This is a genomic window from Acinetobacter sp. P1(2025) (genome assembly GCF_051390655.1).
GTDB classification, from domain to species: Bacteria; Pseudomonadota; Gammaproteobacteria; order Pseudomonadales; family Moraxellaceae; genus Acinetobacter; species Acinetobacter junii.
The window spans coordinates 57,672-115,342 of the sequence record NZ_JBPKBJ010000002.1 but is presented as its reverse complement, the minus strand read 5'-3'; the positions used below and the strand labels follow the sequence as shown (position 1 = coordinate 115,342).

General features: G+C 36.5%; 50 protein-coding genes (2 of these 50 cut by a window edge). 35 read left to right on the top strand and 15 right to left on the bottom strand.

The annotated features are described in order from the left end of the window. From ACSC97_RS01215 to ACSC97_RS01205, 3 genes are all read left to right on the top strand, one after another. Positions 1-1,053, top strand: the 3' portion of a protein-coding gene (locus ACSC97_RS01215) for a hypothetical protein (RefSeq protein WP_436658882.1). 21 nt of this gene lie to the left of the window's left edge; only the last 1,053 of its 1,074 coding nucleotides appear in the window; the start codon falls outside the window, past its left edge; the stop codon is at positions 1,051-1,053. A 27-nt stretch (positions 1,054-1,080) separates the two neighbouring features. Then, positions 1,081-1,392, top strand: coding sequence for a hypothetical protein (locus tag ACSC97_RS01210; RefSeq protein ID WP_436658880.1), 312 nt, complete (start codon positions 1,081-1,083; stop codon positions 1,390-1,392). Positions 1,393-1,537: 145 nt separating this feature from the next. After that, positions 1,538-3,124 (top strand): hypothetical protein, encoded by a 1,587-nt coding sequence (locus tag ACSC97_RS01205; RefSeq protein WP_436658878.1) that lies wholly within the window; start codon positions 1,538-1,540, stop codon positions 3,122-3,124. 64 nt (positions 3,125-3,188) lie between these two features. Here ACSC97_RS01205 and ACSC97_RS01200 read toward each other — a convergent pair whose 3' ends face one another. Together ACSC97_RS01200 and ACSC97_RS01195 are read right to left on the bottom strand one after the other, a co-directional pair. After that, entirely contained in the window at positions 3,189-3,530 is a 342-nt protein-coding gene (locus ACSC97_RS01200; protein WP_436658876.1) for a hypothetical protein, read from the bottom strand. After that, positions 3,520-4,146, bottom strand: coding sequence for a hypothetical protein (locus ACSC97_RS01195; RefSeq protein WP_436658874.1), 627 nt, complete (start codon positions 4,144-4,146; stop codon positions 3,520-3,522). The genes ACSC97_RS01200 and ACSC97_RS01195 overlap by 11 nt, the downstream gene beginning before the upstream one ends. A 274-nt stretch (positions 4,147-4,420) precedes the next feature. On the opposite strand from ACSC97_RS01195, the gene ACSC97_RS01190 reads away from it, so the two are divergent. The 9 genes from ACSC97_RS01190 to ACSC97_RS01150 all read left to right on the top strand — a co-directional run bounded on the left by ACSC97_RS01190 (position 4,421) and on the right by ACSC97_RS01150 (position 11,167). After that, on the top strand, positions 4,421-5,446 hold the full coding sequence (locus tag ACSC97_RS01190; RefSeq protein WP_436658872.1) for a hypothetical protein: 1,026 nt from the start codon (positions 4,421-4,423) through the stop codon (positions 5,444-5,446). Between the two features lie 31 nt (positions 5,447-5,477). Then, positions 5,478-5,807, top strand: coding sequence for a hypothetical protein (locus ACSC97_RS01185; protein ID WP_436658870.1), 330 nt, complete (start codon positions 5,478-5,480; stop codon positions 5,805-5,807). Positions 5,808-5,977: 170 nt separating this feature from the next. Then, a complete protein-coding gene (locus tag ACSC97_RS01180; RefSeq protein ID WP_436658868.1) occupies positions 5,978-6,361 on the top strand; it encodes a hypothetical protein in 384 nt (127 codons plus the stop codon). Between the two features lie 49 nt (positions 6,362-6,410). Then, positions 6,411-7,073, top strand: coding sequence for a hypothetical protein (locus ACSC97_RS01175; protein ID WP_436658866.1), 663 nt, complete (start codon positions 6,411-6,413; stop codon positions 7,071-7,073). Between the two features lie 301 nt (positions 7,074-7,374). Continuing rightward, entirely contained in the window at positions 7,375-7,617 is a 243-nt protein-coding gene (locus ACSC97_RS01170) for a hypothetical protein (RefSeq protein WP_436658864.1), read from the top strand. 1,524 nt (positions 7,618-9,141) lie between these two features. After that, a complete protein-coding gene (locus tag ACSC97_RS01165; RefSeq protein WP_436658862.1) occupies positions 9,142-9,915 on the top strand; it encodes a hypothetical protein in 774 nt (257 codons plus the stop codon). Between the two features lie 2 nt (positions 9,916-9,917). Continuing rightward, positions 9,918-10,373, top strand: a complete 456-nt coding sequence (locus tag ACSC97_RS01160; protein WP_436658860.1) for a hypothetical protein — start codon at positions 9,918-9,920, stop codon at positions 10,371-10,373. Continuing rightward, on the top strand, positions 10,370-10,789 hold the full coding sequence (locus tag ACSC97_RS01155; RefSeq protein ID WP_436658858.1) for a hypothetical protein: 420 nt from the start codon (positions 10,370-10,372) through the stop codon (positions 10,787-10,789). The genes ACSC97_RS01160 and ACSC97_RS01155 overlap by 4 nt, the downstream gene beginning before the upstream one ends. Before the next feature lie 15 nt (positions 10,790-10,804). After that, positions 10,805-11,167, top strand: a complete 363-nt coding sequence (locus ACSC97_RS01150; RefSeq protein WP_436658856.1) for a hypothetical protein — start codon at positions 10,805-10,807, stop codon at positions 11,165-11,167. 51 nt (positions 11,168-11,218) lie between these two features. On the opposite strand, the gene ACSC97_RS01145 is transcribed toward ACSC97_RS01150, so the two are convergent. Together ACSC97_RS01145 and ACSC97_RS01140 are read right to left on the bottom strand one after the other, a co-directional pair. Further along, on the bottom strand, positions 11,219-13,126 hold the full coding sequence (locus ACSC97_RS01145) for a PIN domain-containing protein (protein WP_436658853.1): 1,908 nt from the start codon (positions 13,124-13,126) through the stop codon (positions 11,219-11,221). A gap of 118 nt (positions 13,127-13,244) precedes the next feature. Then, on the bottom strand, positions 13,245-14,006 hold the full coding sequence (locus ACSC97_RS01140; RefSeq protein ID WP_436658888.1) for an NYN domain-containing protein: 762 nt from the start codon (positions 14,004-14,006) through the stop codon (positions 13,245-13,247). Positions 14,007-14,227: 221 nt separating this feature from the next. On the opposite strand from ACSC97_RS01140, the gene ACSC97_RS01135 reads away from it, so the two are divergent. Further along, positions 14,228-14,812: a porin family protein gene (locus ACSC97_RS01135; RefSeq protein WP_436658851.1), complete on the top strand. Its 585-nt coding sequence runs from the start codon at positions 14,228-14,230 to the stop codon at positions 14,810-14,812. A 14-nt stretch (positions 14,813-14,826) separates the two neighbouring features. Continuing rightward, positions 14,827-15,402: an outer membrane beta-barrel protein gene (locus tag ACSC97_RS01130; RefSeq protein WP_436658849.1), complete on the top strand. Its 576-nt coding sequence runs from the start codon at positions 14,827-14,829 to the stop codon at positions 15,400-15,402. Between the two features lie 53 nt (positions 15,403-15,455). Here ACSC97_RS01130 and ACSC97_RS01125 read toward each other — a convergent pair whose 3' ends face one another. From ACSC97_RS01125 to ACSC97_RS01115, 3 genes are all read right to left on the bottom strand, one after another. Next, on the bottom strand, positions 15,456-17,126 hold the full coding sequence (locus ACSC97_RS01125) for an SNF2-related protein (protein WP_436658847.1): 1,671 nt from the start codon (positions 17,124-17,126) through the stop codon (positions 15,456-15,458). Continuing rightward, entirely contained in the window at positions 17,126-17,515 is a 390-nt protein-coding gene (locus ACSC97_RS01120; RefSeq protein WP_436658845.1) for a hypothetical protein, read from the bottom strand. The genes ACSC97_RS01125 and ACSC97_RS01120 overlap by 1 nt, the downstream gene beginning before the upstream one ends. Before the next feature lie 78 nt (positions 17,516-17,593). Beyond that, on the bottom strand, positions 17,594-18,226 hold the full coding sequence (locus ACSC97_RS01115) for a hypothetical protein (protein WP_436658843.1): 633 nt from the start codon (positions 18,224-18,226) through the stop codon (positions 17,594-17,596). A gap of 380 nt (positions 18,227-18,606) precedes the next feature. Between ACSC97_RS01115 and ACSC97_RS01110 the strand changes: the two genes are divergently transcribed. From ACSC97_RS01110 to ACSC97_RS01035, 16 genes are all read left to right on the top strand, one after another. Further along, positions 18,607-19,740: a hypothetical protein gene (locus ACSC97_RS01110; RefSeq protein WP_436658841.1), complete on the top strand. Its 1,134-nt coding sequence runs from the start codon at positions 18,607-18,609 to the stop codon at positions 19,738-19,740. After that, positions 19,724-20,047, top strand: a complete 324-nt coding sequence (locus tag ACSC97_RS01105; RefSeq protein WP_436658839.1) for a hypothetical protein — start codon at positions 19,724-19,726, stop codon at positions 20,045-20,047. The genes ACSC97_RS01110 and ACSC97_RS01105 overlap by 17 nt, the downstream gene beginning before the upstream one ends. Next, the gene (locus ACSC97_RS01100; RefSeq protein WP_436658837.1) at positions 20,040-21,074 is read left to right on the top strand and encodes a hypothetical protein; all 1,035 of its coding nucleotides are present in this window, start codon (positions 20,040-20,042) and stop codon (positions 21,072-21,074) included. Before ACSC97_RS01105 ends, ACSC97_RS01100 begins: the two co-directional genes overlap by 8 nt. Next, positions 21,067-21,429, top strand: coding sequence for a hypothetical protein (locus tag ACSC97_RS01095; protein WP_436658835.1), 363 nt, complete (start codon positions 21,067-21,069; stop codon positions 21,427-21,429). The genes ACSC97_RS01100 and ACSC97_RS01095 overlap by 8 nt, the downstream gene beginning before the upstream one ends. A 225-nt stretch (positions 21,430-21,654) precedes the next feature. Beyond that, entirely contained in the window at positions 21,655-23,013 is a 1,359-nt protein-coding gene (locus tag ACSC97_RS01090) for a hypothetical protein (protein ID WP_436658833.1), read from the top strand. A 1-nt stretch (position 23,014) separates the two neighbouring features. Beyond that, the gene (gene traN, locus ACSC97_RS01085; protein WP_436658831.1) at positions 23,015-24,514 is read left to right on the top strand and encodes a conjugal transfer protein TraN; all 1,500 of its coding nucleotides are present in this window, start codon (positions 23,015-23,017) and stop codon (positions 24,512-24,514) included. 18 nt (positions 24,515-24,532) lie between these two features. After that, on the top strand, positions 24,533-25,675 hold the full coding sequence (gene traN / locus ACSC97_RS01080; RefSeq protein ID WP_436658829.1) for a conjugal transfer protein TraN: 1,143 nt from the start codon (positions 24,533-24,535) through the stop codon (positions 25,673-25,675). Then, positions 25,672-26,331: a hypothetical protein gene (locus ACSC97_RS01075; protein WP_436658827.1), complete on the top strand. Its 660-nt coding sequence runs from the start codon at positions 25,672-25,674 to the stop codon at positions 26,329-26,331. Before traN (ACSC97_RS01080) ends, ACSC97_RS01075 begins: the two co-directional genes overlap by 4 nt. A 123-nt stretch (positions 26,332-26,454) precedes the next feature. Further along, complete coding sequence (locus ACSC97_RS01070; RefSeq protein WP_436658825.1) at positions 26,455-27,351, top strand: hypothetical protein; 897 nt, start codon at positions 26,455-26,457, stop codon at positions 27,349-27,351. A 15-nt stretch (positions 27,352-27,366) separates the two neighbouring features. Further along, positions 27,367-30,186, top strand: coding sequence for a DNA topoisomerase (locus ACSC97_RS01065; protein WP_436658823.1), 2,820 nt, complete (start codon positions 27,367-27,369; stop codon positions 30,184-30,186). A gap of 174 nt (positions 30,187-30,360) precedes the next feature. After that, complete coding sequence (locus tag ACSC97_RS01060) at positions 30,361-30,993, top strand: hypothetical protein (protein WP_436658821.1); 633 nt, start codon at positions 30,361-30,363, stop codon at positions 30,991-30,993. A gap of 153 nt (positions 30,994-31,146) precedes the next feature. Beyond that, positions 31,147-36,018 carry a conjugal transfer protein TraG N-terminal domain-containing protein gene (locus ACSC97_RS01055; protein WP_436658819.1) on the top strand — a complete coding sequence of 1,624 codons (4,872 nt, stop codon included), beginning with the start codon at positions 31,147-31,149 and terminating at the stop codon, positions 36,016-36,018. A 10-nt stretch (positions 36,019-36,028) separates the two neighbouring features. After that, positions 36,029-39,682: a conjugal transfer protein TraG N-terminal domain-containing protein gene (locus ACSC97_RS01050; protein WP_436658817.1), complete on the top strand. Its 3,654-nt coding sequence runs from the start codon at positions 36,029-36,031 to the stop codon at positions 39,680-39,682. Positions 39,683-39,792: 110 nt separating this feature from the next. Next, positions 39,793-42,771: a conjugal transfer protein TraG N-terminal domain-containing protein gene (locus ACSC97_RS01045; protein WP_436658815.1), complete on the top strand. Its 2,979-nt coding sequence runs from the start codon at positions 39,793-39,795 to the stop codon at positions 42,769-42,771. Between the two features lie 115 nt (positions 42,772-42,886). Continuing rightward, the gene (locus tag ACSC97_RS01040) at positions 42,887-44,365 is read left to right on the top strand and encodes a hypothetical protein (RefSeq protein ID WP_436658813.1); all 1,479 of its coding nucleotides are present in this window, start codon (positions 42,887-42,889) and stop codon (positions 44,363-44,365) included. Positions 44,366-44,414: 49 nt separating this feature from the next. After that, the gene (locus ACSC97_RS01035) at positions 44,415-45,137 is read left to right on the top strand and encodes a head GIN domain-containing protein (protein WP_436658811.1); all 723 of its coding nucleotides are present in this window, start codon (positions 44,415-44,417) and stop codon (positions 45,135-45,137) included. Here the strand turns inward: ACSC97_RS01035 and ACSC97_RS01030 are convergent, their stop codons facing one another. Then, positions 45,138-45,668 carry a DUF2726 domain-containing protein gene (locus ACSC97_RS01030; protein ID WP_436658809.1) on the bottom strand — a complete coding sequence of 177 codons (531 nt, stop codon included), beginning with the start codon at positions 45,666-45,668 and terminating at the stop codon, positions 45,138-45,140. A gap of 159 nt (positions 45,669-45,827) precedes the next feature. On the opposite strand from ACSC97_RS01030, the gene ACSC97_RS01025 reads away from it, so the two are divergent. Then, the gene (locus ACSC97_RS01025) at positions 45,828-46,982 is read left to right on the top strand and encodes a tyrosine-type recombinase/integrase (RefSeq protein WP_436658807.1); all 1,155 of its coding nucleotides are present in this window, start codon (positions 45,828-45,830) and stop codon (positions 46,980-46,982) included. A gap of 36 nt (positions 46,983-47,018) precedes the next feature. On the opposite strand, the gene ACSC97_RS01020 is transcribed toward ACSC97_RS01025, so the two are convergent. Next, positions 47,019-47,300, bottom strand: a complete 282-nt coding sequence (locus ACSC97_RS01020) for a hypothetical protein (RefSeq protein WP_436658805.1) — start codon at positions 47,298-47,300, stop codon at positions 47,019-47,021. Between the two features lie 200 nt (positions 47,301-47,500). Here ACSC97_RS01020 and ACSC97_RS01015 point away from each other — a divergent pair, with 200 nt between their 5' ends. Continuing rightward, complete coding sequence (locus ACSC97_RS01015) at positions 47,501-49,069, top strand: hypothetical protein (protein WP_436658803.1); 1,569 nt, start codon at positions 47,501-47,503, stop codon at positions 49,067-49,069. 33 nt (positions 49,070-49,102) lie between these two features. Here ACSC97_RS01015 and ACSC97_RS01010 read toward each other — a convergent pair whose 3' ends face one another. Next, positions 49,103-49,555, bottom strand: a complete 453-nt coding sequence (locus ACSC97_RS01010; protein ID WP_436658801.1) for a hypothetical protein — start codon at positions 49,553-49,555, stop codon at positions 49,103-49,105. Between the two features lie 398 nt (positions 49,556-49,953). Next, the gene (locus ACSC97_RS01005; protein WP_436658799.1) at positions 49,954-50,271 is read right to left on the bottom strand and encodes a hypothetical protein; all 318 of its coding nucleotides are present in this window, start codon (positions 50,269-50,271) and stop codon (positions 49,954-49,956) included. Positions 50,272-51,219: 948 nt separating this feature from the next. Here ACSC97_RS01005 and ACSC97_RS01000 point away from each other — a divergent pair. The 3 genes from ACSC97_RS01000 (at position 51,220) to ACSC97_RS00990 (ending at position 54,395) form a co-directional block, all read left to right on the top strand. After that, positions 51,220-51,756: an H-NS family nucleoid-associated regulatory protein gene (locus ACSC97_RS01000; RefSeq protein WP_436658797.1), complete on the top strand. Its 537-nt coding sequence runs from the start codon at positions 51,220-51,222 to the stop codon at positions 51,754-51,756. Between the two features lie 363 nt (positions 51,757-52,119). Then, positions 52,120-52,986: a ParA family protein gene (locus ACSC97_RS00995; RefSeq protein WP_436658795.1), complete on the top strand. Its 867-nt coding sequence runs from the start codon at positions 52,120-52,122 to the stop codon at positions 52,984-52,986. A 92-nt stretch (positions 52,987-53,078) separates the two neighbouring features. After that, the gene (locus ACSC97_RS00990) at positions 53,079-54,395 is read left to right on the top strand and encodes a hypothetical protein (protein ID WP_436658793.1); all 1,317 of its coding nucleotides are present in this window, start codon (positions 53,079-53,081) and stop codon (positions 54,393-54,395) included. Between the two features lie 77 nt (positions 54,396-54,472). On the opposite strand, the gene ACSC97_RS00985 is transcribed toward ACSC97_RS00990, so the two are convergent. The 4 genes from ACSC97_RS00985 to ACSC97_RS00970 form a co-directional block, all read right to left on the bottom strand. Then, the gene (locus ACSC97_RS00985; protein ID WP_436658791.1) at positions 54,473-55,309 is read right to left on the bottom strand and encodes a putative quorum-sensing-regulated virulence factor; all 837 of its coding nucleotides are present in this window, start codon (positions 55,307-55,309) and stop codon (positions 54,473-54,475) included. 233 nt (positions 55,310-55,542) lie between these two features. Beyond that, a complete protein-coding gene (locus ACSC97_RS00980; RefSeq protein ID WP_436658789.1) occupies positions 55,543-55,893 on the bottom strand; it encodes a hypothetical protein in 351 nt (116 codons plus the stop codon). A 223-nt stretch (positions 55,894-56,116) separates the two neighbouring features. Further along, the gene (locus ACSC97_RS00975) at positions 56,117-56,485 is read right to left on the bottom strand and encodes a hypothetical protein (RefSeq protein ID WP_436658787.1); all 369 of its coding nucleotides are present in this window, start codon (positions 56,483-56,485) and stop codon (positions 56,117-56,119) included. A gap of 202 nt (positions 56,486-56,687) precedes the next feature. After that, positions 56,688-57,671, bottom strand: partial view of a zincin-like metallopeptidase domain-containing protein gene (locus ACSC97_RS00970; protein WP_436658785.1) — the 3' portion only. Its footprint extends 63 nt past the window's final position; only the last 984 of its 1,047 coding nucleotides appear in the window; its start codon lies beyond the right edge, outside the window; the stop codon is at positions 56,688-56,690.

Genomic DNA, 57,671 nt, shown 5'->3' with positions numbered 1-57,671 from the left:
GTAATCGCAGATTATAGTTTAGGTTTTTCAGATATAGTGTTAGATGTTTTTAACCCAAGTGTGGTCAAAAGTAAGATAGAAGTAATGCTATTGACCCAAAAACTATTATCCCCCGATACGACTCATTGCAGCATTTCAGTCGATTATTCCAAAAATCGCCGAGCAACCGCATTTGCAATGAATAGTATTCAAGAAACGATCCTAAGCTTGGTTGATAAAGGTCAATCTGTTTTTATTGATGCCGATGCTTTCTTGGATAAAGCCTTCTTAAAGAAATTAAATCTAGCCACGTTGAAGCAAGGAACACCTTACATGGAGTTGGATTTTGCAGATGGAACATGGCGTAGTCACCGCGCAGAGCATTTCACTTGGAATCCGCTACATGGGATGAGCTTTGATGAAATGGTTGCATTTTTTGATCATCTTTTTTTTGGTCTAGGTGGCTGTAGTAAGGCACTCATTAAGCATGTGCTAACCCTAGAAGCTGAAAGTAATATGGGTTATGTCACATTCAAGAGCTTGGCTGATACTTTGGATGCTTTACCAAGTAATGTGAACAAAGATGAGGTTCAAGTTTTAAGGACATTGCTTGATGCTCTAAATAAATTATTTAAAAATGAATTAGGTCTTAGTGATATTGGCTCACAGCGCAAAATTGGCGTAAATGATATTTTCCACAATGGCGGTGTACTTGTTATTAAAAATAGCAAGCCTGTCAAAAGGCATGAGCTTAGTTTTAACGCCGTTCTACAAGCATTACACTTTAACGCCAAGTGGACGTTCTACAACAATAAAGCTGTGATTCAATCAAAGACATTTGTATTCATGTCGAATATCAACCGTAAATTAGAGGATCGGGATTTAAATATCACATCAAGACGTTTTGAAGTTGGTCGATCTTGTAATGAGAAGATTGTTTATCTATTTGATTCAGAAAAAAAGGATGATTATCTTTATTTGAATTTGGAAAATGTTGTTATGGGCAACTGTAATTTGCACATGAGTATTAATCATCGTGGACGAATTAAGTCTAAATTGGATTTTGGCTTTTAATTAAATATGGTTTAAGGAGTTGGGTGGATGAGTATTGCTATTTGTACCTATCGTGTTGATCAAGAAATTTGGCTAGGTCTTGAGTCTGAATTTGAAAAGGATTCGCTGCATCAAAAATCAAATGAAATGTTGGATATTCATAATTGTGTTCTTATGCAAGAAGATGAATCTGAAATTACCATGCATCAGTACATGACTAATCTAATTGAGGATGGTCTGCTGACATTGGATATGTTGCCTTGTAGCTTAGGTTCTTTTTTGGAACAGGCCATCAAGCGTACAGATGGTAAAAGGCAATGGCGGGTTTTATTCGGCCATCTAGGGGATGCTGTCAGTTAAGCTTATTCAATTAAATGAAATGCAAAAGGTGAACTCAATTGGTTCACCTTTTTTACGCCGTGATTATATATTTAAAAACATATTTTTCATTTATTGTTTGCATTAAACGATATATAATTTTTTTAAAACAATTTGAGTAATTATTATGGGAAATATTAGTCTAGGATTCGTTGCTAAAAATTTATTAAATCCAAGTGTTATTAAGGCAGAGTTTGAGTCTAACGCATTAACTAAAAAGTTATTAATGGACAAAAATTATCATTGCAGTATTTTGGCAGATTATGATAAAAACGCCGAAATAAATAATATCGCTATAAGAAAAATACAAGATTCTATTCTTAAGTTAGCAGATGCAGGGAACAGCATCGTTATTGATTCTAATATTTTCTATAATTCAGAATTTTTGAAAAAACTTAATTTAGCTGCTGTGCGTAATTCTATTCCTTATGTGGAGTTGGATTTAAAGGATGTTGTATGGAATCGGGGTGAAGCTAAGTCTTTTGCTTGGAACCCTTTAGATGGCATGACTATAATTGAAAAATGTGAGTTTATTAATATCATCATAAGAAAATCACATGGTATGGATTGCGAATTAAGTGTTGTTCAAAACCTAGTTATTTTGGAATCTGAAATAAATAAGGGTTGCACTACTTTTAAAAGTCTTATTGATGCGCTTGACACATTGAAAGATAAAAATGTGGAGGGCCATAAGGACTTGAGAGAGGTTCTTGTTAGATTGATGTGCATGTGTACAAGTAAGTTAAATTCTAGTGATGTTTCTTATGAATATAGCATGTCATTTATAAATCTATTGCGTAGTAATGCAGTTGTTGTATTCAAGAACAGAAGTCTTTTTTGTGATAGCGACTTTGATCTTAGTTCAATTATTCACATAATTTATTATATTTCCCAAGTGAATAAATATAAAACCAAAAATGGTTCAACTAAACCATCAAAAAACTTTGTCTTTATGTCAAATCTAGGTGGCCCTGTTGGTGATCATGAAATGTCATTTATATCAAGAAATCTCGAAATGGGAAGAAGTCTGAACGAGAAGATTGTTTATTTATTTGATATGAGTAAGCGTGGTGAAAAAAACAACAAGCAACTAGAGCAAATTGTTTTAGGTAATTGCAATCTTCAAATGGAAATTAATGATCATGGTCAAATTAAGACTGTAGATAAAAACAAAGAACAAGTGATTAGTTACCCGATTAATGCTTTTTCAAAACCTAACGAAAATAGTGAAAGTTTGGAAAAAAGACCTGATATTGCTGACAAGTTATCATGGGATAGAGCAGATAATGTCATTAAAAGTATTCGTATATATACGCAAGGGCGTAGAGATACCGAAATAAAAGACTTGGCCAATTTAATGCAGTTGGCAATTGTGCTTCTAAAAGAGGGTTATAATGAACACTACATGGAAGATGATGATTATGGGTATTCTCTAGAATGCGTGGAGGGTTATTTTTCTACTCAACAAGGGGAAAAAGTTTTTGAAAAATTCGCTGCACCTGTAAGACAAGAGTGGAAAGATTATGCTTACCCATTAAAGCAGTTCAATATTGTTATACAAGCCAATGAGAGTGTGAGTCGTGAACAGTTGATTGATAAGTTACAGGCGATTATTTCTGAAATGGGTGAATCTCTTAAAGATCAGACCCAACAGGATAAAGATTGGGCCTATGTATGTGAGTTTTTGGATGATGTCACTGTTCCTAGATTTTAATGTGTAAGAATAATGTGAATAAACATTATTTCTTGAATTGTAAAAAAGCCCTTTAGGGCTTTTTTTAGTCGTTAGATTCTTCTTTTAATTCTGCAATCGCTTCATCGGTCATCCCAAGTAGGTTTTTCAATAGTGGCTCTTTATCATCAGGGGTAGATAGTCGTTCAGTGATTAATTTACCTTCATGGTAGATTTCAATTAACCAAAAACTATAATCATCTTCTATCGCCTGAACAATACAAGTGAGTTTGAACTTTTGGATTAATGCTTGCAGTATTGGTGTTGGCATATTCCAAGCAGTTTTGAAGGTGATGCTGTTCTTTAAAATTTTGATGCTAGATGCATTCCATTTGGTTCCCCAATGTTCAGGACACCATGAGTACCAATTGATTGCGTTATGTTGCATCTTCGTAGTTGGCGATTAATGCTTGTTTTTTTGCTTTATCCGTTTCGCCGTTGAGATCGGCTTTGATGCTAATCAATGTCCATAGGTAAGATGCATTCAACCACTGATCTAATGTGTCTTGATGATCGTCAGTGAATACAAAGTTTTGATTTAATAATACGTGTTTGTCCTTTGGTAGTTGATCATTAATGTACTTCAAGAACATGACTTTATTAATTCGGGCAAGTGATTCGTTAGGTGTGTTAATGGTAGGTTTTTTTAAACGCTCAGTAATGTCTAATCTAAATTGATCCATTTGTTTAATCGAGGTGGAACGCTCTTTTACTGTGGCTATGTGGAGCTTGGTGCCAATACTGTTGATAAAGTTTCGACTTTGCGGATCATTTAAAATTGCAATAGCATTTAATAAGCTATCTTCGTTTGGCTCTGAATGCAAAATGTCAATTAAAGCGGTGTTTAATTCCATTTTATCTTGATCATTGCTGTTTTGATCGGGTTCAGAGCTATCCATTTCAACTGTTTTTTCCGCTTTGTATGTCGGTAGGCTGTTGGCAATCGCCATGCTTGAAAAGCCGACTAAAGAAATAGCTAGGAATAGTGCATTTAATTTTTTCATATTTACGCCGTTAAGGTTAGTTTCTCAAATTCTGCAAAAAACAATATTCAAAATGCTTTGTCTATCGTTGTGAGAGCCTACATTGTTTGACTCTCGTATTTGACCAAATGTGAGAGCTAAAAAAATAAATATCATTTGACCATTATTAATTTAACATAAGTTTTTATTATATGTTTCATATTTTATGAATATTAATTTAATTATTATTATGATAACATTCTCTTTATTCAGATTAATTTATTATATTTAAACACATTTGCTTTGTGAGCCATTTATGCCGAGTTTATCTAATGAGTTTCTAAATCCCTTAAAGGTCGTAAATGCTCGATGTGAGCATCTTCGCCTGAATTTTAAAGGCATTATGAAGCGTATAGAGCTTAGAGCAATTCACCATATTAATTGTGGTCGCAATATTGGCTCTATAGTCACTTGGGATGATTGGATTTATTCGGCGTTAGACTGCTATTTCCCTTCTTGGAAAAATGGGCTTGTTGAAAATAGCCCAATCCCTGAAAAATATATTAATGGTATGCCAATGCCAACAGGTGAGTTAGTCACAGTTGGTTCTTGGTTGTTGTCTAAAAATATCTATCGCTTCGATGATGATGTTGCAAGCGAGTTGATCAAAAGTGAATTTGAGGGAACCTTACCCAATTCTTTAATTCATATCCCTGATCTTTGTGTATATGTGCAAACTGATAACTTCGATCTCAATTTTCAGGGCAATAAAGTCTATGGTGTCATATTCACTGTGACTGAACTTTGTTTTAAAAAAGTCCTTGTTTCAACAGTGTTCTTAGATACAGGCTTAACCAAAACTGCTGTTTTGATGATTGATCAGGAAAAAACGATTGATGAATCATTATTGGATTTCATTAATGAATTTCACTCTGATTCTGTAGTCTTTAATGAAGAAGAAGTGAAACAGTACCAATCGCTGCAAAAAAATCTAATCAATATCTTATTATGGTTCAGTTTATCTAAGCCCGACTATGTTCCATTACTTCCCGATCAGCATAAAGAGGTCAGTGGTGTTCAATCGGTGAAAGGAACACTAAGACTTTTTGAAGCAAAAAAATATAAGCCTTTTATTGCAGGGCGTGAAACAGCCAAACAAATTCAAGCTGTAAAAGATGAATTGGGTAAGTCCAATCAGAAAATAGCCAAACAACAACGTAAACCCCACTTAAGACGAGCGCACTATCACCTCTATTGGTATGGGGCCAAAGGTTCATTTGAACGATACGAATTTAAATGGATTCCGATCACTTTGGTTGGTGGCTCTGTTGAGCTTGTATAAAGAAATTAAGTCATATTAAGGAGTGGTAGGTATGAAATTTGATTTTGTTGATCAAAAAGTAATTGTTAAATTTAACGATGGTTCTGTTTTTATAGAATGTTCGGAGCGTTTATTCGGGTTAGATATTGTGTCTGCTGTGATGATTTTTGGGGCTTGTATTGGTAGTGTTTTTGCTACTACGATTGTACTTATTAGATTTTTATTAAAACTTAATGGACATAAATTAAGTATATTGTCTTTTATGCCTGACAGTGATTTGAAACTATATTCAATGTTTATTTTAGGGTTTATGTGCCTGTTCTCAATATTTGGTTTTTATATCTATCGTTGCTTTAGACAAGAAATAAAAAATAAGTCTTGAGCTAAATCAATAAACATCAATACAAGCGAAATAGGTGATTCTAATGATGAAACAAAAGAATGCTAATGTTGTTATTGAAGATGGCTTTGCAATGCGAATAGTGTGCGGGATGGTCACTTTATGAATCAGGTGCAAAGAAGCCAACTTCACAAACATGGACAGCTTTTTGTTTGGCCACAGGCACACATCCACATTACCATTTAAGTGATTTGGATGATCTTGATTTTGATCGGAAGCTATTTGTTGATTTGGAAAACCTTTTATTGAGCGATAATGAGTTGGCCATAACAAGTTTACCATTATGGTTTAGCTACCTGATTCAAGACAATGATGCATTTTTAGTGATGTTGAATGAAAGCATTAATCGGGATTTTATTGCAAACTTTAACAAGTTGGCTAAAACTGAAATTAAATACAGTCCGATCATTGAGAAAGAATTGCCAAAGATTTATCAATTAATTGATAAAGCGACAGGTTACAACCCGAATAAATCAGAAAGCAAAGTGACCGATGATATGTGTAAGCAAACAATTAAGAATCACACTAAACAATAGAGTGTCATACTAATCAATAAAGTTTCATATTGGAAAGTTGGAAAGCAAAATGAATGCTAATGAATTATATGAAAAGCTAAAAAAAATTGGAAAGCCCATTATTCATGTTGATAGTGTTGAAGCTACTATGAACATGGATATTTCAATAGAGGAATTGGATAAACATATTGAAATTTTAGGGGTTCATTTTTTATTGGTCGAAATATTAAAAGTAGATTCTAATGATCTATTTTCTAAAGAAAATAAGTCCTATATTGATGATTATATTAACCAAAATATAGATGATAAAAAAACAATATTATCTATCAAGGAAAAAAAACCAACGGATATAGGTATGGTATCTATTGGTTTTAATCTCAATGGATGTGTTCTTGCTTTTACCCATATTGATGAATGGATGGAACATTTAATTCAACTTGCTAAGTTTATTTCCGACAAAAGAGAAAGTGAAGACAGTAATAATTATTGGGAGGAACAAAATAAAATTCGAGAACAAAAGTTTTTGGAAAAACAAGAAAAGGAAAAAGAAAAGGAAGATATGATACAGAGGGTTGAAGAATTGACAAATTGTGACAGATTTCAAAACTTTAAAACCAAAGGTGAAATGTTATTATTTTGGGAAAATAATATCCCTGATTTATACAAAACACTATCAAGAACATTCATGGAAAAGATGGCTAGAAAGTATATTTCAATTGTCAGGGGTTCATAGTTTTTCAGTATGATATTTTTTTGATCTTAAATGTTTCAGGATTCATATTTGACTAATCGAGTATGAATCTTTTTTGTTTGTGTTTTTCTTAAATTAATAGCTTTGGTGCTACTTGAGTATGAAACTCTTTTGAATGCTTACAATATGGTGGTTTTTGAAGCGAACATTGCTGATAAGCCGCATCGGATTGAAGCAACGCATTATGATTTTAATCGTCTGTTGTATCTAGTTTTTAGGATGGTCTACATCCCTATGTTCGATCAAATGGTTTTAAATAAAGCGAAATAAGTTTGGTGAAAATATGAAAAAAGAAAAAGTGATTTACCTATCTAAAGTCAGCATTGTTTTTGCTGTTCTATCTGTGGTTTTTGCATATTGTTTCACTACCGCAATTAACGTAGCATCACCGATGATTATTGAGATTCAAAAGAGCGTGGTGGGTGCATTTTTAATGGCCCCGATCTCGATGTTTACATTGATGCTTTTGGTCGTATTAGCCAAAAATATCGCGGTCATGCTCATTAAGAAACCCGATAATATTTGATGCGGATAGCAGATGCCCCGAGCGTTTTCAAAGTCGTGAAAGTTTGGGGTTAATATATAAGGTTTGGGGAATCATTAAGGTGGCCCCGAGCGAGAAAATAGCCTAAGCAAGAACATTCGACCATCAGACCCCGACTAAGCCACTCCCGATTAGGGTAGGGCATTTGTCTATTCCACTCATGCCGAACTATGATAGAATCCTATTCTACCTTTATGGTTTTCTATTTTATCCTGTGTATAGCGAACTATAAAGGTGGGCCTATCGCCCGAATAGGGCTGATATATTATGGAGCCATAATTAGTGTAAGCGTATTATTTGGCGCAACTGCCGAGTATATCCACCCTACAGCTAGGGTTTATCCATTTCCCCCGCAATACCCTCTATATTGCCTTGTTTTCCCCTTATATAAGCCTTCTATGCGCTTTTAAATAGATTTCTATTATCAATTTATATAGCTTTCTATTTTTTACCCCCCGCTTGGGCTTGTGCTTTTCCTAACATTTTTAAAATCCAATAGTTGTTTATATTTAGATAGCTTTACCTACCTAGTTACCTATTTATATCCCTATAGCTCTCTATCTTCTCTTTATATGGTTCTCTATTTATTCCCCACACCCATTTGCATGATCCTGTTGTTCCTGATGCTGTGTCGCTCTTATATAGTTATCTATGGGGTAGGGTAGTTATCCATGTGCTATATAGTGGGCTATGTTCTTTTATAGTTTGCTTTATTATTTAATAGTGGGCTATTGGATTATATAGTTCTCTATTGTTTTGGATAGACTGCTATATTCCCGCCGTGTTAGCAGTCTTTTATTTATATATATTCCGATTATCTGCTTTATATTTGTTTTTATTTATTTGGATTATCTTTAATTTGCCTTAATCCTTATTTGGTTTATTGTGCTGCTCTGTTGCCTTTATATAGTTGTCTATATTGCTATTGGTTATATCCCTTCGCTTGGGGATACTCACTTCCTTTCTTAGTCGGGGGGATAGGTCGCTTTTAATGTTTAGTTATCTTTATTGGTTCATCTGATATTTGTGGTATATATGGCGGGCGGGCGAAAAAATTTTTTAAAATTTTGTTTTCCCTTTACTATTCCTACGTTTTATATAAAATAGTCAGCATCGAGAGGACACCTAGTAAACTTGTGTGGGTATGCAAACTCTCTTGTTATTTTCGACCTTAACCCTCGCTAATAACGCCTAGCTCCGCTAGTAAAGTCCTATTCCAATATAGGACTTTTTTTATATCTCATTATTTTTATACAACTGTTCATTTTCCTATTTACTATTTATTGCTTTTATATAAAATAGCCCTTGCATAGCGTTTCGTGAGTTATGCACTGTTATCTGAATGTGATTACTTCAATTAACAGACCACTAACTCAAAAGTTAGTAACTTTCAGGTTAGTACAAAGCTCTATTCTAATATAGAGCTTTTTTTATTCCCTTTTTATTTGTTGTACGTTCTCACGAATTAAACTATAATATTTCAATAATATTAACGAAGCCTTGATTATGGTACTTACCCCACAACAACGAAAACAACGTGAAGCCTCTAATCGTGAAAATCTAGGCTTTTCCCGCCGTTCCTTTTGGATCAAAGATGCTCTCATTCAAGATATTGACGATACCAAGTCAAGCCTCAATCTCGATAGCAAAGATCAAGCAGTCAACCAACTCTTAGAAGTCGCCCATATCGTGCAGCACGGTAAACCCCATAAACCCATCTTCGTTGAAGATGATGCCAAAACCGCTATCCGACAATTGATCTTTACCCAATTCAATCTTAGTTTCCCTACATCTATCGTCCTTGCCGAAAATCAAATACAAAACTCTGTCGCCACCACCGTGTCCGATTGGGCCATCCTCAATGCCCTAGATCACCTAAAAAAAGTCTTTGTCCTCTGTCGTACCAATCTCGATCTTCCCCAAATCGCCAAAAAGTACAATAAAAAATTACTGACCCTCAACTCGCATAACTTAGCCGAGTTCAATGTCGATATGCTCAAAGCCGATGTGATCCACCTCGATCTTAATGATCCCGATCTCGAACAAAATCACCTCGCTTGCTTGGCCACCATGTTCGGTAACGAACTCGCTTTTCATGTCATCGAATCTGAATCCATTGCATCCTGTGCTACCTTCCTTGAGGAAAACTACGCATGTTCCCTCAATATGCAATCCACCGTACACAACAGCCTCTACCTCAATAGCAATAAAAAACACTTTATCCATATCGTGCGTGAGTTCGATGACCCTCAATCCATTGATCAAATCTTTGAGGCTTAAGCATGGACTTCTCTCAATATATCCCCGACCCAAAAGTGCTACTTCGGGCAGCCTCTCAAAAAAATGGCTTGTTGCGCTTCTTTATCCTGTATTTCTTTCATGGATCACTCTTTACCCTGATCTCAAGCCTATTAGACTTTCATTCCCTCGATCCCATCATCGGCTTTACCTTTTCGATCTTTGGCATGGTCTTTATCTTCGTCCATAGCCTTGTGTCTTACCGTGTCCTTTTCCCCGAATTGAGCGAAAAGAGCAAAATCAAACCCAACTTAAGCCTGATATGGAGCAACCTCATGTTCGCCCAAATCTGCTTCCTCGTCATTTTCCTTAAATGCTTAAGCATCCACTATGATCTATTCGGCATCTTGTTTAGCTCAAGCTTATCTTCGCTTTTCGCCGTAATGGTGTATCTTTATTTAAAAAAAATATTGGATAACTCAAAAGGACAAATAAAATGATCCCTTCTGATGAACTGAAACAAATCCAACACCTCACTCAACACATGCGGGGCTTATTTTTGGATATGCTGCAAGATTCTATGCAAAGTTCAAATACCACAGGCTCATGCGCCTATGCCTGTGTAATACTCAAAAAAGCCTTTCAGCAATTTACCGAGTTCAATACCCATTTTAGAGGCGGGGATGGGCTTGCCGATGGGGGCTACATGAATGAGCAAGGGCAATTGTTTGGTCACTATTGGCTAGAAGTAAATACCCCATCCGAAACCTATGTCGTGGACATTACCGCAGATCAATTTGGGGGCGAAGCTGTTATTATCATTCCGCATAAACAAGCAACCCAATATCTTGCAGGGAACCAAGACACCATTGATGAACACTTTGTTGAAATCATCGAATCAATCACGCAATCATAACTAAGGATCAGTCTTATGGATTTAGCAACGCTCGGATTTATTTCTTTTCTATGTGGCTTGGCTTGTATCGGCATCATTCCTTATTTTGTAATTAAACAGAAAAAAAATATGACTGAACTACGTCTATTCGTTCACTTGGCTCTTGCCTTTGTCGTGTTTTCGCTCTTAAGCCAATTTGATGTGGTTAAAAATATCGGCATTAGCCGAGATTTACCCATCTACAGCTACGGCGTGTTCCTGTTCGCAATCGCCATGATTATTGTTGCTTGCTTAAATAGCTTGTTCCGCAAGAAAAGTATTTTTAGTTATTCAGGTTACATCCATACCGCCACTATCCTGATCTTTATCTCTCTTGGGACATTGTTCATTGGCCAATAATCCTGATCCAATAAAAAACCCCGAATCATCGGGGCTTTTTTTTACGTCCATTTACTTGCTTGTCTTGGGCCGAATACCCACTGAACCCTTACTCACAGCAAACTCAAATTGATGAGCATAGTTATTCTTTAAGATGTTCAGTAAGCGCACGTAACCATATTTCTTAGGATCAAATTCAGGCATTTTCACCGCCAACTCGTCCTCAATCTGTTTCATTTTGACAAATGAGGTTGGTGTCACTTGTTTGGCACGAATCAGGTCTTGAATTAAATGAAATACATCAAGATCAAGATAAGTTGGACAAACACTCTTGTTTTGTTGTTGCCCCGCATTGGACGAATTTGAGTTTTGATACTTAAGCCTCACCGTATAACCGTTTTTGGTTTTCGCAAGGCTGTACTGCTGACTTGCTTTTAAAAAAGTGCGTAAGGTTCCATAACCATAATGACGTACCGAAAAACTTGGAATCGCCTTTTGAAGCCGTGAGGTGATCATTGGTATATTGGGAGCCGTAGCACCGTTCTTTTTTGGGGTGTTTGCTATGGTCTTTTTGATTTTTTCCCATAGATCACGCTCAATTATAATTGAGCCGACCTGTATCAAATTTCTAGCTTGATTGCGGGGTGGTGGTTCGACAATGCTATTTGTCTGAATAAACTCGACTTGATCATTGTAATCATCTATAGGCTTAGGTGTGGGTGGTGGCTCGACAATGCTGTTTGTTTGAATAAACTTGGCTTGTTCATTTTGGTCATCTAATTGCTCTTGAATCAGTGCCTCATTGACTTCATCAATATTAACGTATTCAAGCTCTGTATTATCTTGTTGCGGTTCACCCTTATCTTCATCAAGATCAATCTCAATCTTGTCATTTGCATATTCAAATACGTTATCCGTAAGAAATTGACGCATTTCTTGGTCAATCACCCCGACTAAAGGTTCAGGCTCTTGTTGATTTTCAATCACAGGTGCGAGTTCTTGTTGTGGTTTAGGTTCAATCGGAGTACCCGCTATAAACTCATCATTATGGCCAACATAATTCGAGTATTCATCTTTCACCTGTTGTTCAACAACAATTGGGGTTGGCTTAGGTTTGGCAAAATCCGATTGATGTATTTTAATTTGCGTTTGTCGGTTGATGTAGTTGGGGATTCTTAATGCTCGATCTTTGGTTTTATTGTTTGTTTGCACAAGCTCATAAATACCCAATTCAGTAAAAAAGTTCTTATAGCTGCTATAGCCATATTGTTTAATTTTAAATTCAGGCAATCTTCTCAATAGAATTAAATGTATTTCTTTTAAAATTACCCCTGATTCGGTTTTATTAATTTCATCATCAATGATCTCACTTAATTTTTCCCACGCCATTTTTTTAATCTTAATCTTGCCAATCTTAAGCGTAGGATTATCACCATTAAGGTACATTGGGTGCTTGGGTGGGATATAGGTGTTTTGGTTTTGCTCTACTATTGGTTCGGGAACATTGATCGGTTCTATTGGAATATCAATCAATTCCTCACTTGGTTGCAATGAATCATCACTTTTTGGCTCAAGGTAAAAATGTAGGGTGTAGGCTTGCGAATTGATCTGCTCACCAAAGCCATAAACATTAAAACCACTCGCTCTAAATCGGAGTGCTAGGGCAGCATAATCTTGATGATTTGACACAATCGCTATGCTTTTGGTTTTCTCTTTTGAGCTATGCAACACATCCATTGCATGAATGGTTAATACCACTTCGGTACTTGCTACAGATTCCCTCGAATTAAACTGATGTACCGTAGTCATGGCGTACTGATAGATATATGGCTTCCAATGATCTAATTTAGGATCACTCCAATCACCAAAAATGTGTGTAGTTTTCACCTGACCAAGACCATCGGCTAAGGTTTTATATACATCTTCTATCTCTTGCGGATTGATACTCTTGGCATCAATGAATACAGCTATCGCTTGCATGGAACCCAACCACATTATTAATAATATGGCTTGATTATGCACTTTATTTCAAATAAAAAATAATATTTAATTAATATTAAATAAATTTAATAAATATTGTTTAGGTATCTTTTATAAACTACCCATATTTTCTTGCACCCCTAAGTGGATTAACATAAATTGTGGTGTTCTTTTTTCTGACCTGAAATAAGTCGAGCGCAAAGATAAAGTCACTCATCTTGCTATAACCATACCGCTTCGGATTGAAATTAGGATCATGTTGCTTGATTTTTTGCGTCAAAATACCAAGATTAACCCATCCATATTCATCAAGGACACAATCATTTATTGCCAACTTCACCGTTTTTATCACATTTAGAGTGATTTTCTTTTCTTGTGGTTGTGGTGGTGTTTCCGTGCTTGTTGCCACTTGTGGCTTATCGCTTTGTGTCGTGAAACACGCTTCCACACCTTCCGCAACATCAACGTAAGTAAATATATCACAAGCTTTTTTAAAGGCTTCTGAACAATTGGTGCGTCCAAAACCATACACCTTTAAACCTTTGGATCGGATTTTAAGAACGAGTGGGGTAAAGTCACTATCACTTGATACAATGCAGAATCCATCAAGCTTATGTTGCGGATCATAAAGCAATTCAATGGCATCTATGGTTAAGAGCATATCGGTGGCATTCTTGCCTTTGGTATAGCTAAATTGCTGAATCGGTGTCAGCGCAAAATTCAATATACTGTCTTGCCAATTTCTTAAACAGGAATTACCCCAATCCCCATATATTCGCTTAATAATCGGATTCCCATATTTTTCAACTTTATTAAAAATGTTTGAAATGTTGTGCATAGAAGCGTTATCAGCATCTATCAAAATTGCCAATCTTTCCATTTTCGCCACTCCAAAAAATTAAATAAATATATTTAATATAATAATTAATATTAACCAATAATAAGGATAATAAACAATATTATTATTAAAAACAATAAATAAATATTTAATATTCTATATTGCAAATAATTTGATAAATATTTAATATTATTTCAAAGCTTTATGCCAAACACGGCGGGCGATTTGAAGTCATCTTGCCATATTAAGAACAGGGGTTTTAAATGAAGTTATTGACCGCTACCGCACTTGCTTGTGCAATTGCCTCACCATGCGTTTTTGCTGACGCTTATGATCCAATGGCAAGCACCGTTGATTATGATGCGAATGCTAAAAATAGTGGCTTTTATCTTGGCTTGAACTATCTCAACCTACCAAGCCAACACGGTAGTTTTGGTGGTCGTATTCCCGACTTAAGCCTGTTTGGTCTTAATTTTGGTTATCAATTTTCACCTTATTTTGGTATTGAAGCTGACTATAACTATGGTCTTGAAAAAAGCTTTGAGGATGAAGATGGTGATAAAGCCAAACTTACCCCGCAAATTTACGGCGTAGCAGTTACTTACCAATATCCTATCGCTAATGGTTTTTATGTGAAATCAGCTTTAGGGGCATCTTGGATTAAAGGGCGTGTTAAGTACCAAGAAGAAGATTTACGTGACCTTAATGACACCTATAAAAAGGATGGTGTATTTCGTGGAAGCGTAGGTATTGGTTATGAAGTACGTCCATTTACCTTTGTTGAAACCACATATAACCGTATTGATAAATTTAACGGCATTCAATTCCAAATCAAACACGTATTTTAATGGACTTTTATAATATGAAACTTCTTTCTATTCTTACTGTTGCTGCTGCTGTCGCCTTACCATGTGCTGTTGCGAATGCACAAGCAACAGAGGGTGTTTATGCAGGGCTGCATTATTTAAACTTACCAAGTCAAAAAGGCTATTCTGATGAAAGCTTTATCGGCTGGGCAATAGGCTATCAAATCAACCCTTATTTGGGTGTCGAGGCTTTTTATAACTACTTAATCAATAATGATAGTTATAGTTACTATGATCGTACTTATGATGTGTACGCACGTACTGATGTAGATGAAATGCTGTACGGTGCTGACGTTACCTTTCAATACCCGATTTATAATGCCTTATATGTCAAAGCATCGGCAGGGGCTTTTGGTGCAACTACGAAAGCAAGCACAACCTATAGTGGTCAATACATTCCCAATAGCTATAGTGGCCGATACGTTTATGAAGAAAACTACAATTCTGACGTAATGTTTCATGGTAGCGCAGGGATTGGCTATGAGTTCATCCCATCGGCATTTGCTGAACTGACTTATCAGCGTTTTGATGAATACAACGGCGTTCAGTTCCAAGTTAAATATTTGTTCTAATCAGGACAAAAGAAAAGCCCGAATCATCGGGCTTTTTTTATGGTTCTCAATCATTAATGCTGATCTAGATAATTTTGAGCCAAGCGTCTTAATGCGTTTGGATCGCCCTCTAGTTTTTTCACAAGCTCACCATCGGTTGATAAGACACATTCTAATTGCTCTCGTTTAATCCCGAGAATATCTGCTACCACAGGATCGGAACCATTTTCAGAAAGTAAGTAGTAGGACAGTACCTTTTTCGTTTGACCATCCCGAGCCAAGCGACCTTCACATTGTTCATGCACACCCGCAGACCAATCTAATTCACCAAAGACAATGGTTGAACAAGTAGGGTGATACTGTAAACCATCCAATCCCGCACCTGATCTTAACGACACAATCAATACTTTGCTTTTCCCCTCAATGAAAGCAGTTTTTGCATCATCTTTTTGTTTTACGCTTTCACTCCCTGTATAGAGTAAAGGCTGATGTTCCTTAAGACGTTCCATCCATATATTGTAAACCTCACGATGCCAACCATATAAAACCACTGATTCGCCTGATTCGATCAGTAGATTGACAAATTCAGCGACATAAGGGGCTTTGGCCATACCTGTTGCTTGACGCATCAAGATATTAAATTCCTCTGTCGCACGTAGTTTTTGCCCTTGAAAGGCTTGGCTTGTACTTAGAATAATTTTGGCAAGTTCCATTGCATGAGTTTTGATTTTATCAAATACATGCAAGTCACTATTAATATAGTGTGGAATGGTCATTAGATCAGGAATTTCTCGGTTTACATCTGTTCGATTTCTTAACAGCATTAAACCTTGTTCTCGCATGTATGCCCCGAAAGCTTTAGGATCATCAATCCTTTTTTCATTGCGACACCACTCACGAAGAAACTCATGCCATGTACCTAACACGTTGGGCCTTAAGAGTTCAATAATGTTAAAAAACTCATTCCCATAGTTATAGATCGGCGTAGCAGACAGCCCCAAACGAAATTCGGCTGCATTGGCAATCAATCGAGCAGCTTGATACTTTAATGATTTATCGCCTGTACGCATTTCTTGCACTTCATCAAATACAATGTACTTGATTAGACCTTTGAGATAATCAGCCCAAGCATTTAACTTTGAATAACTAATGATGATGACATGCGGGGCGGGTTCATCTTTTTTATGCAATTTATAGTGTTTGGTTTGCTTAATGATGTGGGTTTTTAGCTGTGGGGCGAAACGGTTAATTTCTCGTTCCACTTGTAGCTGTAAATGTGGCAAAGTCACAAATAGAGCAGGGATACACTTTGGGTTGGTCATGGCACAAATTGCGCTCATAGTTTTACCCAATCCGACTGAATCCGCTAACAGGTATCCTTTTACTTTAAAGAGTAAGTTGGCAGCAAGTTTCTGATAGTCATACGGTGTAACAGCGAGATCGAAATCGACATGCTCAATTTTGCCATGATCCATGATTTCAATAATGTCATGTTGGAGTTCTTGGTACTGCTTAGATGCTTCTTTTAATAGTCTTAAATTATCTTTACTAATGTCGAGAGGGTAACGATCCATAAACCACAGCAATTCAAAAGAGTTTTCAATATTGCATGTGATTTCAACGTCACCTGTTCGGTTTTGGTAGATTTGAGGGAATAGCCGTTTTAATCGAGTGGTAACATGCGGAACAGTAGATACGATCCAATTATTGTTCTCAAAATAAATATGACCATACTTTTTTTTCATTAAAAAATCCCCGCCAAAATCCGATAACAATACACATCTTTTTCATGCAAGGTTTGCGGTAGGTTCATCACCCAATAAGGCGTACCCACAACAAAGATACAATCAATATCCTCATGGGTTAAATATCTACTCATTTGGCGAAGTAGTGCATTTCGATTACCATCAACCTTTAACTCAAGCGCAATCTTACCCTGATCAAAATTAACCACAAAATCGACAATATCGGATCGGCTTAAGCGTACTTCACGCTCGTATTTCAGACCATGTTCCTTAAGCAATTGCTCAACACCATCTTGCAACTCTTTTTCACCACGAAAGCTAAATTTGTGTAATGCAATCAACTCCCCGAGTGCTTGAACAGCTTGTCGTTCTGATTCCTTTTTTGTCATTGCGCTACCAATAGGGTGAATAATATTTAAATCAATATTATCAAAATAATCAAAGTTAATAAAATATTAAATTAATATTTACTTTATATAGACCTTAATTTTATTTATAGAGTTATTATCTATAATCTGATCCAATATAAATTGTTGCTTAATCGTTCCGAACACACTTTCTAAATCCCCATTAGGAACGAAGCTCGATATGTGCTTTTGCCGATACCCCAATGAAACCGTTTCCTCATTCAAGTTAAGGACGTTTTTCGCCTTTAACTCCGCATAAGCAGCCAACAATATGCGCTCTAAATATATTTGATCCTTTTCATTCGCCCCGACTAATTTCTTTTTAATATCCCCGATAGTTTGTTCACTGTATCGCTCCGCACCACTGATTGAAATTCTATTGGTAACAGATAGATAGATTCTATAAAGCAAAGAAAACAGATAGTACAGGATAGCGATCAAAAGAATGCTTGTAACAAGAATGGTGGCACTTAAAACTGATAATGCCATTAGGTTTGAATGATGTGTATTGTAGTAATGCACCATGTAGTGCTTGAAAATGATTTTTTTGTCTAAGGCGGTAAATAATGCCACAGCAAAAACAACATAGGTTGTTGCCAAGAATGTGCTTTTGTCGATATGGGTATCTTTTACAAATTGATTATTATTAATCGTTAAGCTTTGAATTTCCCTCGCAGATAATGGCTTAAGCATATTACCCCCATATTCAAAGCCAACATATTAAAGAGAAAATATTATAAGGAATTACCCTTATCTTTTAAACTATTATTTTAGTAATATTTTTATTAATTTCGCTATATAGAGAAAATTCATCTAACCCCTGTAATGATTAATCTCGAAAAATCCAAATCAGCAGATCAATGAGGAAATGCAACTTGCATCATGCACAAGATGGATTGCATTAGTCATTTTTTAAACTCTCAAAAAAACATAAACTTAGTCTAGAAATACACCTACTTAAGATGTTCTTAAATTGGGACTGAAACGCCAATATATACCACAGAATAAAAATAGACTTTGTTTTTTTTGGGTGTTATTATTCATTTATCCGATTAACTTTAAATGAATTGAATATGCTAGAAGCATTAACTATAGATACCCCTATAACTGATTTTAATTTTGCATATACGCAAGAATCAGTTGTGCGGTTTATTGATAAAAGAAATGCTGTGTTCTTTTCGCTTTATGACACCCCAAAAGAAGTGTTAATCACCTTAATTAATAAGTGTATTAACCTTGCTAATGAACCTTTTGCTGTTTCTTATAGCACTTACACTAATACACCAACTTTATATATCTCTAAGCACGGTTTGCAGCTTAAGCCTTTTTGGTATGGTGATAAGTTATCAAATAAAGATATTCAAGATGGCGGTAATACTCGTTATATTTCAGTTGCCATTGAAGCCCGATTTGCCGATATGATTTCTGAAATTTCAAAATCACTCTGTATTAGTAAGGGTGATTTGGCAATGCTTTTGTTTATTGCTGAATATTCACCAAAACACTTTATCCAAGCAAAAACACACACCATTAAAGGTGTGATTGCACGGTTCGATCCAAACCATGTTGAGAGAATCCCAAATCAAGAGTTTAAGAAGCCTAGTGGATTGTCATTTGAATCCATATCTGAACAGCTTGAGAACTTGGCTAACGACTTAAATGATCAAAAAAAACAGGATGTTGATTTATTTATTAACAACATTAAAAGAGCATCTAAGTCTAAGATCGCAAAATTGAAGAAAAGTGGGGAATACGACAATCTTCATTATATTGCCGAAGCATTAAGTGTGGATGGTGAGGTTTTATCTAAAAACACGCTTCCTGTTGATTTTGTGGTGGATCGTTGCGAACAACTATATGCTCAAAACCTAAAAGTATTTCAGGGTGCGTATTGTTTACGCATACACGATCCATTTTTAAATGAAAGCTACCTGTTTTACCCTGCACTACAACCGCTTGTTGGTAAAGAGTTTATACAGGGTTGCAACTTTACGCTGTCATTGGTTTTCTTTAATTGGATTCAGTCTGTCACAGGCGTATCGCTTCGATTCCGTATTAGTATGTTTAATCAAGCTTTTGAAAACCTACTTCCTGAATGGATTGTTGAACACTCCACGATTAAAACCACGCAGCTTAAAACCTTAAGTGGTCAGCTTAAAACATTGAAACACAACATGAAAAGAGCTAATAATGAACAGGCAAGTTAAAGAGGTTGCTGACATTAATGCCACTTTGAACTTAAGTGATGTTGAGGGTAATTTTGTTGGTCTTGAGCTTGCGCTTATATCAATGATCTCTGATTATATGATGGTGAATAACATGACCTTGCGTGATGTTAGTCACCTAACAAATATCCAAACAAGGATGATTCATTACTATCTATCAGGCAATGCGAAAGATTGTTTTTTAAAGCTCCTTAATATAGCAAACAAGCTTGGATTCAGTGGGAATTTAACCCTTCAAGTAAAATCAAAAACACCCGCAGAATATACAACAGGGGAATGTGATGAGTAGTAATTTTGATGATGGTTTAATTGGTTTATCTTCGGAAGAAGATGCTATTGCCATTGTGCGATCTGAACCAACAATTATTGCAAGTTTCCCTAGTGGGTTTCTAACTGAAAATGTTTTATTTGAAGCCTTGCACGGATCAAATGAAGTATATGAGTTAATTAGTGATAATGCTTTATTTACACCAAAATTGGTGAATCGACTAATACTTGATAACCCATCATCTTTGGCACTTATTCCATCCCAAGCAATTAGTCGGAAGCACATTCTAAATCTTGTAAAACACAATGGTTTGGATTTGCGTGAAGTTCGCCTTAGTTCTCTTGATCACTTAATTAATCAAGAGATTTGTATTGCAGCGATTAAGTCAAATCCTGATGCTCATGCCTTTGTGCCAATCGAATACCAAACAAGTGAATATATTAATTTACTGTTGATTGAAAAGCCTGAATTTGTACAGCGCATTGATGTAACGCAACGTGATTCGCAAAACATTAAATCCATTATTGAATCCAACCCGATTTTATTGCGCTTTTTACCTATGAATGAGCGTGATTATGATAGTTGTGTCAAAGCTGTCACACAGGATCACACATTGATTCAGTATGTTCCCGAAGATATTTACGATAGTTCGGAATTTATGGAATTTGCAAGTGAGCTTGATTACTTCAAAAACCCAAAAGAAGCTTTCTCACCACCCTTAATTAGAAAATCTTTCGCAAACTACTTGTTTGATAAGAATCCCCAAATTTATCAATATTTACCTTTGTCCATTAAAGATAAGGATTTGGCAAACAAAGCTGTTCTTTTTGATCCGAGCAATATTTTCCTCACCTCATCAAGTGTTCGTGTAAATGGGTTTGTTTGGGAAACATGCATTTCAAAATATCCTGAAATGTATATTCACATCCCACCTGATGAGCAAAGTGATAAGGTGCGTATTTTTATTGCACGTGAAGCAGCTAAAAAATCAAACCAAAATCTTAGTGATCTACTATCAAAAAATCAAAAAGAGGTGGTCGATGAATGAAATGGCATTCCTTAAGGAAAACGGATTGTTTTTAAAATACGTGGCAGACAAAGACAAAGATTACGTCATGTGCGCCACAGCCGTATTTGAAAATCCTAGAGCAATTCAATATGTTCCTTCTGAATTAGTTGATGATGTTCTTTTGGAGCATGTTATTAAATCAGGGCAAGAATATATTGAGCTTATTCCTGATGGGTGTTTTAGTCCTCATGCGGAACATTTGGTAGAGCGAATGTACCCACATTATATATGCGACCAAAACTTTACCTCTCTCGAAGAAAGTGAAATTGCTGTTCTTGATCAGATATACAAAAACATTGGTCTTGATCCAATCAATCGTCAAAAAGAAGAATAACCCAAAACCCAAAACGGTTTAAAAAAACACGCACTGATATTCCTCTTTGCGTGTTTATTTATTTGTACTTTATGGCTTTTTTATAAAAAAACTAAAAATAAATATAAAGAAAATAAATCATTAAACATTAAAGTAATATTTATATTTTTATAATATTAATATTTATAAAACATTCCAAATAATTTATATTATAACTTTTATTGGTTATGTTGTTGGGTTCTTATAATGTTATACAAGAAAACGCTTCTTGCCCTTAGTTTATCATGCTTAATCCCGACTGCTTTTTCTGCTACAGATGCAGAGAAGTTGAACTATGATTCAAGTATCACAAAAAAAGAATTGGGTGTAGATGTAGATAAGTTGGTCGCATGTGGCTCTGATTATGGAACGGAAGATTGCCGTGACAGTAAGAACGTAACTCAAAGTGGCTACCAACAAAATACTGTTGTAAACAACGCTTTAAAGGTGGTGAGAAAATCCGAAAACGGCGAAAAAATTGCCAATGTAGATGAAGATTCCACTAAGAAGCTTGGGATCAATAAGATTGAGGGGGCTGATAATCCATCTAGCTATAACAGCACACGTGATATTGCAGAACAACAAAAAGCAGTTCAAGACCTTACAAACCAATGGTCAAATGTTGATGTAAATGACCTTAAAGCAACCTATAACACCAAAGTAATTCCAACCGATGCAGGGTATGACTTTAAATATAAGTGTATGGCATACACGGATGCACAATTAGATCAAATGTCGAATAGCACCGACTTAAAGCAACGTAGCCTAGCAAACCAATGTTTAACAATTCGTACTGTAACTAATACTAACGACAAAGCATTATTAAATCGTCTTTCTGAAACTGATGAATTGAGAGCCGATGTAAAAAATAGAGCCTCGCTAAACAAAACAACCAATACAGAAGTTTCAAAGATTAATAGCTCTGTTGGAAACCCAACAAAAGCCAATAGTATGAGTTACGCATGTGACTTCACCCCAAAAACATCAACAACTAAAAACCAAACGTGTAGTACAAGTGGCGTAGGTCGCCACCAATTATGTACTCAAAAACTTGTGGTGAGTTGTGGTGAGGGTGCAACAGGTCAGCGTGATGTACCTGAATGTATTGCGGGTATGCCTCATGGAACAGCTAAGATTTCATCATCTAGTAACCGAGTTAGTAGTTTTCAAAGCACAGATAATGGTTTTTCATTTAATGAGCGTTGGAATGATGGGAATAATCGTGGCTCAACAACAAATTGGGATATTAACTTCCTTGTAAGCAACCCTGATAAAGTCAATATGGTTCTGCAAAGTTTCTATGTCGATAATAAAATCACGATTCGCTTGAATGGCACAGTAATCGCAACCCAAAAGTTTCCAACAACCGCAGGGACAATTAATCCAAATATTGATGTAAAACAATATTTGGTTATTGGTCAAAACACATTAAGCGTTGAGCTAATTAACTACGATGGCCCCGCAGGGGCAGCGATTAATATGGTGATCAACCCAACATCATATCAAGGATGTATGTGCAAAGAATCTTGGCAAACAACATGCACAATGAGCAACGTGGGGCTTTAATATGAAAAAATTACAACCAATGTTAAAGAAAACTTTGCTTGCCATGTGCGTACTTGGTGGCTTTCAGTTTGCAAATGCAGATACCCCCGCAAATTCAAGTTCAGGTGGGGGTGTTACCTGTAACTACACCTATAATTTCCGTGACACTTTTACAGTTGTTCGTCAGGATCGACCTGTGATCGTGACTAAAACGGATAAAACTTTTGGTTTTAGTTGGGCTGCTAAAGAATATCCGACTGATGCAAGTTGGGAATTTAAAGTTAATCTTACTAACGCTGATCAGGTTCGTGTCAGACTTAAATATGTTAAGTATGATGACAATATGTACATCTATGTGAATGACCAAGAAATTTTTGGTCGTGTTGGTGGTGGTGTTAATGGTTATAACACCGACATTGATGTAGGTCGTTACTTTAAAAATGGTGAAAATACTATTCGGGTTCGATTGGTCAATAATATTCCCGCAAAAGCAGCGATTGGTGCGTTATTTGAATATTCAGAGGGTGGGTGTACCTTTACAGACTTGCCACGCCCACCAATTAAACCATTAACTGATAGCGCACGATGCATTGAATCTCTTGTTTGTACCGAGCCTAAAGAAACTCGCACATTCAACGGACAACCAATTACCCGAGATTGTTGGAATTGGGAAACCAAGCGTACCTGTTATGACTTTTATGAGGATAAATCAACTTGTACTGTTGTTCCAACAGAGCCAAGTGAAAGTTGTAACATCACCTCTAAAACATGCCTTGAAGAAAAAGAATATGACGTAGATGGGAACAAATTTAAAGGCTGTGTTCGTTATGAAACTCGCTATCAATGTACCAAGCCTGTTGATCCCGCTAATTTAACTGCTGATGAGCGTCAAAAATATGATGCAGAAATCGCAGCTAGACGTTCTTTATGTAAGCCTGTTCAGACTTGTGTAGGCGATAACTGCTACGTGCAACCAAAAGACCGTGATGAAAAAGATGGTGATATGGCATACGTTCTTGCCTTGCTACAAGTTGGCCAACAAGCATCGACTTACATGGATTTAAACAATCTTAAAATCTTCAACGGCGTTGCAAGTAAATGTCGCTCAATGCGTGGATTTGGGGTTTTGGCGAAATGCTGTGAGGTAAAATCGCCTGTTGCACAAAATAGTAGTGGTCAAAACGTAAACCCGACTAATGATCAGGTCTTTGAAAACGCCAACAAGATTACCAACGATAAGTTTAACGACCCAAGCTCATCTTATCAGGACAACTACCTACAAGGTGGATCAAACCCTTATGTTTACGATTCATTGTACAAACCAAATGAAGCGAACTACATGCTTCAAGGTACTGCTGCAATGGTTGATACCGAAGCGGGTGGATATGCTATGCAAAATGGTGGCGCATCAACTGTTACGGTAATGGGATATGGTTATTCGCCTTCTGAAACAACTACAGGCGACCAATCTTCATTCAATAGTTACAGCAAAACTCCGAACAATGGCACACCAAACGACTAAGGATTAAGAGGCGATAAAATGTTTAATAAAAATTATCTAAGTGCGTGTGTCATTGGTGTTTCAATGTTTGGTCTATCATCAATCGCAATGGCAGACGATACAGGCACAACCACAGGTGGTACAACACAAATTACCCAACCTATTTGTACGCCTACCATGTCACAAGAACAATGTATTGAAGCAGCAACAACCATTTGTAAAGGGCCGAATGCTTCGCTTTATACGGACTGTGCAAACTACACTCAAGTTATTGGCGATCAAACTCCCGCAGACCCTAATGCACCATCCGATGATGATCCAATTGAAGATAATGGCACAGGTACAGGTACAGGTACAGGCAGTACAGGCACAGGTGCAACAGGTGGTGCGGGGAACCTAGCCAATGCTATTAAAATTGGTAGTGTTGGTATGCAACTTATGTTCTCACCATCCTCTTTTGCTTCACAACAAGCATTGGGTTTTGTGCAAGCCTTCTTTACTTGTAAATCTGATATGTCAGAGGAAGAAAAATCACTTGCCCTTAGACGAGGTGCAAACCTTTGTGTTGATGTTGGCGAATACTGCTCAAAGAAAGTAAAGATTGGTTTTATTAAATTATGCCGAACTAAAAAGAAATCGTACTGCTGCTTCAACTCAACACTTGCTCGAATTATCAATGTTGAGGGGCGCAAACAACTTGGTACGTTTAAAGGGTGGGGTTCAGCCAAGAATCCTGTTTGTGAGGGCTTTACTTTACAAGAGTTTAACCAAATCGACATTTCAAAAATGGACTTGTCCGAGTTTGTAAATGAGATCACAGCCAAAGCCAATGCAAGTGCTGCTAAGTCTAAGGAATATTGGGAACAACGTAACCAAAGCCGAATCGGGGATAGCCAATCAGCAATTACTACTTCGGGTAACTACGCTCAAGATATTTTAACTGCTGATGATCCATACCGTGCATTCAGCCAAGCGTCAGATGGACAGGCTCATATCAATCAGATTGCTAATAGTCGTAATCCTAACGATAAGATTGAGGATGAAACTTATATGTCTGAAACCATCCAAAATCCACAAGCAACTACACCGAATCAAAAAGTTTCACAAGCTGAAATGGATCAGGGCGATCAACAGATTCAACAGTTTCTTGAGAAGCAAAAACAAGCGCAGGGGAACCCATGAAAAAACTAATCTTAAAAGCGACTATCGTTCTTTTAATGGGAACAACTTTAGCTCAAGCTGAAACCACGACAGTTAAAGAATCAACAATCAAAGGCGTTGCCGATCCTCGTGTTGGTGTTCGTGCTGATAAGTTATTTAAAGGTGAGATTCAGGATGTAACATCTACCCCATTGCAAACAGGTGGTGGGGAGCCTCTTTTTAATAACCTATTCAAACCGACTTTAGCTGAATGGTTAAAATCAGGACGAAATACAAAATTAACCCCTTCGGATTTTGTTCGTGAGGGCGATACCCCAACCCCGACTATTAAAAATGCCACGATTGAAGAAGTTGCGGATTTAAGTAAGCTTCAATATTTTTACCGAAACAGCTTACATGCGGAACTCAAAGGGAAACGAGCAGAGGAAATTTTAAACTTCACCAAATCTACAAAAGGTAAGGTTTATGTCAGTACCACGATTGAGAAAGTATATCCTTTAAAAAAATATACTGATGATGATACAGGCAAGGTCGAACACGCCCAATGTATTGATGTTTTAACCCGAATTACGGTCACTCAAGTTCCCGCAAAAACACCGTATGGCTTGAGCCGAAACGTGGATTTTTGGCAAGATTTGAAAAATTATCAATGTCACTCTGATAGCCCTGAAAGTTAATTTCACACCCACATAAATATCCAATTGATTTATAATTAATTGGATATTTATTTAAATAATGTTTTTAAAATAATATTTTTTTAATTATACTTAAAATTAACTTTTATATATTACTTTACGTTTATGTGGAACGACTATCAAGAATATAAACAAAGCGCAAAAAGTTTTAATATTCACATTAATGATGATAATCGGGATATAGCCGATTCAATTTTCATTGATGTTGTGATTGTGCTTAAAAAAAATAATATTCCTGTGTGCGCTTTTCCAAGAAATCCAAACGACAATCGTTTCCAAGAAAACTACATGCGGGCGTTTACTCAATTTTGCGAAAAAAATGATTACACCATGCAGAAGCTAGGCATGTATCGCTTGCAGGGTTCAAATCAATATTTTGTTGTAAAGTCGTCATATCGTTCAAAATATGCGCTTCCACAACGCATATTAAAATTATCAAAAGGAATCCAACATAATAATAATGGACACAAGGTTCAGCTTGATATTTTTTTTGAAGATTTATCCGACACCACGAATATTGGATCGTACATTATTCAGGACAATGCTTTTTGTTTTTCGCCAATTATTGTTTTCAATTATGACTTGTTTAAACAGTCAGATATTTACACCTTTTCAGTACAGGTCGCTAGTTTTATTGGTGATGGTGAATTTACTTCGGGGAATTGGAATTTTAATACCAATTCCAAATACAGAACATTAAAGGTGATTGATTTTCCTAAGTATGCAACTTGGGATCGTTCAATCCAAACCATGATTTTTTTGCACGATAAGAAAATTATCAGCAAGAAATCAAACTTATCACTTAATCGAAATGAGGCATATTTCATTAACACCTACAGTATAAGAAAGTCCTTATTACTCGGTGATGTGATTGATTTTGATTGGTTTGGACAGGAAGAAGGCTTCGTTATTTTTGATGAAAATGGTCGGCAGTACCGCCTATACCCGAATAACATCTCAAATGTTGGTGAAGTCCACCCATTTAAAGATTTTAGCAATTAAGTAGAGAGTAGTTAGATGAAGTTAATTATTGCTGAAAAACCAAGTGTAGCAGAGGAAATTGCTAAAGCTCTTGGTGGCTTCACAAAGTCGCAATCGAAAACATTTTTTACCAATAATACTGACTGTTTAATCTCATGGTCACGTGGCCATGTGGTTCATTTAACGCATAACATTCCAAATAACATCAATCTATTGCCTGTTATTCCTAAAGATGATGAATGGTCGCTTGAAGTCATTACAAGCAAAGGCTCACAAGATATTTTTAACAACCTTAAAACCCTGATTGAGCATCCGAAAGTTACGGAAGTTATTAATGCTTGTGATGCGGGGCGTGAGGGGGAATATATCTTTCGCCTGATTTATGCAAAAGTTGGTTCAGACAAACCTATTAAACGGATGTGGATTCAGTCAATGCGTAAAGAGGCATTGGTTGAGGCATTCAAAAAGGTTAGACCCGCATCTGAATATGAGGGGTTGAACAAAGCAGCATGGAATCGCTCTAAAGCGGATTGGATCGTTGGTTTAAATGGTAGTGTGGCTGCAAGCCAAGTGTTATCTAAAAAATCAGGGGATAGCACACGTGTTGCGCTTGGTCGTGTAAAAACACCTGTACTTTCACTTGTTGTTGCCAAGCAACGTGAAATTGATAATTTTGTTCCTGAACCGTTTTGGGAAATCTTTGCCGAGTTTGAAGCTAAAGGCATTAAATACAAAGGCAAATGGGTTAATTACACTGAACTCAATAAAACTAAAGCCAAAGAAGATGCTGATGATTCAGAAGAAGATGAGCGTAGTAGTAACACTCGTTTTTGGGATCGGGCCAAAGCTTTAGAAGTTATCGCAAAATGTCACAACGGCGATATATGCAAAGCGGTGACTGATGTAAAAGAAACACAAGTTGCCAAAACCATTCGTCCACCAAATTTATTTGATCTTGGTTCAATCCAAACACTTGCCAACAAGATGTATAAGTTCGACACGAATAAAACTTTAGAACTTGTGCAAAAGCTATATGAAGAACATAAAGCTGTTACTTACCCTCGTACAGATTCAACACACTTGCCCGAAGATTATGAATCAGAGTGTCAGCGTATTCTTGGTGAACTAGCTAAAGAAAAAGAGGGTACATCACCAATCCCTGTTCTTGCAGATAAAGCAAAAGAACGTGCGAAAGTGAGTATTGTCGGCAAGCATGTTTTTGATAACGCAAAAGTATCAGATCACTTTGCAATTATTCCAACAGGTATTATTCCTCACCTTGCTGATGCTGATTTGAAGAAAATTTACTATCTCATTGTGAAGCGTTTTAAAGAAGCATTCTTACCCCCTGTTAAATACAACCAAACAGACCGATTCACTTTTATTGACGATGTGGCATTTCGTACCGTTGGTAAAGTAATCACAGATAAAGGTTGGCAAGAGCTTGGTGAGCTTCTTGGGGAATCAAAAGCAAGTAATAGTGAAGATAAAGAGGGGGATACCCTACCTTCATTTGATTCACCTCAAGACATTAAAACCAAAAATGTAAGTTTGGAAGAACGAACTACTACACCACCATTACCTTACACACAGGGTACATTGCTTAATGCAATGAAATATATCTCAAGATCACTCAAGGGCGATCAGAAGAATATTTTAAAAAGCTGTGGTATTGGAACACCCGCAACACGAAGTAATATTATTGCTGAACTTCTAGCGAATGATGAAAACAGCACACGCCAAGCGTTGATTAAAGAAGTTGGAAAAAATAAAGAACTCGCCCCGACTGATCTTGGTTCACAGATTATCGACTTCTTGATGGAAAACAATCTTGATGCACTTACTCAACCTGAATTTACCGCCGATTGGGAAATGATGCTTGATGATGTTCGCAATGACGTAACAAAATCACAGATATTTGTGGATCATACAAATAGCGTTGTTACAGAGTTTGTGAATAAGTTTAAGCAGATGTATAGCGACATTCCAAGTATGAAATTACAAGGGGCATTATGTCCTGTATGTGATTCAGAATTAAACTTAGAGGCTCGACACGTAAAATGTTCCTCTATTAATTGTAAGTTCCAAATTCTTAGAATTGTTGCACAGCGTAAGATTGAAGATACTGATCTACAAATATTGATCAACAATAAAGTGACGCACGTACTGAATGGCTTTCACAGAAAACCTAAAGAGGGTGAGAAAAAGAAAGCGAATGATCAGTTTAGTGCAGCACTAAAACTCGTTGAGGATGAAAACGGACAATACCAAGTTCAATTCTATTATCCACGTGATGAGTATGAGGCTCCATGTCCATTTTGTGAAAGTAAAATGGTATCCACTATTAACGGTATTTCTTGTGAAAACAAAGAATGTGGCATCGTTTTTTGGGCGGTTCGCTTCAAGAAAAAACTATCTGACCGTGATCAACTAGATTTGATTACCAAAGGTAAAACCAAAGTTATTGCAGGGTTTGTATCAAGCAAGGGTACTCCATTTTCAGCAAGTTTGGTTTTAAATAAAGCCGAGAAAAAGGTTGATCTAGAATTTGCTAAAAACGCAGATAAAGTTGAAACCGATCTTAAGTGTGTGAGTACCGCTAATTGTGAGGGTAAATACGTCCGAACAGGAACTCGCTACGCATGTTCTGTCTGTGATCATTATTTCTTTTCAGGAATTAAGGGTGGTGATCCACTCAATGAAAGTCAGATCAAATCTGTTTTAAGCGGTAAGACGATTACTCATGTTGCACCAATTTTTGATATTGATGGCAGTAAGAGTGGAACTAAAAAGATCGAAGTTTTCTTTGATAAAGGTCGAATCCAAATTCGAGATAAAGTGAAAGAAAAAAGTTAATTGTTTTATTCACCACTAAAAACCAAGAAACCCTCTTTAAATGAGGGTTTTTTTATTTTAATATACAAATAACAGCAAATATTGAATGTTACGTGCTTTTAATTGGAAAAAACGATGATATTATATATATAAGATTTTAACTGCTTAATCCATTAGTTAATAGAGGGGGATAATATGAGCATTTTTAATAAAATCTTTCACAGCAAACAATCTCGTTCTATTGACGATAATACCGAAGCTTTAAAGGCGAAAGGTTTTACTCTTAAAGATGGATTGTATCGTAATACAGATGGTAGTACCCCGACTTTAGCTGATTTTAAAGAACTTGGTTTTACTAAGGATGAATACTTTAAATTGGTTTATGGTACTAGCCAAACTGAATTGCAAAGCAAGGTCATGTTGCCAACACGTATTAATCGCAATATGCGTTTTGGTGTAATGAATAATCGCATCAAATTAAACATGGCTAACAAGAACAAGCCGACAACTCCAACGCTTGCAAAAAATGATGATTGGTTTGATCGTGACATTTTTGGCTACAGCATGTTTACGCCTTACGGCGTGTTCGGAAGCCTGAATAATCTATCTAGACTTAGTGTTATGGATATTGAAAGTGTTGTTTTGGGTTATGGGTTCTTCTACGAGCATATTAGCGACCCTTTCTTTGGTCAATTTGGTGATGATCAGCATTCTTTCTTAAACTCCATGACCGATGGTACTTTTGATCATGGTTCTACATTTGGACATGATTCTTTTCATTCTGATTCGCACTCAACGAATCACTTTGATTCCCACAATCATTTTTAAAATAAACTTTCATAAGAGCCGTGTTTATCACGGCTTTTTTTTATTTAAAGAAATAAACAATAAATTATCATTAGGATTAATTTAAATTAAACATTTATAAAATTAGAACAATTATATAATATATAAGCATTCAAAATATTATGAAAACATTTTATGGCTGATTCTGCTTTCACGGTATTTACACTAGGCGACACATCAACTTTTAGAACAATGTTAGAGGGTGTTGCTCTTGTATTCCAAGACCCATTCTTCTCTAGCAACTCTTTTATGGGGTTGGGTGTTGGTGTGTTCTTTGGTGCGCTTATCCTGTTGAGCATAATGGTGTATCAAGCAGCATTTAGCAAAAAGATGGATATATCCACGCTAATTTTACCTCTGTTTGCCTACATATTACTTACAGGGCCAAAAGTAGATTTAAAAGTTGTTGATGTTTACAACGTGGATAACCCGCAGATCGTAAGCAACATTCCAATTGGGTTGGCCATGCCCTTGACTGTTGCAAGCGGTGCAGCCTATGTTGTTTCCCGAGAGTTTGATAAAGCCTATAGCACTCCGAACAGCCCTAGACTTCTAACAGATGGTTTTGTTTCACCATTAAAGACACTTTATGCTTTGCGTTACGTTAGCGTTGCTGATAGTAGTCCGTATCTTGCATCAATGGTCACTGATACCTATAAGGCATGTATTGCGAATGATTCATCTTTCGACCCACAAGAATACCTAAACTCACCTGATAGTTTTGTTTATTTCACTAATTTTTTACGTGAAAAATCTGTCGGTATCGTTGGGATGAATGAATTAGATGGTTATAAGAATTATTCATGTAGCCAAATGGGGGATAAAATTACCAAAGCATTTAATGCTTATGTACAGGGTGATTCTAGCGATCCTCAAATTAAAAGCACATTCGCCCAAGCGGTTTCATTAGCAATGCAAGGCATGGATAAATCGGGCAGTCCTGTTAAATTTAGATCATCCGAAGATATAGCAAAGAACTTTGCTCAAATTACAGATTCTAGTGCTGCACGTGGACAGCAATTCGTATTAAACACACTACTAAATCAAACTTTAGGTAGCGCATCAAACTGTGCGTCAAAAGAAACTCTTGATCAAGTTAAAGCTGATCGTGAAAAAGGCATGTATAGCTCGGCAGCCACAAGTCAGTGTGCCTCTTGGATTATGGCTAATGAGCAACAAGCGGAAGATAATGCTGCTGCTGCAACAGGCATGGTTAAGGTGCTTCAAGATGGTCAAAATGTCTTAATTATTATTGCTATTCTTTTCTTTCCAATGATTGTTATTTTAATCATGTATATGGGGAAAAATGCTGCTAAACCTGTCGCTAGTTATTTGATGTACCTTGCGAGTGTGTATCTATGGCTACCAATGGCGACCTGTATCAATTTTTACATATATGTAAAACTTGGTTCCACTATTCGGGCTTTTTCACAGACAGGTACAGACGATCTATCAAGTGTCTTACTTACCACTGATTACGGTCAATTCTATGAGGCGATTAGTAACGCACTATCACTTGCCAATGGGCTTTTAGCCACACTTCCTGTTTTCTGCATGATGTTTTTTTCAGGCATGACAATGGGGGCTATGGCGATTATGAACCGTTGGAATGCGGGTGGTGGTAAAAACTACGATGTATCGCAAAACACACCAACATTTCAAGCACCAACAGCGATTGTTAGTAGTAAATCTATGGCTGCATCAAATGGTGTGCAACAGATGCACTATCAATCGGGCGGTGCAGCATTTGATGGTAGTGTGACAAAATCGTATGCAGCAAGTCAGGCAAAAATATCATCCCTACAAACGACAAAAGCGCAGATAAAATCACAGATGCAGTCTGTTAATGATTCTATCGACCATGCAGAAGCAAAAAGTCTAGCGGGTTCATCCACCCTAAAAAACACCTTTGACCATTCAGGCAAGACAACAGTGACCGTGCAAGATGGCATGTCATATCTGATCTCTAAGGAAACAGGGGATGTTCTTGCAATTAAAATTAGTAGTGGTGATGCAGGGGAAAAAGGTGACATTTCAACAGATCAACAAAAATTTGATTCAGGACATTGGGTTCGATTAAGAGCAGGGGTGCATATTGGTGATGTGCAAGGTGGGTTAGTTAGTCCTATCGACCAACAACAATCAACAACAACAATCCCGACTGATGGCTCTACACCGATTGCCCCAATAAGTCTAAATCAGATCAGCTCAAGACAGCAGAACCAACAACCTAAAGATAGTGGTACATCGGCAGCTAGTCTTTTTAAGAAACTTAAATCACTATCTCTTTTGGATATATCTGTAGGTTCGCAAGATAATAGCAGCAGAATTAATACTGAAGGGGATCAGCATCGTTCAACCCCTAAAAGTGAAAGCGGATCAATTGAATATGCACCAATTGCTAGAGCCAATCAGACCATAAATCGTGATTTAAAAGGTGAAACAACATCGAATATACTTAGTGGTCATGCAGAAAATGATTCTCAAAATGTTGTATTTTCACAAACTACTTCCGATGGTCAAACCACAAGTAATATTGAAAGTTTAAAAATGCAACGTAAAGAGCTTCAAGCTAAACTTGACAGTATTGAGCGTTCCATTCAGCAAGAGGTTTCTACAGCGTTTACAACAACATTAGATATGGGAGATGTTTTTGCTCGTATCTCACGTATGCCTGAAATATCAAACTCGCTTGAGGCTTTGGCTGTTAAAGCACAAGAAGAACAAGGTTTAGCGTGGCAAGAAGCAGTAACCCAAGCAAAAGCAATGATTAAGTCGGCGGGTTTTTTACCACAAGAAGCAGAAAGTCGGGCTGTTGAGAATTTCCTAGCTGCTATGACATTAGGCGGTGAATTTGGGGCTGATGCTTGGTTTGCAATGACAGGTATTAGAATTAACATACCTAATCCAAGCGAATTTGATGATAAAAATATTGATTGGGATAATTTCATATCGAAAGACCATGACAGACAAATGGCGTTTGTTAAAAGTCGCAATTTGGATGGAATGGATATTCCCGACATATCAGCAATGCAGTTTTCACAACCGACTAATGGACAGTTGATGCATGGTCATCTTCGAGTGATGGGAAGCCAACAAGAGCGATACATGGCAATGACCTATAACGCTCTTTTAGATGCAGGTCTTTCAGCTAGTGCAGCCCGAATTATGATTGCTCAAATTGGTCGAGAATCAAGTTTTTTAGAAAAAAACCTTTTTGGTTCACACAAAGATAAACTCAAGGATTTTTATAACTCGGGGCTTATTAGTTGGAATCAGGGGCGTAAAATCGCACTTGATACTATTATGCAAAAAGCAGGGATGCTTGAAAGTGGTAAGATTGGTGGATTTACGACTTATCGCAAATCACAAGAATCTTTAAATATTCAAGCTCAATTTATGGTGAACGAACTTAAATCCAATAATAAGGGATGGAGTAGCGCATATAAGATATTGGAAAGTGAGAAAGCATCACAAGCAGATAAACATAGAGCAATTGGTGATGATTATATTGTTTGGGCTGCTTCCGCTAAGTATGGTTCTATATCAACTTCGGGGTGGAAAAACCTTGATGACTATCAGAATGCCTTTGATAAAGTTCTAGAAAAACAAGAAAAATTTGCTAACGCACCTAAACAGCAACTTCAAACAAGTTCCGCTTCAACAGGGTTGCGACCTGTAAATGGGGAGTTAATCGCCCATTACGCTAACGATGTGGATAAAGGAACAATTTTAGGGGTTGTTGGTAATTCAGGATCAAACCCTTTAGCTGAAAAAGAAATGGGTGTTCACTTGGACATTCGATATGATGGCAAACTAAAAGGACAGCGTATTAGCAATGAGCATCTTGCTCGTATCGGGGTTGGTAAAGTTGGAAAACCGTTAAACCGAAACGATTGGAAGATAACAAGTGATGTTGGTTTAAGGGATGTTAAAAACGCATCTAGTAACCACATGGGAACTGATTTCTTAATACTAAAAGGAACCAAGTTAGTAAACAACTCTGATGTAGCTATTTCAAATATTGAAACCTATTATCAAAAACCTAAAGGTGATAAGCATGGTGGTGGTTATGTAACACGCATCACCTATGCCGATGGTGTTGCTATTCAGCTTCTACATCAAGATCAACAAATGAAATCTTTGGTTGCTAAAAAAGCGAATGGCGCACCTGTCATTAAAAATGTGAATCGTGCTACTCCCGACTTAATCCCTAGTAGTATAAAAAATGCAGAAAGTTTCAGCAATCAAGGTCTTGCTGCTGAATATGCAGCGAAAGGTAAACAGGATATTGAGAAGTTTAAAGAGGGTGTTGCCGAAGAATTTGGTGTTTCTGTTACTAAGGATAAGGATGGTACGCCTCGGATAGTTCCACGTGATGATTCCAAATTAAGAGAACTCAACAATAAAACGAAAACAACCTATGGTGAGTTGGGTGATGCTTTATTGGGTGCATGGCGTTTAAAACAGCATCCCGACACAGATGCAGAAAGACTTGCTAAACAAAACCTAACGAATAATGTTAATGAAACAGAACTTGCTAGTCGTGATCACGAAATGGCTGCTATTGATCGTGCGGGAAATTCATCTAAATCATTGCAAGAAGATGAGTACCGTAAAATCATTTCAGACTTAAAAGATCGCTCTGAAAATGGCGGTATGGATTTCTCTCAATTAAAGAATATTAAAGATCAAGAATTGCGTGATGAAGTTAGAAAAGAGCAGATTAAGAAGTTCAGTGAGTTGGAACAAGATGCTAAATCAATGATTGAAAGTGGCATTAATTCACAGCAAAAAAATATTGATGACAAGCTTGCAAAACTTAAACAGAGCAGTCCTGAACTTTATGCCAAATACTCGGCTGAAATTGAGCAATATAGATCGGCAGCATTTTCCGCAGGGAAAGAAACTATCAATGACCTCAATTCAGAAGAAAGCCGTAGAAAGTCTTGGGATTCAGGAATGATGAATCTTGTGAATATCGCCACAAATGCAATTGATCAATAAGGGGTGAGGTATGCAATTTACAATTTATAGTCTTGGCGATACCGCACTTTTTGCTGAAATACTTAACGGAATAGCGTTGCTTTTTAATAACGGCGATTTTGTTCATGGTGATAATGCCATGAATTTAAGTTTTGGGGCTTTTTTTGGCTCTGTCATGTTACTAACCATCATGCTGTATAAGTCGGTCTTTAATAAACATATTGATATTAAGACGTTGCTCTTGCCCTTAATTATCTACATGGTACTGACTATTCCTAAAGCAACTATCATTGTTGATGATTTATATAGAACGGAAACCCCTCAAAAAATTGACAATATCCCACTTGGTTTAGCGTTACCCGCAGCAGTATCGAGTGGTATTGCAAAGGTTCTTGCAGATACCCTTGAAGCTGTTTTGTATGTATCCCCAATAAATCCCGAAGCAACCACATCGGGCAAATTAACTGATGAGGGTTTTCTAACACCGTTACAAATATTAAATGCGATAAAGTACAATGACCTAAACCAAAGCAACCCATTACTTCAAAAAGCATTTAATACTATTTATTCAGGTTGCCTTGCTTCAAACTCTGAATTTAGCTTTATGGCATATCAAAGAAACCCTGATTCTTTTAAGTATGTCATTAATAGCATATCTAAGGTGGATGCCATTGTTTCTGTCCCGATTACACAAGCGGGGGAAGTTATAAATAAGACAGTAAGTTGTGGTGATGCAGCCGTTCTTATTGAGGGTGCAGTTCATGCATATATGACAGGTGATAATGATACATCGGGCTTACTTGGCATGAATTTCAAGAAAAATATGTTTGCTGAACGCCTTAGTAAAGACCTTAATAATAAAGGGACTATTCTTAAAAATACGAATAATAGCCCTGTGAAATATTCAGATTCAGACATTACTCGATATGTTTCACAAATCGTTGGAATGAGTGAGGATCAGTCACGTGCTTTTTTAACAGCCGTAACTTTTGATCCTTTAGTTAAAACAGCGTCAGCTTGTCTTGATGAGTTTGATCAAGCAAGCATAGCCAAATGTACAACCTTTATTACATCAAACGAGCAATGGAAAGAAAAATCAGCAGCAACAGCAACAAGCTTTTATAAAAACATGCGGAATGGTCAAAACATATTGGTCGTAATCGGCTTTTTACTTTTCCCTTTAGTTGTTTTTATGATTATGTTGCAAGGGTTGGGAAGTTTCCGCTTAGTAACAGGCTACTTGATATTTATTACATCAAACTATTTGTGGATTCCTTGCGCCATTATTATCAATTACTACTCTCAATCAACCATGCAAGAGGCTATTTTTCTGCTTAAGCAAGGAAATCCTACGGCTGTTCTCACACTTGCTGACGCACCTCAATTATATGATGCTGTGACAACCAAGCTATCTGTTGCGAATAATGCTATCGGTATGATTCCAATGTTCACAACAATGTTGTTTGGTGGAATGATGTGGGCAATGAGTGCCTTTACGAAACAAGTGAATCCCGCAGGGGCAACTTATAGTGCAAAATTAAATTCGCCAACAATAATGAGTAGCCATGCGATTGCACAGGGTTCAAGCCTTGTTGCTAAGAATGGTTATACACCCGCTACAACTATGGGTATGCAATCTGCTTCCTTGAAATCGGCAGAAGCGAGAAGTCGGCTAGAGAGTGAGCTTAAGTCTATTGGTGAAGAACGTAAATTACTAATTAGCTCACAACAAGCCTTGTCTAATAGTTCGGATAAAACTATAGCTCATAAAGCTTCGGATGCTTCGGGTAGTGAGCGTCATACTGCTGATCAAAATGTAAAAACATCTCAACAGGCTTTCGATAGAGGTGGGAATGACAAGTTAGATGTATCAACAACTAGATCAACAACGAATACCCCTAATAAAAAAGAACTTACTGTAGCGCAAGAAAAAAATCAATCCATTACACGTGGCGTAGATGCTCAATTAGCTGCTAACGCAGGGCTTCATGCAGAATTTGGAAAAGCTAACGATGACAAAAATAATAAAAATGGCAATCAATCACAAGGTAGTGGCACAGGAACCCCGAAACCAAAAGCAAAAGGGGTACGTGGATTACTTAGAAAGATGGGTGTTGATGTTGAAGATGGCGGTTTTTCGATAGGTGTTGCTGCTGAAATTGGTGGCGAAGTTAGAACAGACAAGCGGGGTATCATGGGCGCATCCCTAAATAAAGTTGGTGATGATCCAAACAACCCAAATCAATACTCATTCAGTAATTCCAAAGTTGATAATGTTTCAGAAGAAAATACTCAAAAACTTGAATGGAGTGGAAATAGGCTCGACACACAAGTAAATAGTGACCTTAAGAATAAGTTTAGATCAGCAACGGATGCTGAAAATATTGTAAATTCAAGCAGTAATTCAGCAGCAACTAATCAATCTATACAGGCTCAAAATATTGTCAAACGACTAGAGCAACTCTCAATTAAAGAATCTGAAATCAAATCAGAGTTAGTGTCTATTGGCGCATCAGCAAATACTATAGGTGGCATGGTAAGTGAGTTTAGCCCCGATCACCAAATGGTGAAGTCAAATATTGCTATGCTAAACCAAATTGGTCATACGAATGTTGAAAATTGGGATCAAAAGATTCAAGAATCCCGCAGTATCGCTATTAAAGGCGGTATGACCAATGAGGAAGCAATTAATGCTGTTGCGGTTTATTACGCTGCAATGACTTCGGGTAATTCTGAAATAGCATTTAAAGCATACGAAGCTGTATATGGTCGAAACAACATCACTTCTAGCTTAAATGAATCAAATGCTATTAACTTTGATTTAGCTAAAAACACTCAAAACGATATAGATAGATTAAAAGAATCGCTCCCGACTGTGGATACATCTAAGGCTGAAAAGTTGGTTGATGAAACAGCAGGGAAGCTTGACCCTTATACATTTTCAGGAAAAATTGAACATTCTGTTGTTTCTGCTATTGGTTTAAGTCATCAAAATATTCGGAGTGTTGAAGTTTTAGAAGCAAAAGACCTTAATCCTGTTGCCTATGACCAACTTGAAAAAGAAGTTCAAGATTTCTATAGAGAAAAAGCTGAAACCCTTAAAAAAAATGGGGATGCTGTTATTCAAGCAGCCGTTGATCGTGGAATTTTGGATGAATCTTTTACAACCTATCTCTCTGACGCAGAGAAAAATTTACGTGCAGCCCAAGCGAAAGGCGACCATGATGAAGCAGCAAGACAATTGCTGATAATTCAACAGGTGCATGAAAAAGCAATTGAAACATTAAAAGATGGACAGGCTCAAATTCAAACAAATTATGCAAGACACCGTGATCCAAACGCTGTCGCTACTACACGTGCCGAGCTTGAAAAACAGCAACAACAAACGGATGCAGAATTGATTGAATATATAAATAATCGTAAAACTCAAAAGTTTATGTCTGATGCATTAAAGGAAATTCACAAAACCTTAGATGAAATGACTAAGAATCAACAAAATCCAAGTGTAGATGATGCAATGACCCCTAATAATGAAAGTATATTAGGGCGGATTAATAGAAACTATGCTTTAGGCAGTCCAAATCTTTCAGAAGTTGCATCAAATATATTTAAAGGTTCCACATTGGATGCAGAGCCTAACAATCTTGATCCAACCAATCTTGATCCAACTAAAATCAATAAGTGATTTTTAAAATAAAACAATAGTGAAATATTTATTTTACTATTGTTTAATATTTCAAATAATCATTTTATAATCATTTTACTAATGTTTTAAAAACTTTATGGTAGTTAATAATGGCTGATCCATTTGTTATACATATTTTGGGCGATATGGCACTGTTTGATGGTGCGTTGAATGGTGTTGCCATGTTGTTCAAGGATACCGACCTATTAAGTGGTAAAGGCTACTTAGGTTTGGGATTTGGTGCATTTTTTGGAGCAGCCATTTTACTTTGCGTTATGGTATATAACGCAGCGTTTAAACAACAAATGGAAATAAGAACACTTATCTTGCCGTTGGTTGTTTACATTATTTTAACTGTACCTAAAGTTGATGTGGCTATATCGGATGTTTATACAGGCAATGTACGAAAAGTCGATAACATCCCTATTGGGTTAGCTATTCCCGCCTCTGTTGCAAGTGGCATTAGTAAAATTCTGACCGATATATTTGAAACAGGGTTGCAAACTGTAACAGGCACAGAATATTACATGCCTCGAATAACACAAGATGGATATGTAACCCCATTAAAACTCATAAATGGCTTGCGTCTTGTTGCAAAAAATACACCCTCGCCTTATTTGTTGGAAACAACAAAGAATTTCTATAGTCAATGCTTATATAAAAATCCAAATTTTAGTTCAAATGACTTACGAACTGCACCAAACATGATGGCGTATATTAAAGGTTTATTTAATGGTGCTGAATACGGCGTAACAACTGTTGTTGGTGTTCAAGGTTCAAGTGGTGCTGTTACCCGAACCACAAAAAGCTGTAATGCTGCTTACAAGATAATCGAAAATAATATTAACTCTTATGTTGATGGTATTGCGCTTCAAAACAGCGATCTAAATATGGTTGGTGATACCACTCGAATCAACCTAATGAATGCGATCACAAATGAATTGGTTGGATCAGGTGATGCAACAGGTGCAACATCAAATTTCAGTGCAAACATGACGACCTATGGAACCGCAGCAACAAACACCGCTTTATTTACTGCAATACAAAAAATGGCAGGGGTTACGGAAGATGATGGGCGTATTTTTGCAGCCAACACCCTATTAAACCCTCTCTTAGAAACAGCGAGTTATTGTGCTGATAAAAATGCTGATGTATCCCAACTCTCAAAATGTACTGCATGGGTGAGTTCTGTTAATCAGTGGGAAGAAAAGAATGCTGCTGCTGCAACAGGGTTCTTAAAAATTATGAAAGATGGTCAAAATATTTTGATTATGATTTCTTTCCTGTTTTTCCCGATTATTGTTATTTTTATTATGGTGCAGGGTGTGGGATCATTTAAGATTCTTGGTCAATACTTAGCATTTACAGTTGCAGCATACTTATGGCTACCCATTGCGTCCATCATTAACTTCTATATCCAAACCACGCTTTCAGATGAGTTCTTTAAAATTGCAACTGCTCAAGGTGGTTCAGCATATTTAAACATGGTTACAGGGCCACAATTTTATGCAGCCGTATCACAAAAGCTTGCTCTTGCAAACGGTTTGTTAGCAAGTGTTCCGATTTTAAGTATGATGTTATTTGGCGGTATGATGATGGGGATGAGTTCACTTGCATCAAGAATGAACTCTGCTGATGGTGGTGATTATGATTCTAAGGTTAATTCACCCGACTTATATAAATCAGCCCCACTTGCATCTAGCAACTCCGCAGTCACAGGTACAGGTCAAGGTCAGTTCCATGAAACCGCTTCGGCTAAAATGACTATTTCTGCATCACAACAATCCGCATCACAACAATCAAGTAGCTCAAGTTTTGGTGAATCAGGTTCTTTTGAAAGATCGCAAGCGAAAGAAAGTGTGCGCCTTTATATGGCGGGGGCAACTAAGGCTATATCAGACTTAGAATCACACGGACAATCAGTACAAAGTGATCGCAGCGTACAAAAAGACATAACTCAGAATGGTGGTGAGGCAAATAACACAGGGGCTAGTGTTAATAGCGCAGAAAACGTAGTAGTATCGAATCTTAATTCTGCTGCTAATTCAAGAATTGGGGCAGACACAACAAATAAAGGATTGAATTTGGGTGCATCGGGAGGGCCTTATGCTGATGCTAATAACAACCCTAATAAACCAAATAAACAAGGATTTAGGGCGCAAGGCGGGTTTTCAGGTAATATTGGTGGCAATACAAGCGATGCTGCTCTTATAAACGAAACAAAAGCCAATAGCGTACTATCAGGTAATTCGGATCAGCTTGCTGCTCTTAAATCTAGACTTGCAACAGCGCAAGATATTCTTAGCGATAAAACAGGTGAAAAATACTCTGATGGTGCTGTGGCTAGTTTCCTAAATAGTGTTTCTAATGATAAGGCTGTAAATAATGCGATTTCAGCCAAGCAAGGTGATATGGAAACATACACACAGGGTAGAAATTACGCAAACCAACTCGCTAACACGAATAGCAATACATACTCTCAACAAATTACAGGATCGCTTGATGATATAGGCACGATTTCAAATTATGGACAAAAACCCGAAGTTCAGTCTGCTATTACGAATGCTTACAACAAAGCATCTAGCTTTGATCAAAAACGCTTTGATCAAAATTATGATGATGCCTACCATTCAACCCCTGTTAAAAATATGTCGGAAGATGACAAAAGAGGCTATGCACTTGCATTTGCGGGGATGCAAACAGGTGGCGCAATAAGCAACGCCACATCAAAGGCTGTATTTGGATTTGGCAAGGAAATTAATTCAGTAGATACATCCAAACTTGAAGAAAATCGAAATAAACTTCAAGGTGAGGTCGATACGAATTTAGCCAATGTTCACTCCAATTTACAAAAAGCAAATTTCCCCTCAACACCGTTAAGTACAAATGATGCAACAGGTCTTAAGCCACCACCAATGGAAACTGTTAGCCCAAACAGACCGCAACAAAACTTGCAACAACCAACAAAAATGGAAGCTCCAACACCTAAACCTAATGGTGGTGTTAGCAACGAGCAACTCGCAAATAAATTAATTCCTGATTTGCAAAAACAAACTGATAATGTTTTCAACAAGAAAAATAAACTTTAATAAATTTAAAGTTTATTATGTCTAAATAAATAAGGTGGGATTCCCACCTTTTTTATTTAATATTTCAATAATGTTTGTTATTATTAAATGAATAATATTTTTTGTGGTTATTAATATGTCTAAGGATATAAAAAGAGAGTTTTATATTGATCTCTTGGAAAAAGGTTTGATATTTGAACAAAATATTAAATTCCCACACTCCTTGAGCATTATTGATAAATATAAAGAAAATCCCTTTTTTGAGCCTAGTAGCGGTGCATTTAGGAAAGTCTTTTTAAGATCGGAATTGTTTTTTGATCTAATGAAAGAACTACCAAACTATATTGTTGAATTGCCTTTTGATTATTATAGTCAGCAAGAGTTATGGTTGTTACTTAAGAATAATCCTATTTCTATTTTATCATTCACTCCTGAAATGATTACAGAGGCTATGTTTGCCTACGCTGTTTCAAAGGATGAGCGTCTATTCGCATTTCTACCACCTGAATTTCAAACTCAAGAAATTGCCGTAGATGTTATAAAAAAGGAACCATTGCTTCTCGCTTATGTTCGTGATGATTTGTTGTTTTATTATCTTTGCCGAATTGCTGTGGAAAAAAATTGGGAAACCTTACAATTTGTTCCTATGTCTATTATGGATTCTCAATTAATACAAATTGCAGATTCTCAACCTACTGCTTTTCTTTTGGATTGGTTGGAAAATTCAGATATTACACCGCAGTTATATAATAAATGCATGAAGTTAGACCCGATCAGGACAGCTAATTTTCTTGTTGAAAAATTCCTCACAGTTGATGATGTTCCATACTTCATTCAAGCTGTTACTGTAAATTCAGTTGTCACTCCCGAATTAGCTTTAGAACACGGTTCATTGGCACTCTTTTCCTCACCTTCCAAAATAAAACCATTGGTTATGCTTTTTGAATTGCAACCAACGTGGATTGAATACTTACACCCAAGTTGTATTACACCTGAAATGTTGCAAGCTGTGATAGCAAAAGGGGTTGTACCAACGCTCCCTGATGTAAATTGGACTGCTGAATTGGTTTATGCAGCTTACAATGAGAACAAGCAATCTATTCTAAACATTCCAAGAGAAAAATTGCTTGTATTGGGTGTGGATCGCTTTGTTATGTTGTTTAATGAAGCTGTGCGTGATGGTTGGGTAGAAAAAATACCGAATCACTTTTTTATTGAAGAAATCGTTGCTGATAGCGAAAATAAGCAAGCTCTATTGGAGTTTCGCTTCCCATTCTCGCACATCGTCAATACGGCGCATGACTTTGATTGGAACACGCTACTTGACCTTGATGCTTCGATTGACGAGTTGCTAATTTTAGATCAAAAAGCTCCGCATGAACTCGCAGAATCACTATTCAATGCTCATGTAGAGAACTATGTAATTCTTAATGATGCAGATAAAACACTTGATCGCACGATAGCTTTCTTAGAGAAGTATTCAGATAAAATTGAGTTAGTACCTAATCACATCCTGAAAGACCCTAAATCCTACCAAGCCATTGTGAATGAGTACCCATTCTTACTTAATGATAAAGATGGCACAGAGGCATACAAAGCGATCCTCGCTCTCTAAATCCAAATGGCCTGTTAAATACAGGCCATTTTTTTACAAGGAAATAATTATGTTTGATCGCTTATTTAAAAAATTAAATAAAGGGGTTGTTACGGTTGGCAACAACAATCATGGCAATATATCAGGCAATAATAATGTAATTATCAATGGCAAGGCTCACACCAATATTTCAAGCAACCATCCTCATGTTATTGGCAATGGTATAGAAAATATTATTGAGCTAACAACACAACCATTCGATTCTATCCATCTTTTAGGCTCTATTGATGTTGATTTTATTGCGTCAGAGGAATCAAAAATAAAGATTCAGGCTGATGAAAATATCATGGCTCTTATTGATATTCGCTATAAAGCCAACACGCTTGAGATTGGGTTCAAACCAAACACATCATTCATTAGCCATAACCCGATTATAGTGCTTGTAAGCCACCCATACCTTACCCATTTGGAGTTGCGTGGTTCAGGCAATATTTCCATCTCACGATTACAAGAAGAACGGTTTACAGCCGTTCTTAAAGGTTCAGGAAATATATCTCTACAAGGTGAATCCAAGACTGTTGAACTTTTACTTTCAGGATCAGGCGATATAGAGGCATCAAAGCTCATAGCGTCAAACCTAGATGCGACAATTTCAGGTTCAGGGGATATAAAAGCTTTTGCAAACACATCTGTAAGAGCCAACCTTAAAGGTTCAGGGGATATAATCGTACATGGCAGACCTAGCACTCAAGAGCGTTCATGCTCGGGATCAGGCTCTATAAATATTTTGTGATTAAGCTACTGCTTTTTTTCTAGCTCTACGTGGATAGTATTTTTTAAGGATTCTTGCAATTTGGTTGTCGCTAAAACTATCGTCAATACGGATTGTTGGAATCCCTGCACCGCTAGTAATTTCATCCCGAACCTGATCTTTTTGTTTAATTCGCTTTGCTGTATGGCTATCGTCATCTATCTCAACTAAGACCAAGACATTAAAATCTAAATCAGTAATCACCATATCCACAACACCCCGATTATAACGGTTGCGAATGTCGATATGCTCACACTTTAGAAATGAGTTAAAGCTGATTTGGGTATGTACCATAACGTGATCAGGAATAAGCTCTTTTAGCTTATGGTAGTATCTTTTTTCAGTTTCGGTTAATAGGCACTTAGAGTAAACCAACCCCTTGTACGCATTTGTTTCCTCGTCTGAATCATCTTGATCTTCATTGTTTTTTTGTGATTTTTCCCTCTCGCCCAACAATATCAGGCAAACGAGCAAAGAGCCTGAAATAATTGTTATAAGAAGAAAAATATTCATAAAAACCGAGCGCAGCAAGAAACGTATAACCAATTATAATATATATATTTTATTTTTTATAATTCATATAGTTAATTTAATGTTAATTTTTTATTATTGATTTATTATCAATATAAATAATGCTAAAATCATTTTAGGTTAATCGGGGTTTTTGTTGTAGTGGATAATATTGATACAGGTATAATTGAATATCAACTTAAAGCATTTTTATCCGATAATGTTTTGGGTGCAAAAAATGATATGGATGTTATTCAGGCATGGATTACTTACGCCTGTAGCAATTCAGAGCATACCCTCAAAGGTTATCTTAAAGAATTGAAGCGTTTTCTGATCTATTGTGATTCTGTTGGCATCCATTATGCCGAAGTAAAAACGGCGCATATTAATGAATATTTAGGAATATTACTAAATCCAAGTTCTGATTGGCTAAAGCCTCTCAATAACATTGTTGAACCCAAAAAAACACAAATCCTTTTAAGACCTCTTGGCTTAAATTCAGTTGAATATACTCAACGAGTTTTAAACAGTTTTTACGTTTATTTGAATAATATTAATCTGATCCCTGTTAATCCGATTAAATATTCAGTAAAGCTCAAAGTCGAAAAACGGTATGAAGAAAAATCAGTTGATAAAGCTCTCACAATAGATGCGTGGTACTTCCTAAGTGAGTGGCTTAAAAATCAGAGTGAAACAGTAAGTCGCTCCGAGCGTGGTAAAGCTGTTCGGGATCGTTGGTTGATGCACCTTTTGTATTACACAGGTATGCGTAAATCTTCTGTTGTTGGTTTAATGATGGATTGCTTCACTTACAACCAAACCAAAAGTGGCCGAGTAATGGTTATTAACTTCCACATGAAAGGTGGGGTTGATCACAAGGTTGTTGTGAATGATAAGCTAAAAGAAGAACTCGTTTTTTATCGCACGGCGTTAGATTTAAAACCATTGCCTACAGGTAATGAATCTGAAATTGCTGTCGTACCCGCATTTAAGAAAAATGGGGTTTCTATTTTTGGTGCAGAGCCGATTTCTAGTCGTGGAATTAACTTTGTTATTGAGAAGTCTTTGAGTTCAGCAGCTAATGATTGTGAGGATCACTTTATTGCGGAAGAACTACGCAATGCGACACCTCACACGTTTAGACATACTTGTGCATCACACCAATTGCATTATGGATTGGATGTTGTAGCCACCCAAAAACATCTTGGTCACGCCAACTTGAACACCACCATGACTTATCTACATAAAGACTTTGACGAGAGTATCGAAAGTGCAAAAAAATGGTCAGATGCCATAGATAAGGACAGGGATAAATAGTTCCAAAAAAAGCCTATTCAATAGGCTTTTTTGATTCTAGGCTACGTGATCCGATACGGTCAGCCACCCTACAGACCCAACACCATCCTCAATAATATCAAAGTGATGACCACCTTCATAAACTCTGATATTTTTTGGTTTTTTCTTAAAAAAAGATAATGGTTTTGTTTTATGAATTTCAATAATTTCTTGTAGTGCAAACTCCACATCACGAACCATTGAGTGTATGTCTTGCGTGTAATCAATATCTATATCATTAATTAAACTTCCATGAATTACTCTTTTTACACCATCTAAATTAATAACTTTTACTTTCATTTTTGAATCCTTTTTTATTAAAAAATTAATATAACATTGCTTAATTAACCATTGAATATTATCATCAATTAAGGATGCTAACCTTGCCTATATGTGAGCAGAATAAGCCTTTTAATTGCGGTACTTCAATTTTCTAAGCATTTTATGATCATTCATTACACGGCTTAGTTTAAACACATATCAAAGCTTGAGATATTTCCATGAATGAATCACAGATTAGTGTTCTTAAGAAACACGCCTATGCAGTTCTCAATCTTAGCTACCTACACCAACAAACACTCAATACGACCCAACCGATTCAGTCTAATGTTATTGAGCTTAAGCTAGGGCAGAGCCTTGAGTATTTAGCCAAGTATCTACAATTTAAATCATATAAAGCCCTAATTAGCAGTACCCCTAATGAAATCGAACAACGATTCCAAATAGCTAAAAGCAAACCTCTCACCGCCAATAATGCTGTGGGATTTGGTTCACTTATTTATGTCTATTTCAGCCAACTAGAAAGTATTTTTGAATTAAACGTACTTGGGGTGGTACTAAACTTTATCACTCGAACTGATTGGCACTTCCTACCTGAATTGGTCATCAAATTTCACCAATATAAGCGATACAATCATCTTGATACAGACCTAGACATTGTTATCTTCGCCCATAACTATCTCAAGCAATGTTTACAATGCTACTTCCTGAATCGGGTAGTCGGATACCTTTATCTTGCAAGCAGTACCAAGAAAACCATTAATAAGAAATGCCATATTTTTAGTGAGAATTTGGCAAAAACCTATACAAGCGACCAAGAGCTAGTTGATTACTTAAACTATGTTTTATCGCCTTTCTTTCAGATCAGTAAACAGCTTTACATCGTTCAGGATTCAATTGACCCGATAATCGCTTATTGGTTCAACAACAGGGTTCTAGATGAGCATTGTACGCTGTATATAACACTACTGAATTACGTGATTCCCGACTTAAACATCACAGAAGATTTTGCCTTAACAGTTAAAGATATTTTATTGCATCTAAAAGGCCAACCACACCAATTCAGCATTGCCCTTAGTGATGTTGTTAAATGCTATAACCAAAGCAACTATAAAGAGGTTGTGCAGATTAAGGGTTTAAATGCCTTTTTAACGGCGGGTGCAGATTCAAAGCATGAATTGATTACAGGGCAGGGCAATGACATAACCCTGTATAGCAATACCATTGGTCGCAAAAAAGTAAGAGAGCTTGAGGAAGATTTTAATAATTATCAGAATCGAACTTACGGAAAAGAAACCATCCAATCGAGCAGCTTTAAATCACATCTACAAACCTTCATTAGTGGCCATGTTCAAGTTATTCAGCACCAAGAAGATTTCACATTGGTTGCACGTTGTATTTTGTCAGGATCAATCGCCCTATATGCTTCATTGAATGATGGGCGTTTTTTCACAGCTTATGAGAGCCGACCACACAACTTAAGCGAAAAACAATGGAATCTTGCGCTTTCCTTTGTTTGGTTATTCAAAGATAAGTATCTTAAATATATTAAACCTAGCTTTGGCGAACAGCATCAATCTTTCTCATGTGGGTTGTTTTTGATCCATACAAGAGCAGAAAATGGGGCATCCCAAGAACTCACACAGAAAGCTTATCAGCAGACATTGAAGCTCTATCAATACATAGAGGCTGATCTCATTAAGAAGTCATCACAATTGATGAATCTAAACGACACATTCTCTTTATTTTTTATTACCTTTCTACTTAAGCATGTTGGCAAAACTCAATAGCTAAAAAAAGGGAAGTTATTAACTTCCCTTTTATTATTGATTCACAACGTCCCTCATATTTTTTACAGGTTTGTTTTTGGAACTATCTAGAATTTTTCTAACTTCTGCACCATCAAAGTTATATGAACCAAATCTTCCTGAATAGTAATGTGAGCTAATGTTGTATTTCCCTAATTGGCAGTTATATAAGACACTATCTTTAAAGCTCACATAGTACAAAACATCGGTATCTTTATGGACTTTCCCCTTATAGTAAAAGCCATCGAAATATGAACCTCTTGCAAAACGGAATACCTTTTTTGAAACCCCTGTCGCAATACATTGATTTTCTATCAGATACTTACCGAGCGTATTAATTTCATTATATTGTTTTTTATAATCGTCATACGGAATGTATTGCCAATATGCAAATCCCGCACCAATAGCAATAAATGCAGAAATAATAAGGGCAAATCTCTTATCTTCCGAGCTAACATTCTCAAACATTAAACCAATCCTTTTACGCAAATAAAAGAGCTTTTTATATCATTTGTCTGATCCACAACAGTTGAGTAAGGCATCAATAATCACTATATTAGATTAATTAAATTATTAATTCATTATTATATAATATTAACTTTATAAACAACATACCGCACAATATTGATTATATATTTGTATTATTGGCAAGCATATTGATTATCGGTTTAGCTTGTTGTTGAGAGAGTTTGTTGCGTTCAAACTCGCCCAAATGATATGCGCCATATCGTCCCGCAAAATAGGAAGAAGATATGTTGTACTCACCGTCAAGGCATGTATATACAACATTGCTGTTAAATTTCACGAAATACAGCATATCGGTAAAGCCATTGTTCTTACAATGGCTTTTTTTCTGATTGGTTTAACTAGATGCTAGATGCTTTAATCACAAAGAAAATGAACGCAGCAACGATAGTCAACAGAGTTGCATAGCTCAAATACCGATTAAATTTGGGTGAGGTAATTGCAAGCTTAAGAGCCTTACGTTTGTTGCAGTAATGCATGATTAAGGCTAAAGCTATAGATGCAACACCTACAGGGATCATAGATGTAAAAGTTTTAGGATCAGACAGGCTTAGTTGATTTTGTGAATACGATACAGCAAGCAACAAAACACAGAGTACAACTGATGAAGTTAATATTGCTGATGGTGACATTAATTTATTGTTAATTGTTTGGCTCATAACAGGGCTGCACATTCCGAATTAATTATGGGTAATTTAACATTATCATTAACAACTATCCAAAAGCAAAAAATCACTCAATATTGAGGTGCATATTACGGTAGTTATATGCAGTAAAAGAGAGGGGGCTATCATATTTTCAAGCACTTACGTTTTTTCTCTTAGTGCCGACCTATTAGGTCGGATGAAGCTTGTTAAGGAAACTTTAACAAGGTCGTAAGATAATTTTAATAAATCTTGATTATAAATATCACCATTATCAATGGTTTTCATTCTTACATTTATTATATTAATGTCACCAAATGAGTGCATCCCTATTTATATTTATAATAAATTACCCCAACCAATGCCTTATTATCACTCTATGATTATTTTGGTAAATAAATATTCATGTTACTTGAAAAAGATATTAAAAAAGTTAATCGGCGCAGTAATATATTTTATTAAAATCGGTTAAATTCATCATTTATCCATTATTTTAGCGTAGGAAGAAATGTGTTTTTATTTTGCCGTTAGGTAAAATTAGGTGGTTTTTCTTTAACAAGGTGTTAAGTTTTGTGTACCTTTATCACTAAAAAAAATGCCGACTATTTTTGTCATATTTTTTTCTTTAAAAACTTGCCGTTATCGGTTTCATAAAAAATATTTACGTGAATTTGATCACGTTTCTTTAACGTGAGTTAAACTTAACTTGCTATGTTTTAAGCCGATATTTCGTTTTCACTAACATTTAAAAAAGATCGTCAAATATTATTTTATTATTTTTTTTTAAAAATACCTTTCCTATTCCTTAAAATGAATTGATTTAATTATTTGTTATTAGTATATTTAAGGAAAGTTAGAAAAACATTAATTTGTTTTTTGGCTTTATGAAGCCATTACTTTTTTGAAAGCAAATGGGATTCCATCATTAACTCTAACCGAGTAAGTGAATATATAGGTTCCGACATGACAGCAACTACACAAACAACACAAGACGAGTTAAATCTTCCTGTTGAGTACAAGGATTTAAGTAATTATTCCTCACAGGATATAAAGCTTTTAATTGATGCTTCTACTCAACGCTTGAAAAAGAAAGAGTTAGAAGATCGTGACGAATCACTATTAATGATTGTTGAGTTGGTCAAAAAGAATAAAATTCCTTTTGATGAAATCGTATCTATTCTTGGTGAATCTCACGCTGTTTACTCTTGCACTTCTGAAAACGGAAGAACTCGCAAACTTTATATTGATCCACAAAATCCTAAAAACACATGGCACGGCGTTGGTCGCAGACCAAGTTGGATTGTTGCTAAAATTGAAATGGGTTTAGATATTGAATCCCTAGCAGTAGAAATCGAAGTTGATGATGCTCAACAGGAATTTTTCTACTTCAATCCAAATAGCCATACCCAAAGATGGAGTGGTTCAGGACGTAAGCCTGCTTGGTTTAAAGAGTTAGAACAAGCGAACATTGATGTTGAGAAATACAAAACAATGTTCTAAGCAAAGCTTAGTCTAACCAAAGAGAACACTGATCACGTATCGGTGTTTTTTTTTAAGTATTCTTTGCAGTACCGCACACTTCATTTGATACAACTCCCCATAAATAGCGATCTACTTATTCCCTAGCTCCACACTCGCATAATCTAAAACTATAACTTTTTATCATTCCTGACACATACCAATCCCCGACTAAAACTCTTTATCAGGCAATAATCTGTATAAATAATATACATATTTTCAGTATTTTAACTTTTTTACAAAAAATGTAATAACTTTCAGTTTGAATCGTTTTAAATGTTTTGACTTGGGTGATTTTGTCGGTAATAATATTTTTAATTATTAATATTCACTTGGGAAACAAGCATGTCTAATGAAAAGGCTAAAATAATCGTCTTAGCAAACCAAAAAGGCGGTGCGGGAAAAACATCGGCAATCGTAAATTTAGCTAGTGCTTCTGTGTTTTGTGGCAAAGCGAATGTTTGTGTTCTTGATCTTGATCCACAGCGCAGTATCTCTTATTGGCAAGAAAAGCTCCGTAAAGAGCCTGAAAAACGCTACGACTACTTATTCCCCCAAGTTGTTGCTATCGAGCCAAACACAAAACCATCTACAGTGATTGAACTGCTACAAGGTTCTTTCCGTGAGATTTGGGTAGATACGGCGGGTTTCTTGGGTTACAACGATGATGTAGCACAGCAGTACCTTGAAGATGTTTTGCCTTATGCCGATATTATTGTTACGCCGTTACGTTCAGGGCCATTTGATGTTACTTCGACTGAACAAACAATTGAATATCTTGACGATGTGTTAAGTAACATTGGTTGTGATGACATTCCACGCCTACTTTTACGATCTGATATTCGTGGTGGCGATAAAGGATTAGATTTTCTTATAGCGCAATTAGAACCAATCCTTGAACAGCATCCTAAATGGAAATGTATTGATAGCTATATCCCTTCAAGTACGGCATTTTATAAAGCTATGGGGCGTGGTTGTAATGCCTTTGTACCTAAAAAGATTGAGCGTGTAGCAGAAGCAGCTATCACAGTCTATAAAGAGATTCAGGTTGCATTGGGTGAAGAATCTGAAATGGAAGCTCGTAAGCTCCTTGCGAAAACAATTAAAAATTTAGCATCTATTCGTCAAAGTGCAACTAAGGCAAAGAGAGATGATGATCTCAAGGCTCAAGATGATGATCTCAATGATCAAAATGATGATAGTGATGAATAAAATAAGCGATATGGCCGTATAGAAAAGAAGCTACCCCTACCCTGCACCACTCATTGCGGTAGGGTATAACGCTAACTTAGGAACCTATTAAAATGGCACAAGTTGATATACAAAAATTACTTAAGGATGCAAAAAACCCTCAAGGTAATCGGGTTATTGCAGAGTTTGGGGATGCTGAATCCAAATCTACACATAGCCTTCAACGTGATGAACGAAAGTTAATATCTGTTGATATTTCTAGTATTGGTGAACTTAACCTAGTCAGAACACACCTTCGGGAAAATGTGGTTAAAGAGCTTGCCACTCAATTCGATGAAAAAAAAATAGGGAATCAACAACGACCTTCGATTCGCCTTGTTAATCCCGATATTGATGGTGAAGTTCCTGAACATATTAAATATATAGTCGTACAAGGACACCATCGAATAGCAGCTATGAGATTAATAGCTGAAAAAGACCCTGAAAAATCTAAAGTTTGGAAGTTTGATTATCTTCCTACTGAACAATTTAAGTCTAAGTTGGATGTACTACGTTACCAAGTTGTAGAAAATACATCACGTGCGGGAATGAGCCTGTATGAGATTGGTCAAAGTGTATTACTTTGCAAGAGTGAGGGCATGACTAAGAATGTAGATATTTCTAAGTATCTCTATCAAAGCCCTGCTCGAATCTCACGTGCGCTTCGCTGTGTTGCTCTTATCCCTGCTACAGACATGAAAGAAATCGCTTCACTAGGATTGGATAGTGAAGATAGTCTTTTAAATATCGCTCGTATTATTGAACTTGACTGTGATTGGCGCATTCTCTTAAATAACGCCATAGATCAAGAGATTAAAGAGCAAGGTGAATTAACGTCACATCGTTCACGCCTATTAGCAAACATAATCTTTGAAATTGATCCTAAGAAGCAAGAAGCCCGAGAAAAGAAAGAGCAACAGAAGAAAGCTAAACTTGAGGCAGAAGCCTTAGAGAAAGCTAGACTTGAGGCAGAAGCTTTAGAGAAATCCGCAGTCGAGGAACCAAGTGCTACATCCTCACCTGTCACTCAAGATCAGGATAATTCAACTAAGGATGAAGATGATTACCCGACTTCAACACCTTTAGCGAATCAACAAAATGTGGGTGATGCTCAAACACCACCAAAAACCGCACCTAAACCTAATGACACAAACGCCGTAAATCGTGTTCAAGATGTTAAGGCTCAAGCGATTGATAACACCCATACTCAAATAACAGATGAACAAATCAAATGGTTTGTTATTGGTTTAAGCATTGGCTTAACTGATTCAGAGGCAGCAAACGACTTACAAGGTTTTATTGAGCGTTTGGATGTAGCTAAAATTGCAGAATTGCGTCAGCAGCTTGCCGACAATGAGCTTTATCACAGCTTAATTGAAAAGTTAAAATAAAAGGCTTTTTGTGCAATACATAAAGAAAAAAGCTAACTCGAAACTCTTTCGAGTTGGCTTTTATAAACTAAAGAATATTATTCTTTAGCTTCTGTCCGAGATTTTATGACAGGACGCTTAATAATAGTGTAGCGATAGCCTTTACTATTAGTACCATGAAAATCAATGGTAGCTTTAAGCGTGAGTTTGTCGCCAATCTCACCTAGATATTTACTCCCCGAATAAATGATAGATTCACCATTCGGGCCATGCATGGATGTTTTGATAATATCACCATATTCACCCATTGAAATAGAAACTGCACGTATAGTTAAATCCATTTCCACACGCTCTTTTAAAACACCAAAGTGTTTGGAATCGTCTATACGCTTTTGACGCAAAGCGATTAAGCCTTTATCAATTGCATGGATCATTGCTCGTTCAGCAGCGAACTGCATCAAAGAAATTTGACCTTCTTTTATTTCGGCTTTTTGATCAGCCAACCATAAAACATAACCATCGGGTAAGCTATAAATAAGCTGACCTTGATGTTTACCAAAAGGCATTTTCCCTTGTTCTAGCAACTCTAAACCTTCAAGAATATAACGAGGAACGCCGTTAGGACAGCGTTTACGAGTGACGTTATATTCAGGCTCTAAATCAATTGAAACTATTGAATCAGGATCATTACGATCCTGATTTTTTTGTTCAATAATCTCAAAGTATGCTTTTGCTGAACGGATAGCATCACCCTCGTCAATAGCAAGGTTTTTAAGATACTGATCATACGAACCTAAAGCTGTAGTAGTACGACAACGCAAGGTGTAGAAAACAGCATCTTTACCCACCGATATATAAAACGTGCGATTAACACGTTTTGGATACAATGACGCTAAAGTTGCAGTTTGCACAGCAGTTTGAGTAAAGTTTGACATGATATAGCTCCGATTAACGCTCGGATGACGAAGAAAATCCCAAATTTTCTTCACCACCAAACGCCAACTAAAAAATAATTAACGATTAAATTTGGTAAAGAAAACTAATATTGGGAAGTTTCCTGTCTGTATATTAGGTGCTTTTTTATACCCATGCAATAACGGCGCAAAAAAAAGCTAATCCTCGAAAGAATTAGCTTTTATAATTGATCATAGTGAGTGATCAATTCTGATTAATCTTCAAATAGTGACCTGAATGCTAAAAACACACCAATCATAGCCAAGACAAAGAAAACGATTTGCGCTAGGAAATAGAATCCTGTAACGAAATCGTTTGCAAATGCATTGTGGCTAAGTTGTGAAGCATAACGATTACAAAACTCGCTAATGAGTAGCAGACTTAAGCTGCTAACAAAAAAGAAAGCGAATTTTGGTTTCACATATATCGCTAATAGCATATAGCAAACCAATACAGTAATAGCTGCTAGAATCGGACGATTCACAGCAGTATATAGTGTTAATATTGCAAAAAATGTAGCAGGAACGGTAGATGGAATGCCGTTATTTAGAACAAGGTTTTTCATATATTATATCTCCGATTGACGCTCGGATGACGAGGAAAGTTTTTTAAGCTTTCCTCGTCATAAACGTCAATCAAATTGATTAATGTTAATGGAAGGAAAACTTAAGAAATAAGTTCCTGTCGGTATATTAGTTTTTTTATTAGTTTCTTGCAATAAGGGCATAAAAAAAAGCTAACTCAAATAAATGAGTTAGCTTAGTAATTTAAAGTAGTGAAGCTTTAAATTATTGGTTGATAAGGTGTCCAATTACTCGCAAAGAGAACTTGTAAAAGGACACGTACATGGGGAGTAAAGCAATACTCGCCCAACCCGCAATTGGGATCAACGTATATGAAATAAACAGGAATACTAGCCAAGCAGCGACAAGTGATGACAACCAAAACCATCTCAAATCTTCAACCTTGAAAAATACGTGAGCAGTCAAATAAGACAGCAGAACATATAAAGGTGAAGCAAAGAGATAAAAGAATTTTTCGTTGATCAGAACTGTTGCCAAGATAACAACAAACCAAGAAAAAACAATCGTAAACTTGAAAGAACGATCATTTTTAGCCTGAACTGCTTTAACTTTTTTAACCTGAATATCAAACATGGTATAGCTCCGATTAATGCTCGGATGACAAGGAAAGTTACGTTTCCTTATCATTCCAAGCGGTTGAACATCTAGACAACTAGACTTGGGATAAGGAAAACTTGAGGTGTAAGTTTCCTAAAACAGACTTTAAATTTTTGGCCATTAAAAATCAAGAAAAAAAAAGCCAACTCGAAAGTCAGCTTTTGTAAATCACAGAAAGTTATTCTGTAACTTCTAGTTCAACTTCATCAGTTTCAGAAACAGAATCATCCAAAGAATCTAACGATTCAGGATAAAGCGTATTCCAAACATGAGAAGCTATTTTAGAAGCTTCCTTAATAGCAACTGCAAAGAAGTTTGGATCATCTTCTTTTGCTACATTTAGCCATCCGTTGATGTATCCCGCATGGCTATCTAAAGCAATTTTCTCAATGCCAAGCATTGAAGAACAGAAGATGGAACCTAGTTCAGCCACACATTCTTCACGTGCATAATCTATTGATCCAAAAGAATTTTTTTTCCAATCCGATCTTAAATCACGTGCAGTAGAATGGCAAAGTTCGTGGCACAAAGTGGCGATATAGCCTTCCTCTGTTTTAAATTCACTTACAGGTGGCATGTGAACTTCGTGAGTTGATGGTCGATAGAATGCTCTACCTTGTTGATCGTGAAAAACTTTACATTGCGTTTTTTCAGCGAACTCAAGACATAAATCTCTTTGTTCAGCCAAAGTTGGCAAAGTATTGTTAGATTCTTTAGGTTGCCAAACAGGATTACCCTCTTGATCAACGAAACACTCTAGGTTAAATACATAACTGTATTTAACCGCAAAATAACTGTTGTCAGGTGTCATTGGTTCATCTTTAGGTGGATAAACCAATTTACCATCAACTTCAATTTTCTTATGTTTACGGAACCAATACTCAATAAGAGTACCTTTTGAACCCGCAAGCATCGTCCAATTAAGTTCTTTTGCTTGTAAGAATGTGATCCATTCATTGCAACCACTACCACTGATCATATTGGCAAGCATTAAGCTACCAATATTTAAACCTTTATAAGCTTTACCGCTTACAAAGTTTTTATGTGGTCGAGCAACACCAAAAGGCATTACCCATTTTCCTGTAGCGAATTTTGCCTCTAATTCAGCAATCATGTTATCCATGATTGCCTTTTTTTCTTCCAAATATTTCTCTGCTTTAGC

Excerpts from the sequence above, each read along its gene's own strand:
- ACSC97_RS00980 (WP_436658789.1), bottom strand. The coding sequence starts at position 55,893 with ATGAAAAACCTTGTTCTAAATAACGGCATTCCATCTACCGTTCCTGCT.
- ACSC97_RS01190 (WP_436658872.1), top strand. The coding sequence starts at position 4,421 with ATGCCGAGTTTATCTAATGAGTTTCTAAATCCCTTAAAGGTCGTAAAT.
- ACSC97_RS00975 (WP_436658787.1), bottom strand. The coding sequence starts at position 56,485 with ATGTTTGATATTCAGGTTAAAAAAGTTAAAGCAGTTCAGGCTAAAAAT.
- ACSC97_RS01135 (WP_436658851.1), top strand. The coding sequence starts at position 14,228 with ATGAAGTTATTGACCGCTACCGCACTTGCTTGTGCAATTGCCTCACCA.
- ACSC97_RS01045 (WP_436658815.1), top strand. The coding sequence starts at position 39,793 with ATGGCTGATCCATTTGTTATACATATTTTGGGCGATATGGCACTGTTT.
- ACSC97_RS01005 (WP_436658799.1), bottom strand. The coding sequence starts at position 50,271 with ATGAGCCAAACAATTAACAATAAATTAATGTCACCATCAGCAATATTA.
- ACSC97_RS01060 (WP_436658821.1), top strand. The coding sequence starts at position 30,361 with ATGAGCATTTTTAATAAAATCTTTCACAGCAAACAATCTCGTTCTATT.
- ACSC97_RS01175 (WP_436658866.1), top strand. The coding sequence starts at position 6,411 with ATGAATGCTAATGAATTATATGAAAAGCTAAAAAAAATTGGAAAGCCC.
- ACSC97_RS00985 (WP_436658791.1), bottom strand. The coding sequence starts at position 55,309 with ATGTCAAACTTTACTCAAACTGCTGTGCAAACTGCAACTTTAGCGTCA.
- ACSC97_RS01040 (WP_436658813.1), top strand. The coding sequence starts at position 42,887 with ATGTCTAAGGATATAAAAAGAGAGTTTTATATTGATCTCTTGGAAAAA.
- ACSC97_RS01095 (WP_436658835.1), top strand. The coding sequence starts at position 21,067 with ATGAATGAAATGGCATTCCTTAAGGAAAACGGATTGTTTTTAAAATAC.
- traN (WP_436658831.1), top strand. The coding sequence starts at position 23,015 with ATGAAAAAATTACAACCAATGTTAAAGAAAACTTTGCTTGCCATGTGC.
- ACSC97_RS00995 (WP_436658795.1), top strand. The coding sequence starts at position 52,120 with ATGTCTAATGAAAAGGCTAAAATAATCGTCTTAGCAAACCAAAAAGGC.
- ACSC97_RS01200 (WP_436658876.1), bottom strand. The coding sequence starts at position 3,530 with ATGCAACATAACGCAATCAATTGGTACTCATGGTGTCCTGAACATTGG.
- ACSC97_RS01055 (WP_436658819.1), top strand. The coding sequence starts at position 31,147 with ATGGCTGATTCTGCTTTCACGGTATTTACACTAGGCGACACATCAACT.
- ACSC97_RS01125 (WP_436658847.1), bottom strand. The coding sequence starts at position 17,126 with ATGAAAAAAAAGTATGGTCATATTTATTTTGAGAACAATAATTGGATC.
- ACSC97_RS01170 (WP_436658864.1), top strand. The coding sequence starts at position 7,375 with ATGAAAAAAGAAAAAGTGATTTACCTATCTAAAGTCAGCATTGTTTTT.
- traN (WP_436658829.1), top strand. The coding sequence starts at position 24,533 with ATGTTTAATAAAAATTATCTAAGTGCGTGTGTCATTGGTGTTTCAATG.
- ACSC97_RS01030 (WP_436658809.1), bottom strand. The coding sequence starts at position 45,668 with ATGAATATTTTTCTTCTTATAACAATTATTTCAGGCTCTTTGCTCGTT.
- ACSC97_RS01000 (WP_436658797.1), top strand. The coding sequence starts at position 51,220 with ATGACAGCAACTACACAAACAACACAAGACGAGTTAAATCTTCCTGTT.
- ACSC97_RS01065 (WP_436658823.1), top strand. The coding sequence starts at position 27,367 with ATGAAGTTAATTATTGCTGAAAAACCAAGTGTAGCAGAGGAAATTGCT.
- ACSC97_RS01195 (WP_436658874.1), bottom strand. The coding sequence starts at position 4,146 with ATGAAAAAATTAAATGCACTATTCCTAGCTATTTCTTTAGTCGGCTTT.
- ACSC97_RS01205 (WP_436658878.1), top strand. The coding sequence starts at position 1,538 with ATGGGAAATATTAGTCTAGGATTCGTTGCTAAAAATTTATTAAATCCA.
- ACSC97_RS01155 (WP_436658858.1), top strand. The coding sequence starts at position 10,370 with ATGATCCCTTCTGATGAACTGAAACAAATCCAACACCTCACTCAACAC.
- ACSC97_RS01210 (WP_436658880.1), top strand. The coding sequence starts at position 1,081 with ATGAGTATTGCTATTTGTACCTATCGTGTTGATCAAGAAATTTGGCTA.
- ACSC97_RS00990 (WP_436658793.1), top strand. The coding sequence starts at position 53,079 with ATGGCACAAGTTGATATACAAAAATTACTTAAGGATGCAAAAAACCCT.
- ACSC97_RS01130 (WP_436658849.1), top strand. The coding sequence starts at position 14,827 with ATGAAACTTCTTTCTATTCTTACTGTTGCTGCTGCTGTCGCCTTACCA.
- ACSC97_RS01115 (WP_436658843.1), bottom strand. The coding sequence starts at position 18,226 with ATGCTTAAGCCATTATCTGCGAGGGAAATTCAAAGCTTAACGATTAAT.
- ACSC97_RS01010 (WP_436658801.1), bottom strand. The coding sequence starts at position 49,555 with ATGTTTGAGAATGTTAGCTCGGAAGATAAGAGATTTGCCCTTATTATT.
- ACSC97_RS01070 (WP_436658825.1), top strand. The coding sequence starts at position 26,455 with ATGTGGAACGACTATCAAGAATATAAACAAAGCGCAAAAAGTTTTAAT.
- ACSC97_RS01160 (WP_436658860.1), top strand. The coding sequence starts at position 9,918 with ATGGACTTCTCTCAATATATCCCCGACCCAAAAGTGCTACTTCGGGCA.
- ACSC97_RS01185 (WP_436658870.1), top strand. The coding sequence starts at position 5,478 with ATGAAATTTGATTTTGTTGATCAAAAAGTAATTGTTAAATTTAACGAT.
- ACSC97_RS01110 (WP_436658841.1), top strand. The coding sequence starts at position 18,607 with ATGCTAGAAGCATTAACTATAGATACCCCTATAACTGATTTTAATTTT.
- ACSC97_RS01105 (WP_436658839.1), top strand. The coding sequence starts at position 19,724 with ATGAACAGGCAAGTTAAAGAGGTTGCTGACATTAATGCCACTTTGAAC.
- ACSC97_RS01100 (WP_436658837.1), top strand. The coding sequence starts at position 20,040 with ATGAGTAGTAATTTTGATGATGGTTTAATTGGTTTATCTTCGGAAGAA.
- ACSC97_RS01015 (WP_436658803.1), top strand. The coding sequence starts at position 47,501 with ATGAATGAATCACAGATTAGTGTTCTTAAGAAACACGCCTATGCAGTT.
- ACSC97_RS01020 (WP_436658805.1), bottom strand. The coding sequence starts at position 47,300 with ATGAAAGTAAAAGTTATTAATTTAGATGGTGTAAAAAGAGTAATTCAT.
- ACSC97_RS01150 (WP_436658856.1), top strand. The coding sequence starts at position 10,805 with ATGGATTTAGCAACGCTCGGATTTATTTCTTTTCTATGTGGCTTGGCT.
- ACSC97_RS01050 (WP_436658817.1), top strand. The coding sequence starts at position 36,029 with ATGCAATTTACAATTTATAGTCTTGGCGATACCGCACTTTTTGCTGAA.
- ACSC97_RS01165 (WP_436658862.1), top strand. The coding sequence starts at position 9,142 with ATGGTACTTACCCCACAACAACGAAAACAACGTGAAGCCTCTAATCGT.
- ACSC97_RS01075 (WP_436658827.1), top strand. The coding sequence starts at position 25,672 with ATGAAAAAACTAATCTTAAAAGCGACTATCGTTCTTTTAATGGGAACA.
- ACSC97_RS01145 (WP_436658853.1), bottom strand. The coding sequence starts at position 13,126 with ATGCAAGCGATAGCTGTATTCATTGATGCCAAGAGTATCAATCCGCAA.
- ACSC97_RS01120 (WP_436658845.1), bottom strand. The coding sequence starts at position 17,515 with ATGACAAAAAAGGAATCAGAACGACAAGCTGTTCAAGCACTCGGGGAG.
- ACSC97_RS01090 (WP_436658833.1), top strand. The coding sequence starts at position 21,655 with ATGTTATACAAGAAAACGCTTCTTGCCCTTAGTTTATCATGCTTAATC.
- ACSC97_RS01140 (WP_436658888.1), bottom strand. The coding sequence starts at position 14,006 with ATGGAAAGATTGGCAATTTTGATAGATGCTGATAACGCTTCTATGCAC.
- ACSC97_RS01035 (WP_436658811.1), top strand. The coding sequence starts at position 44,415 with ATGTTTGATCGCTTATTTAAAAAATTAAATAAAGGGGTTGTTACGGTT.